Origin of the sequence: Psychrobacter sp. TB20-MNA-CIBAN-0197 (assembly GCF_040309765.1) — a bacterium.
GTDB classification, from domain to species: domain Bacteria; phylum Pseudomonadota; class Gammaproteobacteria; order Pseudomonadales; family Moraxellaceae; genus Psychrobacter; species Psychrobacter submarinus.
Genome location: NZ_JBEOPC010000006.1, coordinates 57,672 through 115,342, shown reverse-complemented (window position 1 = coordinate 115,342; position 57,671 = coordinate 57,672). Strand labels below are relative to the sequence as shown.

Below are 57,671 nucleotides of genomic sequence, written 5' to 3'. Positions count from 1 at the left end.
AGATAAGGCTCTATGAATTAGGCAGGCTTTAAGCTATTAATATGCATTCTAACCACACAGTATCAGTTTTAAATTGAGTCAGCACTATGACATATAAAAAAAAGACCACAACGCTAAGCTGTAGTCTTTTTTTATATCAACACAAACTATTAAAAATATGATGGCTTAGACGGTATCTGTCGCCCTTGACGACAATCTGCCAACATGCCACGCTCTATAATAAACTCAATGATCTCTGCCACGTCAATGACGTAGATGGTCAAATCTGATAGCTCAGGGCTAAAAGTCGCCGCTAAGTTCATTGAGGCATTATACCACTAATCTATCTAAACGAGCTCTATTAGTAATCACTCTCCCGATACAAGGTAGTTTGTGCTTCCTTGGTAAAGTCTTCATAGCTGACGCTAGCGGACTCCTCATTCTGCAAAACTTGCCCTTCAGCTACCTCTTGTTTGGGTGTTAATGGCGGCTTAGTGACTGACGGACCTTTGTCCTCTTCACTATCAATACTAGCAGTAGCGTTTTGGACAGCAGTAGCGTTCGAGCTCTCACTTTCATCAGCATCACTAGCCAGCTCAGTCTTTTGCTCTGGCAGGATTACTTGGTTATCTTCGTCTGAGCTGCTAGAGGGTGTCACAGTAGCATGGTTATCGGCAACGCTCTGTTTAATAGAGGGTTGATCCTCAGCGGCCGCTATATTTTCGCTAGTCGATGAGCTATTGCTGGTCATTAAACTAAAAATACCGGCAATCACGACCAACAAAATTAAAACGACCCCAGCAGCAATAATTTTTACCTTAACGCCCTTTTTAGTCGTGTCGTTAGGGTGGTTTTGGGTTTGCTGCAATAATAAAGCAGGTGTTTGTAATATTAAAATCTAATAAGCGCTGTCACGGTATACTACCGTCTGTGATGCAGCATTTGTATTTACGAATATAGAGTTTTAAAGGAGTTTTCATGGATTTAAAACAGCTTAAGGCGTTTATTGCCATTGCTGAGTTACGAAGCTTTAGTGCGGCTGCAAAAGTCACCGGAATATCGCAACCAAGTCTTAGCCGATTACTTAAGCAGCTAGAGACAGATATGAATGTCGACTTAATTGATCGCTACCACAGACCGCTGCAGCTAACGACTGCAGGTTTATTTTTCTATGACAAGATAGATGCTTTGTTGACAGAGCTTGATGCCATTACGCATATGACCCAGCGCCTGTCTGCTCCTAGTAAAGGCTTGAATATAGGCTTTGTACCTTCTGTGCTTTATGGCCTATTGCCTGAGGTCATTGCAACCTTTAAGCAGCAAAACGCTGATATTGAGGTTAATCTCAAGGACATTAGCTCTTATCAGCAGATAGAGGCACTGAAGTCTGGTGAGATTGATGTGGGTTTTGGGCGCTTTGCTCATCAAGATCCGTGGATACAGCAAATACTACTGCGCCATGAGCGCTACCTTGTCGCACTGCCAAAAGCGCATCCGCTAGCTGATGTCAAAGAACAGCGCTTACTGGATTTGGCCAATAGTCGCTTGATTCTTTATCATCAAACTCACCTGCCTGGCCTTATTAATACTGACTCTATTGCTGCTGATATGAGTACGAGCGCTCGAGATAAACGTACAAAACAGACCCCCAAACCCGAGGCAGCCTCGGTTACGGATTCAGTTACTGAGCCTTTACTATACTTATTTGCCCAGCACGGAATTACCCCGCTTAGAACCAGTAAAGTGAGTGATCTACAAGTGGCACTTGGCCTTGTCGCTGCAGGAGAAGGTATCACCTTAGTGCCTGCAAGCCTACAAGTGATGCGCACTAAACAGATCAGCTATCAGCGCTTGATCCATGAAAACGTCACCTCCCCTATTTACTTACATACGCTAAAAGACTTTATTCACCCAAAAGTAAATGACCTACTCACTGCTATCTATGAGATCTACGAGCAGCGCGGTATCACTTATCGGCGTCAGCAGTTTGTCTAAGGTAAGCTAATAGTTATTATTCGCAAACCTACTAGGTGTGCTAAAGTCACCAAAAAATTTTCGCACCATTAAGAGCGCTATATTCTCTTCCGCTATTTTTAATAATGATCATTTTAACTTTGTGGGCGAGCTATCACAGGTCAGTGATAGCTCGCCTGATGTAAACTGAGGTATCTATGACCACACAACGAATAAATGACCCGGATATAAATAGCCAAAATGATGGCCACGCGCCTGCAGGTTTTAGTTGGCGCATTTTTGGTCCAGGTATATTGATGGCGACAGCGGCTATCGGCGGCTCGCATCTGATCTCATCGACGCAGGCAGGCGCGCTATATGGCTGGCAGTTGGCGATCATGATTGTCTTAGCTAATGTCTTTAAGTATCCGTTTTTTCGCTTCGGCACTGACTATGTCTACGATACCGGCGAGAGTCTGATAGCAGGCTATGCCAAGCGCTCAAAAGCCTATCTTTGGATCTACTTTATCCTCTCAATCTTATCCGCCATCATTAGTACCGGTGCGGTGTCTTTGATAGCCGCGGTGATTTTAGGATTTATGCTGCCTGCCTCAATTGGGCTCTCAACAATTAGCTTGTCGCTCATTATCGTCGCAGTCTCGTGGTTATTTTTGATTGCTGGTCATTACAAGTTGCTCGATGGCGTGACCAAGTGGATTATGATTGCGCTGACCGCAGCTACAGTCGTTGCCGTACTTATCGCTGCTGGTAAGCCTACGGTAATGACTGCTGACTTCGTTGCCGCTTCGCCTTGGAATCTAGCGACTCTAGGTTTTATCGTCGCGCTTATGGGCTGGATGCCAGCGCCATTAGAGTTTGCCGCTATTACCTCAATGTGGACCTCAGCGAAAAGAAAGACGGAACACACCACCCATCGTCAAGGCCTATTGGACTTCAATGTGGGCTATGCGGTTTCGGCGATTTTGGCTTTATTCTTTTTATCGTTAGGTGTCTTTGTACAATATGGCTCTGGTCAAGAGATTGAGCTGGTTGGCGGCGCTTATATCGGTCAGCTGATCAGTATGTATACCAACACTATTGGTGAGTGGTCGCGTTTATTAGTCGCTTTTGTCGCCTTCATGTGTATGTTTGGCACGACGATTACTTGCGCTGATGGCTATGGCCGTGCCAATGCTGAATGTTGGCGACTGCTTAAAGGTCAAAGCGAGATCAGTAAAAAACAAGTCGCCTTTTGGACCACTTATGCTATCGGCGGCGGCTTGGTGATTATTACCTTTTTTACGGGTCAGCTTGGCGCAATGCTTAAGTTTGCCATGATATCCGCGTTTGTCTCTGCGCCTATCTTTGGTTGGCTGAACTACTCTTTAGTGCGTAAACATCAAAAGCTCTCCGCTGGCATGAATGCTTTATCAATTGCCGGTTTACTGTTCCTTGGCGGCTTTGCGCTCCTATTCTTGGCTAATCTGTTTGGTCTGCTCGGTTAGTCTCTTCTCACTATGAGATAAAGTGCTAATTATTGTTTACGATTCTACGTTACTATCTAAAGCCCTACTACTTAAAGCCCTCTTAGCTTCGCTATGAGGGCTTTTTTGCTGACTATGGAAAGTACTAGCGATAGCTTATCTCGCAGTATAAAAACCACATTGACAGTATCGATATAATTGTAACTAAATGTAACATTGGAGCGTTCGATTAATCCATCTTGCAAAGTAACTTGAATACTATAATGAGGTAATTGGTAATAATATGAATATAATTATTCAAAAAATAAATAGTTTTAATTATTATAAATTATTATTTCATTATAATTTAACTACCTACTGTATTTCTCACTTTGCAATATCAGTGATTGAGTGTACTCTTAAGCAATAAATCATATCGCACACTTATATTTAACCCTTAATATTCAGACTGCTTACGTTAAATCATCTCTTTTATGCAAGGATTCTCACATGAGCTCATCAGCTGGCGCACGCTTTCGTAGTGCAATGCAACAACAAAACGCCAATGACCTGCCTTTACAAATCGCTGGTACTATCAATGCTTACACTGCCATGATGGCCACCCAAGTCGGTCATAAGGCTATTTATCTCTCTGGGGCTGGCGTGGCGAATGCCTCTTTTGGCCTGCCCGATTTGGGCATGACCAGCCTTGACAATGTACTAGAAGACGCGCGCCGTATCACTGATGCTGTTGACACGCCGCTCTTAGTAGACATCGATACCGGTTTTGGCGGGGCCTTTAATATCTCGCAAACCATCAAAAAGATGGAAAAAGCAGGTGTGGCAGCGGTACATATCGAAGATCAAGTCGCGCAAAAGCGCTGCGGTCACCGCCCGAACAAGGAGATTGTCAGCATCTCAGAGATGGTCGATCGTCTAAAGGCCGCTATGGATGCCAAGACCGATCCTGACTTTGTGGTGATGGCGCGTACCGATGCCTTATCAGTCGAAGGTTTGGACGCCGCAGTAGAGCGCGCCGTTGCCTTCGCTGAGGCTGGCGCGGATATGATTTTCGCCGAAGCCTTGACCGATATCGAGATGTATCGTAAGTTTACCGATGTATTAGACATTCCTGTCCTTGCCAATATGACAGAGTTTGGTCAAACCGATCTATATACCACCGAGCAGCTGTACGGTGTCGGTGTCGATATGGTGCTCTATCCTTTATCGGCATTTCGAGCGATGAATAAAGCGGCGCTCAATGTCTATCAGCACCTATTGGACGATGGCACGCAAGAACAGGTTGTCGATACAATGCAGACACGCATGGAGCTATACGACTTTTTGAATTATCATGAGTTTGAGCAAACACTAGATAAATTGTTTGCTGATAATAAGTAATATAGCTGTTGATACTCACCAAACTTTAGGGTCTCTATGTCAGTTGTTATTCATATTAATAAGCAAATCTTATCCAAAGTCTCATTAGGCTGCGCTTTAGCTGCTGCGGTATTTATGACCGGCTGTAATGATACTGCTACCACTGAGACGGTGGAAGGCGTCGATACGGTCAACGATACGGCCGTCGTCGCTAGTGAGGATGTCGATACTAATTCTAGTGCTAGTGCTAGCGCTGATTCAGATGAGCTGGTCATGACGACGATAACGCTAGATACCGTCGATCAGATGTTATTTGTACCGCTACTTACCAATGGTGAGCTGAGCCAAGAGCAAGTCAGCTGTCTTGAAGCTCGAGATAAAGATTTGGGTAAGTCGGAGGTCGATGCCTTTTATAAAAGCAAATTTAGCGATGCTGAGCTTGCGTCATTAAACGAGTTTTATGCTTCAGATGTCGGTCAAAAGCTACTAGACTTCGGTAATGAGCAGCTCCTAATTATGAATGGCCAACAGGTCGCTGAACCTATGCCTGATCCTACTCCTGAAGAGATGGCTGAGATTCAGGCCTTTATGGAGTCGCCACTAGGCGTTAAGTATATGGAAGTCAATAATGCTGAGGGCGCTGGCAGTGCCATGGAAGTAATAAACGCCCCTATTAACGCCGAATTTAAGCGTTGTAACATCGATATAGAGCTATAAGTTTTTAGTGAAGCAAATTCGTTTATTTTATGAGTATAATTTTTTATTTAGTTATCAAGTTCAACCCCCAAAGCCACCAAAAGGAATTTAATCATGGCAGCACAAAACCAATCTGGAAAAGTATTATCAGGCGCAGGTCTACGCGGTCAAGTCGCAGGCAAGACAGCGCTCTCAACCGTTGGTAAGTCAGGTTCTGGCCTGACGTATCGCGGTTATGATGTCTCAGAGCTTGCAGATAAGTGTGTCTTTGAAGAGGTCGCCTATCTACTACTTTATGGCAATTTGCCGACTCAAAGCGAGCTTGATGACTATCAGGCCAAACTCAAAAAACTTCGTGGCCTGCCGCAGCCGCTAAAAGATGTGCTTGAGCGCATTCCAAAGGACGCGCACCCGATGGATGTGCTGCGTACTGGCTGCTCGATGCTCGGTAACCTTGAGATGGAAACCGACTTTGAGCAGCAAAATGATAAAACCGATCGCATGCTGGCGGTGTTCCCATCTATCATTAACTACTGGTACCGTTTCACGCACGACAATGAGCGTATCGAAACGGAAACTGATGACGATACAATCGGCGGTCACTTCCTGCATCTGCTTAAGGGTGAAAAACCAAACGAGCTGCATACTAAGGTGATGAACGTCTCGCTTATTCTTTATGCTGAGCACGAGTTCAACGCGTCCACCTTTACTGCTCGCGTTTGCGCCTCAACTCTATCTGATATTCACTCTTGTATTACCGGCGCGATTGGCTCACTACGTGGTCATCTGCATGGCGGCGCGAATGAAGCAGCGATGGATATGATCGAGGGCTTTAGCTCACCTGATGAAGCCGAGAAAGAGATGATGGCGATGCTCGAGCGTAAAGATAAGATTATGGGCTTTGGTCATGCGATCTACAGCGAGTCTGATCCGCGTAACGTGGTCATCAAAGGCTGGGCTGAGAAACTAGCTGCTGATGTTGGCGATACGGTATTGTATCCCGTATCGGTACGCTGTGAAGAAGTGATGTGGCGCGAGAAAAAACTATTCTGTAATGCTGATTTTTTCCATGCGTCTGCTTATCACTTCATGGGTATCCCAACTAAATTATTCACACCGATCTTTGTGTGCTCGCGCCTAACTGGCTGGGCGTCTCATGTCTTTGAACAGCGCGCGAATAACCGTATTATTCGCCCAAGCGCGGAATATACCGGTGAAGAGCTGCGTCCAGTGCCTGATATCAACGCTCGTTAATCTGTATAGCGTTTATTTTAAAGAATAGGTTTGTAAGGTGGGTTAGCAAAGCGTAACCCACCGATCTGATTAGCGCACCCTACAACTTATTTCAATTCAATTTTTCCTACCCTTTATTTAGCAAAGTTTATGTTAATTGAATCCTGTCACAGGAATAATTTTTGCTAAGTAAATTATTTTTTATACCTACTCTCAACCCATCTCACTTATAAAGGAAAGCCCGCCATGAGCGATGATAGCAAGCAGCCTTTAACGCAAGTTAATCCGCAAACCATGAATAATGAGTATAAAAAACCATTACCAGCTTTGGATGGAAGCAGTACTGACCTGCACTATTTCGATGTCGAGCAAGCAGTTAATGAGATTGAGCCAGGCGCTTATGCCAAACTGCCGTTTAGCTCAAAGGTATTATGCGAAAACCTCGTGCGCCGCTGCCCGCCTGAGGATTTGACCGAAGCACTGTCACAGCATATCTACCGTAAGCAAGAGGTTGATTTCCCATGGTATCCTGCCCGCGTGGTTTGCCACGACATCTTAGGGCAGACTGCGTTTGTTGATCTTGCAGGACTGCGTGATGCTATCGCAGCGGAAGGCGGTGATCCTGCCAAAGTGAACCCCATCGTACCGACACAATTGATCGTCGATCACTCGCTAGCGGTTGAGCACGCAGGCTTTGAAGAAAACGCTTTTGAGAAAAACCGCGCCATCGAAGAGCGCCGTAACGAAGACCGTTTTCACTTTATCAACTGGTGTCAATACGCCTTTGATAACGTCAACGTCGTACCGCCTGGTAACGGCATCATGCACCAAATCAACTTAGAGAAAATGTCGCCAGTGGTACAAGTGGTCGCGGATCAAGACGGCGATGCCATCACATTCCCTGATACCTTGGTCGGTACCGATAGTCACACCCCGATGGTCGATGCGCTTGGCGTTATCTCTATCGGTGTCGGCGGGCTAGAGGCCGAAAGCGTGATGTTGGGCAATCCCTCATACATGCGCTTGCCAGATATCATCGGTGTCGAGCTGACAGGTAAACTACAAGAAGGCATCACTGGTACCGATTTAGTACTGGCGATGACCGAGTTTTTACGCACTGAGGGCGTGGTGTCATCTTATTTAGAGTTCTTTGGTGAAGGTGCACGAAACCTAACGGTTGGTGATCGCGCCTCCATCTCTAATATGACCCCTGAATATGGCGCTACTGCTGCGATGTTCTCTATCGATGAGCAAACCATTGATTATCTGCGTCTCACCGGACGCTCAGAGCAGCAAATTAAAATCGTTGAAGCTTATGCCAAACAAGTTGGCCTCTGGGCTGATGGCCTAAAAGATGCTGAATATGATCGTGTGCTGCATTTTGATTTATCAAAAGTGGTGCGTAATATCGCTGGTCCTTCACGTCCCCATGCGCGTGTGTCAACGACAGACCTTGTCAAGGAAGGCATCGCCCACGGTGAAAATGAAAAACTACCAGAACCAAAAGATGGCCAGATGCCAGATGGCGCAGTCATTATCGCTGCTATTACTAGCTGTACTAACACCTCAAACCCGCGCAACATGGTGGCCGCTGGTATCGTCGCCCGTAACGCCGTGGAAAAAGGCCTTATTCGTAAGCCTTGGGTCAAGTCGTCACTCGCGCCAGGCTCAAAAGCCGTTAAGCTGTATTTAGAAGAAGCCAACCTATTGCCCGAGCTACAAAAACTGGGTTTTGATGTGGTTGCCTTTGCTTGTACCACTTGTAATGGTATGAGCGGTGCGCTCGACCCAGAGATCGAGCAAGAGATCATCGAGCGCGATTTGTTTAGTACCGCCGTATTATCAGGTAACCGTAACTTTGATGGTCGTATCCATCCGTATGCCAAGCAAGCGTTCCTCGCCTCGCCGCCTTTGGTTGTGGCGTATGCTATCGCTGGTAATATCCGTTTTGATATCGAAAAAGACTCACTCGGCAAAGACCAAGATGGCAACGATGTATATCTAAAAGACATCTGGTTTGAGGATAGCGAAGTCGATGCTATCGTGGCTAAAGCTGTCAAACCTGAGCAGTATAATGCCGTCTATATCCCAATGTTTGATGAAGCCAAAGCACAGGCAGGTCGTAATGAAGCATCGGTCATCGATCCTCAGTACGACTGGCGTGAGATGAGCACTTATATCCGCCGTCCGCCTTATTGGGAAGGCAAGATGGCGGCGATGAACCGTCTTAAAGGCTTACGTCCACTAGCGGTACTTGGTGACAACATCACCACCGACCATATGTCACCATCTAATGCGATTATGGGCGACTCTGCGGCTGGCGAGTATCTCGATACTATGGGTCTGCCAGCGGAAGACTATAACTCATACGCCACGCACCGCGGCGATCACTTAACCGCGCAGCGTGCCACTTTTGCCAATCCAAAACTGCTCAATGAGATGGTACGTGACGAAGACGGCAACGTCATTCAAGGGTCACTCGCTCGCGTAGAGCCAGAAGGTCAAGTCATGCGTATGTGGGAGGCGATCGAGACGTATATGAATCGTGACCAACCGCTGATCATCATCGCAGGTGATGGCTATGGTCAAGGCTCAAGCCGTGACTGGGCTGCCAAGGGCGTGCGTCTTGCTGGTGTGGAAGTCGTCGTCGCCGAAGATTTTGAGCGTATTCATCGTCAAAACCTCGTCGGTATGGGCGCTCTTCCTGTACAGTTCAAACAAGGCACCAACCGTGAGACGCTAAATATCGATGGCAGCGAAGTGTTTGATCTCGAAGGTGAAGTATCGGCGGGCGGCGAGATGACACTGGTGATTCATCGCAAAGACGGCACAGTCGATAAAGCGCCCGTTATCTGCCGTTTAGATACCGCTGATGAAGTGAAAATGTATAACTCTGGCGGTATGCTGCAGCGCTTTGCCAAAGAGTTCTTAGCGGGTGAAGTGGCCTAAGCGTTTTGAGCGTTTAAGGTTTAGCTTGTAAGTTATAAATAACCGATGTTGTATAGAGTGTCTATATGGCATCGGTTTTTTTGTAATTATTGATATACTTTTATAAATAGCGTAACATGTACAATAAATAGTACAACTATTGGAGTTTATCATGAGAGTAATTAGTTTTTCAGAAGCGAGAAAGCATTTAAAGTCGGTTTTAGACACCGTTAATGACGATGCCAATGCCACTATAGTGACTCGCCGTGATGCAGATGATGCTGTGGTCATGTCCCTTGATTACTACAACAGCTTGATGGAAACCGTCTATTTATTGAAATCTCCTGCTAATGCAGCTCACTTAGCAAAATCAATTGCGCAGTATCAAGCTGGCAAGACGGCAGTGCGTGATTTAATAGATAATGAAGATGTGGAGGACGCTGATAGTTATTCAAGCGATGAAACCGATGCTGAAGATGCTTAATACTACTGCGAGTAAAAGCTATGAATGAACAGCTAGCATGGACGGATGCCGCTTGGAAAGATTATCTATATTGGCAAACGCAAGATAAAAAAACCCTTAAACGCATCAATAAGTTAATCACAGAGTGTAAACGCAATCCATTTGAGGGCATCGGCAAGCCCGAACCTTTAAAAGAAAATCTATCAGGATTTTGGTCTAGGCGTATCGATGATTCTAACCGTCTAGTATACGCAGTTGATGATAACTATCTGACTATTATTTCTTGTCGCTATCATTATTAACTTTTTAAATCTATCCAAACTTAAAAGGTGTAACCTGACCTATTTCAATCTCTGTTTGAGCGATTAATAATTGACGTATGAACTCATAAGACAAATCAGGGTTATCTTGCATTATCTGATTAATTTTTGCCGAATTATCACTTTGTTCTTTTCCTAAATTCATAACAACCTCTATTTCAATTAGTCTTGATCACTCTATACTACCTAAAACTATAAACAAGTCATAAATATATAAAGGACTCTCAAAAATGACCAAACCAAAATTCGCCCCGCAAATCTCCGTCCCTGCCACCTATATGCGCGGCGGCACTTCAAAAGGCACGTTTTTTAAATTATCCGACTTACCTGAGCGTTGCCAAGTTGCAGGCTCGCCGCGTGATAATTTCTTACTACGTGTTATCGGCAGCCCAGATCCTTATGGCAAGCAAATCGACGGCTTAGGTAATGGTAGCTCTAGTACGTCAAAAACGGTGATTTTGTCTGAAGCAAAACAAGCTGATCATGACGTTAATTATCTATTTGGACAAGTTAATATCGCAAAGCCCATGATTGATTGGGCAGGTAACTGCGGTAACTTAACTGCAGCTGTCGGTGCCTGTGCCATTAATATGGGTCTAGTTGATGCCGACAAAATTGCTAATAGTATCGATGACAATGCTGAAAGCGGGATTTGTGAAGTGCGTATTTGGCAAGAAAATATTGGCAAGACCATCATTGCTCATGTGCCTATATACAAAGACGCAGATGGCAAGGTGCAAGTACAAGAAACCGGCGACTTTGAGCTTGATGGCGTGACCTTCCCTGCCGCTGAGGTCAAAATTGAATTTATCGATCCGGTTGACTCATCCAGTGATATGTTCCCGACCAACAACCTCGTCGATGACTTTGATGTCTCTGGTTGTGGCCTCGATAAGGACAGCGTCAAAGCGACCTTTATCAGCGCCGGCATCCCAACTATCTTTATGAAGGCAGAAGACCTAGGCTTTAGCGGTACAGAATTACAAGGCGATATTAATAGTAATGAAGCACTATTAGCCAAGTTGGAAAAAATACGTGCGCGTGGCGGCGTGGCGATGGGATTGTTTAAAGATGAGAGTGAGGCACAAGCGAGCCAACATATTCCCAAAATTGCGTGGGTCGCTCCTGCGCAAAGTTATACCGCGTCTAGTGGCAAAGAAGTTAAGGCAAATGATATCGATTTAGTGGTACGCGCGATGAGTATGGGGCAGCTGCATCATGCGATGATGGGTACCGCAGCGGTAGCCATTGCGGCAGCGGCCACCACGCAAGGGACATTGGTCAATGAGGCGGCTGGCGGTAGCGAGCTGTCCGAGGTGCGTTTTGGTCATCCATCAGGGACATTGCTCGTCGGTGGAAAAACCGAACTGGTTGATGGGCGCTGGCAAGCCAAAAAAGTGTCGATGAGTCGTTCAGCAAGGCGTATCATCGTTGGTGAGGTTTTTGTGCCAGCGGATGCGTTTTGATAGGCTACAGACTACTGTTAAATAAAGCATAGAGCGACACCTATATGCCAACCTCTCCCCAGTTTCGCCGCGTGATGTTAGACAAAAAGCCGCCAGTCAAAAAGACTGAGCGGCGCGCTTTATTGTGGAATATCCTCAAAAAGCTGGCGGTGTTTGCCGCGCCTTATAAGCTTTTAATCATTGCCACGCTGATCTTGACCGTACTTGGTTCCTTTACCGCGCAGGTCAATGCTTTTGTGTTGCGTTATGCTGTCGATACTTTGACTGAGATTGCCACGCTTGCCGAGCCATGGCAGGCAGGTCTGCGTATGCTTGGCATTATCAGTGCGGTACTACTGACCAAAGAGATACTGTCGATATTTATCTCTTTCGGTCAGCGTTTTTTTGGCGAGAAGATTCGCATCAATCTCTCGCGGGATTTATCACAAAAGATTATCGAGCGTATTTTGACTTATCGCATGGCGTTTTATACCAGTAGTGAAAACGATAGCGGTAAACTACAAACTCGTATTGATTATGGGGTTAGTAGCCTAACAAGTTTGGTGCAAAACTTCTTTATCGATATGCTACCGCTGTTTGCCAGTGCCATTGTCTCGCTTATTATTATGTTCTCGACCAACTTTTGGATTGGTCTGGTTGGGCTGTTTATTATTCCGATTTACTTTTTTATTAGTCAAAAACAAGCAAGACGTCTGCAAGGGTTTCGTCGGCAAATGCGCGGCTTTCGCGAAGCCAAAAGCGGACTGGTTATCTCGCTTATCAACTCAATTAGTGTGGTCAAATCCTTTGTCCGCGAGCCTATTGAAGCGCAAAAGCATCTAAAGATTCAAAAAGAGATGACCGATAATCAGCTGCGTATTCGCAGTATTGGCTTTATCTATGACGCGGTGAAAACCTTTATTGAACAAATCGGCGTGGTGGTCATTATTTTACTGACGTCTTATTTTGTGTTGCAGGGTCAAATGACCATTGGCATGATTTTATTTCACGTTATGCTATTTCAAAACGTCGCCGCCCCTATTCGCCAGCTGCACCGTATCTATGATCAGATTAATAATGCTTTGACTTATGCTGAAGGCTTTTTTGATATCTTAGAAGATGAAAGCCAAGTTGAAAATATAGGTGGCATCAGTAGCAAAGATCTAAAGGGCCATATCGAGTTAAAAAACGTCGACTTTACTTATCCCAACGGTACCCAAGCGCTAAAAGATGTCAGCTTTGAGATTCGCCCTAACCGTATCACCGCGCTTGTTGGGCTTAGCGGCGCGGGCAAGAGCACCATTATCAATCTATTGGTCAAATTTTATGAGCCAGATGCTGGTATGATTTGCTTAGATGGTCATAATTTAAAAGACTGCGATACTCATGACTTACGTCAGAATATCGGTCTGGTATTACAAAGCAATCATATCTTCTCAGGCACTATTAGTGAAAACATCCGTTATGGCAATATGAATGCGACTATGGATGACATTATAGTCGCAGCAAAAAAGGCTTCGATTCATGAGCAAGTGATGCAATTAGCAGACGGTTACGAGAGTACGGCCAAATCGCTATCGGGCGGTCAGCAGCAGCGTATTGCGCTAGCACGTATGTTCTTAAAAGATCCACCAATTGTATTTTTGGATGAGCCAACGGCGAGCCTCGATGCCATCGCCAGTCAACAGGTCAAAAAAAGCTTAGATCTTATCAAAAAAGATAGAACGGTAATTATGGTCTCGCATAACATCGCGCAGATCATTGACGCTGATGATTTGGTAGTAATAGAAAATGGTCAAGTGGTTGAGACGGGTACCCATGAAATGCTCTATGATAAAGGCGGTAAGTATTACGAGATCTTTAGTGCCATGTCCGATAGTTTAAATCTAGATAAGATCAGTCAGACGATTCAGGGTTAATGTCTTATAGATTATTGCAAAAAGTACGTTTTAATAATAGGGCGTGTTGAACATTCAACCATGGCACTGACAGAGACTGTTTTTTAGACGATTCGAAGGTAAAAATAGTAAGTTTAGTCGCTCTAAGCGTCTATTTTTTACCAATGAAGCGACAAAAAAGAGTCCTGTCCCTACGGCTGATGCTAAAATTGTTCCATACTGCGTTGCAAATCTAGCTAAGGCATCTGCATTATCGTCGCTTTGCGCCTTGTCTGAAACAATTTTAGCGATCAGCAGTGCCTATTTGTGAATGTTCAACACGCCCTAATCTAAGCGACGTCGTAGGCTGGTGCTTTTAGCCTAGCACCATAAACCCAAAAGCATTAAAAATGCGCTTTCATTCAAACGCATTATTATCATCTCATTTGCAAAAGCCAAAATATTATGACCACCCAATTTTCTATAAAAACCTTTGATGAGTTAACCTCCGTCGATATCTACCATATTCTAAGAGCGCGCTCGCAGGTGTTTGTGGTGGAGCAAAACTGCGCTTATCAAGATATGGATGAGCTAGACTTTGATTGTCTGCATCTCGTCGCGCATCAAAACGAAGCGCTCGTTGGCTATTGCCGTATTATTCCACCTGAGTACAACAGGCTCAGATCTAACTTGAGCGCCGCCGATACCGATTCGCTTAATACCGCTATGTCAGCTATTGGTCGCGTACTGGTATTATCAGAGCATCGCGGTCAAGGCATAGCAAGGCAGATGATGATTCAAGCTATCGCTCATTGCCGCAAAAAATATGGCAAAAAGCGTCCTATTATTATCTCCGCACAGACTTATTTGCTCAGCTTTTATGAGTCCTTAGGGTTTGTTCCTGAAGGAGATTACTACCTTGAGGATAATATCGAGCATGTAAAGATGGTGCTGCGGGTGGCCAAAAAGAGCAAAGTTAAAAAGGTCAGTGCTGCAAATGGTAGTAAGTCCTCAAAGATTTTGAGCGCTCTACTCTTTATATTGGTGGCGCTATTTATTCTCGGGTTACTTTATTTGATGATTTAAAATGAAACAGGATTTATTTAATAGACTTTATATATTAAGCAGATAAGGTTTTAATTTTTAACATAATTCAGTTTGGTTGTTGGCTTTTGCCTATGCTACTTTGAGATATGACTTATTTTTAAGTGCTTCTGTGGACGCTTTGATTGACAAAAATAAGATAAGTCGACTAGTTAAATAATAACTCACTCAAGGAAGAGGAGACGATCATGTCAAACACCCAATCTGATAATCAAAACACGACGGTAGAGAGTAACGTTCGTCCCGAGTACGATAGAGAAATCCAAAAAATCGCCGATTATGTGCTGGGTTACTCGGTAGATAACGATTCTGAAAATAGTGAAGAGGCTTGGACTACCGCGCGCCATTGTCTGATGGATACCCTTGGCTGCGGGCTGCTTGCACTACGTTTTCCTGAATGCACCAAACACCTAGGTCCTGATTGCGAAGGTCAGCTGACGCCTAATGGCGCACGAGTGCCTGGTACCACCCATCGACTTGATCCGATCAAAGCTGCTTTTGATATTGGCTGTATGGTGCGCTGGCTCGACTATAATGATACTTGGCTCGCCGCTGAATGGGGACATCCGTCGGACAATTTAGGCGGTATCCTTGCGGTAGCCGATTATATCAGTCAGCAAAACATTAGCCGCAACCTTAAGCCTTTGACCATGCGGGATGTGCTTGAGGCGATGATTATGGCACATGAGATTCAAGGCGTAATGGCGCTGGAGAATTCATTTAACCGTGTGGGTCTTGACCATGTATTCTTAGTTAAATTAGCCTCAACCGCAGTCGTCGCTAAGCTCTATAACTTACCACGCGAGCGCATCATGGCGGCGATATCACAAGCCCTTGTCGATGGGCAGGCTCTACGCACGTATCGACATGCACCCAATGCCGGCAGCCGTAAGTCATGGGCCGCAGGTGATGCCACTAGCCGCGCGGTTCGGCTGGTCGATATTACTCGCCGCGGTGAGATGGGCATTCCAGGGGCTTTGTCCGCGCCGCAGTGGGGTTTTTATGATGTGCTCTTTAGCCATACCAATAAAGACTTAGCGACCAAACCTGAAGAAGATCGCAACTTTAAATTCCAGCGTGAGTTTGGCAGTTACGTGATGGAAAATATCTTGTTTAAATTAAGCTTCCCTGCCGAATTCCATGCGCAGACCGCTTGTGAGGCAGCGGTTATCTTGCATCCGCGTATCGATGATAGAATTGATGAGATTGAGAAGATCGTCCTCACCACCCATGAGTCTGCTATTCGTATTATCTCCAAGGAAGGTACACTCGCCAATCCTGCTGACCGCGACCACTGCTTGCAGTACATGGTAGCGGTGCCTTTATTGACAGGCGATTTGATGGCGGAGAATTATGAGGATGATTACCATGAGCAGCATCATATCTTAATCGACGGACTACGCCGAAAGATGGTGGTGGAAGAAGATGTCAGTTACACCAAAGACTATCACGATCCTAGCAAGCGCTCGATTGCCAATGCGATTCAGGTTTTTTTCAAAGACGGTACTCGTACGGATAAGGTGGTTATTGAGTATCCTATCGGTCATAAACGCCGCCGCGCTGAGGGTATTCCTATTCTAGAAGCAAAATTCCGCGCCAATCTAGCCACTCGTTTTATTGAGAGTCGCTGTGAGCAGATTATTGAGCTATGCGACAATCAAGCAAAACTAGAGCAAACGCCCGTGCATGAGTTTATGGATTTGTTTATGACAAATTAATATTGTTTAATCGCTTTTTTATGAGCTAAATCTGTACCAAACAAAAGGGTTTGTCGTTGATTGAGTAACGACAAACCCTTTTGCTTTTTCTGCTTCTTGTCACTGTGTTTTTGTGTTAAGTGTTACCAAGGTATCGACTCCCCTGCCCAATCAACGAAGCTACCGGTCTGATCGCTACTCATATCTGCGAGCACCTCTAATAAGGCCTCAGCGCTATAAGCTGGCGAGAACAGATGACCTTCACGTACGTTGGCTTGAAACGGTGCAGACAGCTGCGTATTAACGGTACCAGGCTGCATGACAACCACGCAGACGTCTTTTAAGGAGCGTGACCATTCGATACTTAAGTTTTTCATCCCCATATTGAGCGCCGCTTTGCTCATACGGTAGCTGTACCAGCCGCCAAGCTCATTATCGCTGATACTACCGACTCTAGCTGATATCGTCGCAAATATCGCCGGATTATCGGTACTACGCTCAGCGTTTTTGAGCAGCGGCTTGATGTGTTTGGCAATGAGCATGCTGGCAAGTGCATTGACCTGCATATTCTGTAGAAAAAACTCAGTCTGCATCTGCCGCAGCGCTTTTTCAGGCTTGTTATGCTCGGTATGCAGCAGACCCACACAATTGATTACCCAGTCGATATGGTTGCTATGAGTTTTTATAGCGTCAATACTCTGCTTGATACTGTCCTCATCAGAGATATTCATCTTTAGCCAATGCAAATTATCAGCTTCAATCTCAGGTACGCTATTATGATAAGTCGCAAACACCGCTATGCCCGTCTGTATTTTATGGGTCATCTGGATTAGCTGCTCGACCATAGCTTTACCGATGCCGCCTGTACCACCGATGATAAGATACGTTTTTTTATTCATAACTGGCTCCTAGTTTGTTATCACAGTTGCGTCATTACCGTTTCGTTATCACTGTTATCACTATGCATATAAGTTAGCATTGTTTGGCATTGTATTTGGTATTGCATTTGGTATGGTTTTGAGGTTCGTGAGCTCACATTATTTAATGAATATCGTTCAATAATAACCGTTATCGAGATTAGATTTACGCTACAATAATCTGCAGATGTCATTTTACTCATTTATCTTCTCTTTTTACTTGGATCTTATTACTTATGCTATCCCCGCAAGATCAGCTGACTGAGCTGGTACGAAACCTTGAGAGCAACAATCATGTGTTTGCCACCGATCCGCTATTGGTGACCGAAAAGCTGCAAAATGAAGATGGCTCGCCAAAACAAAAGCTACATCGGCGCGCCAAACGAATCGATAGTAATGGGAATCTTGCAAAAGTCTTAGGTAAAATTGATGCTCGTATCAAGAGCATCATGGTCATGATGAGTGTGGTCTGGTGTGTTTCAGGATTCCTAGGCTTATTCACTCTATTGCAGGCCAACGTTGTCAATTTCTTTTATGTGCTTGTCTGCTTACTCGGCTTTCATACCCTTATGCTTGTTGGCTGGCTGCTCCTTACTTTTATCAATCGCGGCAAGCAATCGGCCAATTGGTTTGCAAGCCTGGTCAGTCCAAGCTACTTAATTCGCGGTAAAGACGATGTCACTCAAGCGGCGGTTAGTCTCTATGAGCAGCAGCTTGAGCATAGCGGTATGCGCTGGTATCTCGGCAAATTCAGCCATCAGTTATGGCTTGCTACTTTGACAGGTATGCTGCTTGCGATCATATTCTTACTAGTCGTGCGTCAGTACAGCTTTAGTTGGGAATCCACGCTGTTATCGGATAATGCCTTGATTGGTTTGACTCAAACGCTAGGCTGGCTGCCGAGTTTAGTAGGGTTTAACGTTCCTGATAGTGCGGCTATTATCCAAAGCCGCTTAGTGACTGATGCGCTGCCTTTATCGGTGGCGAGGCAATGGGCAAGTTTGCTCGTGGGTAGTTTATTGATGTATGGCATTGTGCCGCGGGCAATTGCTTGGGTGTTTTGTGCGCTGATGTTCCGCCGCAAAAAAATGCGCCTTGATATCAAGCTGCCTTATTACCAAAAAATCATTAGCTTCTGGCAGCGCAAAGTCATTGATGCCGATGACTTCAAAGAAGCGCCCGCTCCTATTGCACCAAAAGCTGAGATAAGCCAAGCCAAAAAGCTCGTCGCCCTACTCGAATATCCTAGCGCGCATCAGCAGTGGTGGCGGGCAGGCACAGCAATCGAATCTAACGAAGCGGTTGAGAATTTCGGTATCCTTGATGATCGTGATGATATGGCACGCCTAAAGGATTACTTAGATGGTCATCCTGTGCAAGTGTTGTTAGGCATTCATAGTAAAGCCCTACCTGATCGCGGCACTCTGCGTAAGTTGGATCAAATTGCCACTCATGCCAAGCATGGTTTAATTGTACAATTACTAGATGATGATTCGGATATAGATGCTGATACTGAGCTTACTACCGAAACTTATAAAAACGATAATGTGCGCTACCAGCAGTGGCAAACGGCGCTGGCTGAGCGACAAATCGGTTTGGTCGCTAGTCATTAAGCGTTCATCATTCATTATTGAATTAAAAAGCACTATTTTGATAACTTGTAAATAAGACACATTATGAATAATAATACTGACAACGAAAATAATGAAAAGCCAGTCGGACTGTTTGCTGATAAAGCATTAAAAGATGATCCGGCTCCTGCGGTGGTGCCTGAGTCCACTGCTAGTGAAGAGTATGCGACTACGAAGCTCACTAATACGAACTTCACTGAGACAGATAAAGCGGATCAAACCCCCGATAATGATGATGTCAATGCTCCTAACCCTTCCAAACTTCCGTCTAACCTCAAAAAGACACTTGCTACTGGTGAGCCGTTAAAGCTTGCCGTGGTTGGTCATACCAATACCGGTAAGACGTCGATTTTGCGTACCTTACTGCGTGATGTTTATTTCGGCGAAGTCAAAAACGAAGCCGCAACCACGCGTCATGTGGAGCGTGCGCAATTGACCGATAGCCAGACAGGTGAGGTTTTAGTTGCTCTTTATGATACGCCAGGACTTGAGGATGCTTCAGGCTTGATGGATTGGCTTGAGGACAATACAGCCAGTCGCCGTGATGGTATCGAGCGCTTGCAGCAGTTTTTGGCAGCGGATATCGCCACTAGCGCTCAAGGTGCCGAGGACTATAGCCAAGAAGCTAAAGTGATACGCCAACTACTGGCAAGTGATATGGCGGTTTATGTCGTCGATGCGCGAGAGCCTGTGCTCGGTAAGTACAAAGATGAGCTGGCGATTTTGTCTTGGGCGGCGATACCTGTGATGCCGGTGTTTAATTTCACTGATAGTCAAGAAGCTAACATCGATGAGTGGCAGACGATGCTGGCACGGCGTAATCTGCATATCTCGACGCGCTTTGATTCGGTCGCGTTTGAATTTGATGATGAGATGCGACTTTGGCAAAACTTGGCTACCATGCTGACGCACTCAGAGATGCTTGAGCAGCTGATGCAGCGCCGTACCGAGGATTGGGCGCAGCTATATGATGAGGCAAAAATTATCATTGCAGATTTCTTGTTAAATGTGGCCGCTTTTGTGCGTGAGATTAGTGAAGATGATGATCCTATGCCAGTACTGCAAGATATGCAAGAAGCCGTTAGGCAAACAGAACGTACGATGCAGCATCAGCTACTTAATCTCTATAAGTTTTATGATAATGCGGTGGCCGCAACGCCACTTGAGTTACAGGCTTATCAACAAGATCCCTTTGATCCAGAACTGCTCAAAAGCTATGGTATTCGTACCACTTCTGGCGCGGCAGCAGGCGCGTTATTAGGATTAGGGATTGATGCGGCAGCACTTGGAACGACTTTAGGATTGGGTGCTGCACTAGGAGCAATAGGCGGTGGCCTATTATCTAACACCAGCAGTATCGCCGATAAGATCACTGGGGTGAAACGTTTATATATCGATCCGGCGACTTTGACGCTGCTTGCCACTCGTGCCACTGACTTATTGACCGCGCTGCGCCATCGCGGGCATGCGGCAACAGATGCCACACAATTGCTCTATCAAAATGAGAGTATTAATGATGGGGAGATATCTACAAGCAGCCAAGACGATGGTCTAGAAGAAGAGGATAATGCGATCACTCTTTGGCCCCCTTATAAACTACCAAGTGAGCTTAAAAAAGCACGCGGCAAACCGCAGTGGTCATCTTTGAGTAGCGGTAAATCAGAACAAGCGCAGAGCCTGCGCATGGATACAGCGTGGTCTCTGGCGAGTAAGCTATAGGGTGCATTGCTTATAAGTTTAACTTTTAGGTTTATTATCTTAATAGCTCACTCAAAGCTTCAAACCCTCGTATATCAGTCTGCTGCAAGTATATTGCAGATAACGGATAGCGCTTAAAGGTAGTCGCGATATCATCCATAATCTGTTGCTGCCTATTAGCGCGCTGCTGCCAAAACGTGTCTTGTTGCTTGGGATGAATCAACTGATTGACAACGATGGCTGCAGGTTTAAGATTAGCGCTTTCTAACTGCTCAATAGCGCGTTTGGTTTCAACTAACGGCAAAATATCAGCGGTCATCACTAAGACGATAGCGGTTTTTTTGTGGTCATGTAGAAGCTGTGCCGCTTGACGAAATAATGCCTTGCGCCGCTCCAATACTGCTACCGCTTGCTCCCAGCGATCAGGCTTTTGTTTCTCAAAAGGATTGGCAACGTCTTTGTCTTTTAGGCGATTGTTTTTATCATCATTTTTGTCTAAACGTGTTGCGACTGAGCGCAGTTTGGCTTGGCGTCGTTGCTGCGCCAATAGACCATCTGTCCAAGCCCCCATCATCTCAGGCAATACCAGTAGACGTAGCGTATGTCCCGTCGGCGCAGTATCAAAGATAATATGCTCATAACCCTCCTCGGCGGCAGAGACTAAATGCTGGCACATAGACTCAAGCATAGCTGCCTCCTGTGCTCCGGGCGCCGACTTTGATAGGCGCAAATGCTCGCGAATTTTTGGCATCATATCCGGATTGGCATAGGCCGTGATAGTGCGCTCCACTTGCGCAAAATGGGCATCTACAATGACATCGGGATTGAGCTCAATGGCGTCAAGATATGGGCTGATCGCTGTTTTTTTATTATTAAGTTTGGTGCTCAATACATCGCCCAAGCTATGCGCAGGGTCTGTTGAGATGATAAGCGTCTTTTTCTGCTGGCTTGCCAACTGGCTGGCAAGTGCTGCCGCTGTAGTGGTTTTTCCCACTCCGCCTTTTCCGCCTACAAATATAATCGGCTGCTGTGACAATTGAGTGACTAATGTTTTTAACGAGGTGTGCTCTATAGACTGCGTCGCCATGCTTTTCTCTATATTCAATGACTATCTATTGTCTGATTGACTCATTTTGCCGCTATTTATACTTATGATAAATGTATACTTAGAATAAATCTGTTGAGCTAACAGCAGCCGACATGATCGAACGGGCATTTATCCATACCCATACGGGTATGCCATTCATGGAAATTCTCTAAAAATAGTGGCTGTAGCTCTAAGGTGTAAAAGCTTGCCGGGTTATCAATGCCTAAGCTCTCAGCAAACATCATTAGCATAAAAAAATCCTCTTCATCACGAGCAGCGCGGGCCATCGTTTGTCTATAAGGCGCATGATAGAACTCGCTTAATCCAGCAGAAAACCGCTGCCACCAAGAGGCGTTAGATTGTGGATTTTGCTGCTCATTGTCCTTCATATCTTATCCTAGTTGTGCTCTTATAGTATTGAGTATATTTACATTTGCTGAGAGTTAACTTATATCTTTATTCCTTACTATACCTTATGTTTGTTCATGGACTTCCTCCCCTCTCTAAAGTGAGGGGATTTCTACTAAAGACGGTCGACCCAGCTAAGATATTGAGCTGAGCAGCATGTTTGTCTTTGATACGGAGTTTAAGCGTTTTCATGGGTTTAGTATGATCTCAATGAGCAGTGTTGACAAGGTGAATTTGATTTTAGGTGACAACGGATGACGCTTTACATCCATATCCTAGAAGGACATGGTTTTACAGCGTTTGGTGATAAAAAACGCCAGCAATCGCCAGCGCTTTATTTAACTTAGTATCTAATTTACTGATAAACGATAGGTTAGATATTCTTCTTAGCTTTATGTTCGCCCCATTCTCGGCGCAATACTGAAAAACTCTCAAAAGTCACTAACACCGACGCGGTTAAGATAATCAAATCCATCGCAATCAGTAGCCAGTTGCCATCATCATAGAAGGTTTTGAGCTGAATCAATAAGGCAAATAGCGTCATCACTAATAAGAAACACAGCGGCGCTAAGGTGTACCAGACGGTCTTGCCTTTACGCAGTAAAATAACGGTTACAATCATCAGCGTTAAGGCGGCCATGAGCTGGTTGGTCGTACCAAATAGAGGCCAGATAATCATACCACCAGCACCATCGATACCACCGGCACCGAATGCTAATAGCAAGCAAGTCCCTACGGCCAATAAGGTCGCTATCCAGCCCTTGCTCAGTGCCGGCAGGTTATAAAACTCGCCAAACTCTTGGAAGATATAACGCTGCAGGCGTACACCAGTATCCATAGTCGTTCCTGCAAACAGTGCTGCCATCACGGTGAGCATCGTTTGCGATAGCACTACATCGATACCGACACCATTACTTAAAATAGTAGCGCCACCATCAATAAAAGCACCGATGGAGCCATCACCAAAGTTTTGATAAACCGCCTGCCAATCGCCTAAAGTTGCAAAACCTGCAGTTGCCGCTAAGATAGCCCCAAGCGCCAGCATCCCCTCGCCTAGCGCACCAAAATAACCAACGAACCGTGCATCCTCTTCTTTATCGACCTGTTTAGATGTCGTACCTGTAGCGACTAAACCATGAAAGCCCGATATCGCCCCGCAAGCAATAGTTACAAATAGTAAAGGCACAATTGAGGGCGCGCTCATCGGCAAGTCGCTGTTGATGGCAGGCGCAACAATGTTAGGCGTTGAGATGAAAATAGCAGCATATAATAATATTAAGCCAACGAAAAGCTGTAAGCCGTTGATATAATCACGAGGCTGCAATAACATCCATACCGGCAATAATGACGCGACGGCGGCATAAGAAAATAGGATAATAATCCAAACGGCGTTATCAGGTAAGCCCATAAAGGTCTCAGGCAGCACTACTGGAAACATAGGCCCTAGATAGATCAGTCCGTATAAGGCCGTTACTCCAATAATAGAGACCCAAATAAGGCTCATATTGTAGCGATAGATACACTGCCCAATGATAAAAGCGACCACTAATGCGCCCCACACCGGCAGTACTGCGGATGGCGTTTTGATAAGCATATTAGCGATAGCCACACCGAACACAGCATTGACCATCAGTAGTAACAAGAAAATCACTACCATCATCAAGCTACGCACACGCGAGCCCATTACCGTACCGGCAATTGAACCAATAGATTGACCACGGTTACGCATACTTGCCCAAATGGCAGACATATCATGGACACCTGCCATAAATATCGTCCCAAAAACTACCCAAAGCACAGCGGGTACCCAGCCCCAAATTACGGCAATAGCAGGACCAATAATCGGTGCCGCTCCTGCCACTGAAGTAAAATGGTGACCCCATAATACATATTTGTTAGTGGGAACATAGTCCACACCATCTTTCATAGTGTGGGCTGGCGTGGGCAGACTATTGTCTAACCCTAATATTTTACTCGCTATAAATTTTGAATAAAAAAGATAACCGCATAGCATCATACCGATGCTGATAAGCAGTACAATTGCACTATTCATATCATTCCTCCTTGCATACTTACTTTGCTTACATCAGCCAAAAAGGCTGCCTTTATCACTTATAGATGTTATAAAAACGCTAACACTTCATTAGTCATTTTAATTTATAGTCTACAATTGCCGTAGTATCACCCTATATCATCGCAGTGGTCAATTATAATCTGCAAAATTGATCGCACTTAAACGATATCTACTAAAACTGCGGTTAAATAAAGAATTATTATCTCAGATATTGATGTTATAGATAGTGACTGCAGCTGATAAACGAATGCAACGTCACTAGTTTTTTACGTATACTGTTCTATTTGATTTAGAATACTCATTTAATAAGATTCAAGGAAAAGATATGGCACACTATTTCGGATTTCCACCGTCAGAGAAACTCAAACAATTAATAGAAGAAGCGGCGCAAGCGGAAGCATCGGATGAGCATGTTGATTACTACAAACATCGCGACGCACTAACTCACCAAACTGCTAGAGATTTGATCGATAATCTACTGGTAGGCTTAGTAGAGATTATCCCTAACCCTGAGCGTCAAGCCTCCATGCGCAAAATCGTTGGCACCATTGAGCGCTCAGCTGATACGCTACTTAACATCTTATTAAATAAAGAGAATAATGAAGATGTCTTGCCAAGCTTTCACTTCCTGCGCGACCGAGCCACTTTTATTGATAATGAAGGGGTCAGTCGGGTCGGTTTTAAGCTCTCCGAGGATAGTGCTCAAAAAATCACAGAAGGCTTTGCTTCAGTAACTCCTGATGATGTCGATATGAGTAAATTTAAGTTAGCATTAGAGACGATGAACGAAGATACGCTCACTCATTTTATCACTCGTTATGCCGAGACCCTTAAACTTGGCATGATTAAACGCAAATCAGTGCCCGTTACCAAAGCCGCTATCGATAAAGGTATGAGCATGGCATTGAATAAAATGCTACCTGACTTACCTATGAGCTCATTGAACCGTTTGGCCAATTATTATCGTCCTTTTATTGTGGAAAAGGCGGATTAATTAATATTAGGGTAATGGCGGTTTGCGATTAGGTAAATTCGCTAAAACTTGCTAAAATATGTGGCACTTTTATCAAAGGCGCACCCTACTATGACTCAAATCAGTAATCAAGAGATCGAACAAACTCTACGTAATTCAGAGTGTCTCATTAGCAGTATCGAAGTTGCGGCCGCTTACGAGCGTCTTGCTGCCCAGCTTAATTTGCATTATGCAGGCCTAAACCCTATCGTTATGGTAGTGATGAACGGTGGCCTTATCCCAGCAGGACAGCTACTGACTCATCTGACTTTTTATCATCGCATGCATTACATTCATGCGACGCGCTATCGTGACAATGAGGGGACCAGCGATCTTGATTGGAAATTTAAACCCGATGTCAGTATCGAAGGCGAGCATGTACTACTCATCGATGATATTTTTGATGAAGGTATCACGCTCAAAGCTATCGTTGAAGAATTAGGTAAAGAAAAGCCCGCTTCAATCGATTCTTGCGTCCTTTTAAATAAAATGCATGATCGCAAAGTTGCTAATTTCGATGTGGATTTTGTCGGTATCGATGTTGATGACCGTTATGTCTATGGCTGCGGTATGGACTTTCATGGTTACTTGCGTCACCTGCCAGGTATTTATGCGATTAAAGAAGACAAAGTGTAGTATTTCATTCTACACAATAAAAAGCATCCGTTATGGATGCTTTTTTGCGTTTATAGAGCTTCAAACTGTAGTGCTAACCCTGTATAGCGCTCAGTTGGGGTCTGCACTGCTTTCTCAAAGGCAGACTTGGTGCTATATATACTGACCTGTTTTTTGGCGCGAGTCACTGCCGTATAGATAAGCTCTTTACTGAGTAGCCTACTATGACTAGTATCAAAAGTAATCGCAACATGATCAAACTCAGATCCTTGCGACTTATGAATAGTCATAGCGTAGGCAGTAGATACGAGCTCATCATTTAATAGACTAACGGCGATGCCCTGAGTTTTATTTTCAAAGAAGACTTCTAGTGGCGCGCCATCTGTCCCCGTCTGCAAGCAAAAACCAATATCCCCGTTGAACAATCCAAGCTCATAGTTGTTTTGTAGCATCATAACAGGCCGACCATGAAACCAAGTATTTTGACCTAGCGGCAGTTTTAACTCAGCCAGATGCCACTGTGTTAGGTAGTTATTAATATAATGATCGCCCCACTCTCCATTATGTCCAGCCGTAAGTATTCTAAATTGATTGAAAGCTTGTACTAGAGAGGTAATTGTCTCTTTAACAACTGTTGGCACGGATTTTTCCATTGGATTTTCTAACAGTACATTGATTTTTTTTATGTATTTTTGGTAGTTTAGAATTATTTTTTTAAGATTTTTTATATTGCTTAGGCTATTTTTTATCTGGTTATTTGGATTTGTTTGCGCAGATTGCGTATTTATATTCGAAAAACTCAGCGCCTGATCTTGCTTTAATAACTGCCAAATGCCTTGCGTGTCTGTATCTATATTATTGATTTGCTGAGCCAACTTACCAATACCAGAGTCTTTACTAAATCTGCGACTCTCAGTAAGCTCTACGTGTACGGGTTGCAGGCTTGGTATGCGGCATAGGTCGGATAAGACGGCACCTGCATCTACTGCCGCAAGCTGATTGGCATCACCCAGTAATATAAGTCTCGCGCCTTTTTTTACTGCACTAACCAGATAATTTGCCAGCTCTACTCCGAGCATAGAGGCCTCATCAACGATGATGATATCTTCGCCAAGTGGATTGTCTGCATCGTAGCGCGGTCTACCCGTTCGCCCAATGCCTAGTAAACGATGGATGGTTTTTGCTTCTTCTAGTTGCATATCAACATTTGCCGCATCTAAAGCCGCTTGCAAAGATTCCTGCATACGCTGTGCAGCCTTACCAGTCGGCGCAGCCAACGCTAAGCTTGCGCTATCGGTGCTAAACTTGATAGGTGCGTCATCTTCCCTACTCTGTGCTGCTTGTTGCAGAGCAATAACGAGCTGCGCCACAGTATAAGTCTTACCTGTCCCAGGTCCACCCGTGATGATACTAAAAGCGTTGTGATTAGCCACATTAATCGCTGCTATCTGTCGTTTCTCCAGATTATCTGGTATAGCAATTGAAAGAGGGGTTATCTGCTGATTTATAATTGAATTGATACGCGTAGCTAAGCTAAATTCTGCTTGCCAGGTGCGGTGTAGCCAAAGGGTGGCTGATGTATTTTGATTTTTTTCTTTTTGAATTTGATAAATGATTGGTTTGTTATTTTTGCTTAGGCTATTTCTATCATCCTTATTAAGATGTTTAACATTACTGAACAAGTCATACTGACCGATTGAGTGAATAAAAGCATCTAGATCTGTATTTCTTAGCCGCTGATATAACGCAGTGATGGCATCTAAGCGCTTCGTCAGAAGCTCTCTTTCATAATTAGTTAGCACTGACTGTGACCATAGTTGATGTCTTTGAGCAACTATAATGCTTAGTAAACTAAAAAGTGAGGGCTCTGTAGCCACTTCATCTGCTATCAACTGGTCGATTTGTCTCTCTGCCAATACCAGAAGTGGCGTGGCTAGCATCTCTAGCAGCTTCAATTGCCAAGCATACAGAGTCACTGATTCGCCCCCGATATCCCCCTGCACAGGCCTTTCATCCTTAGCCTCTTCCAGCGTTAATACTGTATGCCCTTGTTCTAAATGCGTCGTCAACATGACAAATACAGCGCTAAATAAGGCTTTATCTTGCACCCCATCTACTTGTTCGGTCTCTATATTCGTCTCAACATTAGACACGTGATATGCTGATTGCGTTTGCTGACGACGCAGCAACAGATAATCACTAAGATTGCTAGCCCAACTTTCGTGTAGGCTAATGGCTGCCCTACTATTACTGTTATTCATAATATGTTGTCTCTTATGTCTGTCTTTATGGCTATCTAATAAATCGCTGTTGCTTTATTTTTGGTAAATAGGTTATCTATTCTGAGCCCTAACTCATTAGTCTGGCAAACCAAGCAAGGTATCTAAAGCTTTGATGAAGTCGATGGGTATGTCCCAGATGACTAACCCAAAGCGCTTATTAGTAACTACATTACAATCGGCCGTATTTTTTTTATTTTGCCTGGCACTATCTAAAGCACTATCTAAAGCACTATCTGATGTCGACGCATCTGCATGATAGACCCCGCGTAAAAACACATACTCGACAGGACCAAGATATTTATCTTCATTACCGTCATAATCGCTGACTCGCATACTTAAGAAACGATGCAATGCAACCTGATAAATGGCGGCTTGTAGCCAATACCCAGCCTTTGACATGGCTTGTTTAAGCGTCTTTTCATCATAGCTGCTTAGGCTATTTCCTAAATAGTTACTTTTGTAGTCCACCACATAATATTTGCCTGCGTGTTCATAAACTAAGTCAATCTCGCCGCGTAGATAGCGATACAAGTGCGCTTTTTTTTGCGCCACTAAAGTCACGTGCTTGTCCGGTTCGTTTGGTAAGTGCTCTGCAAACAGAGTAGTGATATCCTCTGCTCTAAAGTGCTCTGACAAGCCCATGTTGAACTCCAGCTCAGCAAAGCGCTGCGTAGTATCAATTGACTCTAGCGGCTGGTTAGAAGCTAATAGCGGCGTCTGTAGCACCTCTTTGATCCAACCCATTAACGCTTCATGTTGGCTCGCTACTATCGTATTTGTATCGACAGACTGACTATTCTGTTTTTTATTTGCCTGTAATACACGCTGCTGCTGCTCTGCGCTACTATAAATCAGTGGCAGCTGATAGCTACTCACCGCGCGGTCGATGACTTGAGACCACTGAGATTGATTATTAAAGTCAATTTTTTCAAATATTTCATGCAAAAATGTACCGGCATTCGCGCCTTTGACAAAAGTAAAGCGGATATCATCCTCTCGCTTAAGCTCCAAGTCGCAGCCCAGCTCGAAACCTTCATTGCTATCTATGACTCCTACTGGCTCTTTCGTTTCTATATCTATGGCATCATCAATGCGCTCATCGACAACCGCCATAATCTGTGTTGATTCATCTAACTGGCGCGCCAAAGCGGTAAAACTGGTCTTCGCCCAGCCAAAGAAGTAACGACTGCGCATAACTTCCAAGAACGGTGCGTATTCAATCTTCTGTGTCGCTAGTTTCGTTGTGACAGTAGTCAAACCATTTGCCGTGTTGGCGTTATTCGCTTGGCCCTTTTCATGATACTCATTAATTTTATGAGCTCTAATCATCCCTATCGTGCCTTTGAGCCTATCTGGCAACTCAATATTCTTAGCCGGTACGTCTAACCAATAGCAGACTGGTCTCAAGCACGCGTTCGTATTACTATGAGCATCTTTTAAGACCACATAAAGCTGCTCACTAGCACGAGTAAAGGCGACGTAGCCCAGGCGACGTAGCTCATCAAAACCTTCTTGGGTTTCAAACTCAGTGTAATAGTCTACTTTAGTGGCTGAGCCTTGCACGGGTGAGAAACGGCGCTGATTGCTAATTGTATTTGGTTGTTGTGAGTTACGGTTCGATTGGTCATCATATAGATATAAACCATACTGCTCTTTATTACCGGATCTTCTACTGGCATCGCCCATACCCAGTACATAGACAATCGGGAACTCAAGCCCTTTAGACTTATGAATGGTCATCAGCTGCACTCCTGACTCCGTCGGGAGCGGATATTGCTTCGCCCAATCGCTGTTAGGAGCAGCGTCAATGTTTTGCCGAAACCACGCCAAAAGCTCATGCTCGCCCATGCCGCTGCCGTACTGCGCCATAACATCTAGCACATGACGCAAGTCCATAATATGACGATCGCCTTCTGGATGATTCGCAAGTGCCTGCCAAACGCCTTGCGACTGGACCGGGCTCTTATCTAACAAATAATGTAGCGCTGACAAAATCCCAAAATGCTGCCAACGCTGCGCGCCTTCTTTTATATAAGCAATAAAGTCTTGGTAGCTTTGTTTGTGAGCGCTATCACTACGGTTAACAGCGCCTGACTCATGATCTGTCATCATTGCTCTAACGGTCTTGATATTTAGACCATACAGATGACTGGTTAACACGCGATTGATCATGTCATGACGATAGGGATAGAGCATAGCGCTCAGTAGCGCGGCCACATCCTCTGCCATGATGGTCTCAAAGATACTGACATCACTAGTCGTCAGCGTAGGCACTTTTAGCTTCACCAGCTCATCTTCAACCTGCTTTAAGTCTTTTTTGGTACGTGCCAGCACACCGATATCACTTGGTTGAATAGGCACGCCTTTTAAGGTCTGATTGCTGCTTAATAAGGTCGCAATATGACGCGCGGTAATCTCATACTCATCGTACTCAAGCTCGTTGTCATATGGTAAGTGTAATAAGCTCACTGGCTGAGCTGAGAGCACCTCCGTCACTAAATCAGTCACTAAATCATGGGTTTCAGAAGCTGCCATATTAGACCAAGACAACTGGCTATCTGGTTTTGCCGCTTTGATATGCTGATAATAAATCCCTGCACCTAACTGCGACAGCTTATTATCACCCGTGCTAGGCGTTGCCATACCAAACCAGCAATTGAGCGCATGGATGACGCCTGCATTTGAGCGGCGATTGACATCTAGCGTCCAAAAGCTTTGCTTATCAAACTGAGATTTCATGTCGTTATAGTTGGCCACATCGCCACCGCGAAAGCCATAAATCGCTTGCTTTGGATCGCCAACTAATAACAAAAACTCATGACTGGTTTTTTTCGCGCTAGATTGCTTATCGTTGGCCGAAGCTGCGGTCTTTTTATTGGCTAAATAAATACTTTTAATCATCAATGCTTGCTCGCCATTGATATCTTGCGACTCATCAATAAGCGCAATGGGATAATGATGGCGAATATAACGCGCCAGCTTGGGCCCTTGTTTGCCTGTTAGTGCCTGATTTAGACGCACCATCTGTAGACCAAAAGTCGTCTCACCGCGCTCCTCTAAGATCACTGGCAGCCTATCCCGAACCGCGAGAACAATATGACGGTTTAGGTTGGCCAACAATGAAATAATATGTTGGTCTAATTTTTCGACCATATCTAAAATGGCCATTAACTTGACTATTGTATCTAACCCAAAAAGAGCCTGATGTTCCTTTTCTCTGTCTTTATTGAAATTTTTAATCTTGCCTTCTTCATTGGGATATCTAGAGTCCTGTAACGAAGTCAGAATTTTGTTTTCACGCTCGTCTAAATAGCTAGTAAAGGCTAGCTGATGTTCTGCTATTTTATGATGTACATCAACTAAGGCGTCAAAATGATTGATTAAATTAGAGTTACCACGAAACCCTTGTGACTTCCTATAGTCAGAATTTAAATATGGCTGAATATCTGCTAAATCTAATTGAGCAAATTCATAAAGCATCTTCTCGTACGCACTAAAGTCAAAGTCTTGATCTAGTTTCACCTCATCAATAGGCGCTGAGATAAAATTCAGCGAGCGCGTGACAAAACCCTTATGATCTCCGGTATCAGTAAGTTTGCCTTGCTGCTCTAGTAACGTATAGAGTTTCGGCTGCTCATGATAGAGGCGACTTTGAAATTGGCGTAGCTCATCATGAATGATGCTATCAGTGACTTGCTCGATACTGCTGTCTTCGATGATACCCATGCCCTGCTGATGACCGGTCTCGCTACTGTATTCCGTCAGCCACTTCTGCGCTAAACTATCAAGCGTACCCACAAATAGATTATCAAGCGTCGTGAGCACCAATGCCGTGCGCCGAATAGCCTCGGTCATCGGGTAGCTATAGACATGATCGAGTAGATAGCTGATTAAATGTAAGTTGATTGGATCTTGCATTAGGCTATCTAAGCGCGCATAACTGGCTTGCTGTATGAGCCAAGTATCGCGCTCCTCTTTGGCTTTAGCGCGGTTTTCGCGAGTAGTGGTTTGACTGTTTTGTTGTTCATAGTCAAGATCTTGGTTTAGCTCCTCGCTCTTCTGACTGGGGTTCTCTTTGGACTGACTTTTTGAATTGATTTGTTCAGGGTTTACCTGTAAGGATTTTGGATAGAGCATATCTTTATTATTAATATCATTGCTTAGGCTATTTACCCATTGTAATAACTGATAAAACTCAACTAAACGCTCGTGGATACGCTGACGCATCTCGGCGGCTGCGGCACGAGTGAACGTAGTGGCGATGATTTGTTCAGGGGCCCGTCTTGCCTCAATCAACAAACGCAGGACGATGCCCGTTAGCGTCCATGTCTTACCGGTACCCGCTGAGGCTTCAATCAGGTGTTGACCGCTGAGCTCAACCTCAACCGCCGGTACCTTTTCGGATGATTTTACAGATAATTTTTCAGATGCTTTGTCTGCTTTATTATTATTTGGCATATCAGCACTTCTCACGGCGCTTTGCGACTCGTATAAATGCTCATCAGCGAAAGGCAGCTGTTGCGAGCTCTCCGCAAAATCAGGCGTATCGGTAAACTCTGTCATATTGGCGTACACTATAAATTAGGGCGTGTTGAACATTCACAAGAAGGCACTGCTGATTGCTAAAATCGTTCTAGTCTAAGGGAAAATTGCAGGTAATGCAGATGCCTTAGCTAAATTTTTACAACGACTAGGGCGATTTTAGCATCAGCCCTCACTCTAACAACAGGGACAGGACTCTTTTTTGCCGCTTTATTGATAAAAACTGACGTATAGAATGACTATACTTACAATTTTTATCTGCAAATCGTCTAAAAAATAGTCTCTGTCAGTGCCGCGGTCGAATGTTCAACACGCCCTATTATCAATTTAATTTGGATTACAAAATTAGCTGTCTTAAGCGGTATAAAGGACTAACCGTCTAACCCTTCCAAAGCGTCAAACATTGGCTCATATAAAGGCTGTGCGATAGTCGTCAATGCTGTAGCTAAAGCCCTAAAAGTATCTTGATCGCGCAAGACGTATTGCCATATAGCATGCTGCGAACAAGTATCATAAATCATATCTGCCTGATAACTCGGCCTTAGCCAGTCTGAGAAATCTGCGCGTTTTGGCCAATAGTTGCCACTATCACTGTCCTGCGATTTTTGCTGTTTTTCTAGATAACTGAGCGCATACTCTGGCAGTATCGTAACAGGCACTTGACCAACGAGCTGGGCAAAGATTGCCCACTTTATCAGCTCTAGTATGGCGTCTTCATAGACGATAGGAGCGATCTTAAAGGCAACTGACTTCTCAAACTTCTTCACCCCTGATCTAGACTTGTTAAAGCGCCATATGCTCACACCATCATTCAAGGTGACTTGCGCGGCCGTGGTACGCCTTGCGACTTGCCAGTATAAATGCGATAACCAGAACTTGAGTAAATGTTTGGGACTAGCCGCATTAGGCAATACATTGAGCCACTGCTTAGGCGATTGCTCGCTATAAGCAGTATTGGAGTGCAAATGAATATCCTCGCCATGAGCCGCTATCGGTACCTGCCCTTTTAATTTAATAACTTTAGGTAATAATCGCAGTAGGGACTCATGCTGACTGCCGGGCTCTTTGTCAGCGTTATTTAGATCGCTATTAAAAATGGTTGCTAACTCTACCCGCACAGGATGCTCAGTGGTTGGGGTTATCAGTCGTAAGACACTAGACTTGCCCTCTACTCTTGCTAGTAACACATCTGTGTTAGCAAAACCGTTGGCCATCAGCTGCTCTTGAAACTCTAGACACTGCTGTTGGAGCTTTTGCCGCTCATTTACTAAGGTGGTTTGCCGTGCGATACCTGCCGGCATGATCTTTTGGTACATTAAAGTTGAATAACTCGCTTGAACATCAAGTTCAAAGTTAGCAGAGTTGTGTTCAGAGTTAGCAGAATAGCTATCTGGATTGGTATAAACGGTACTAGTAGCGAGCTCATTAATGAGATGATCTGTAATCTGATAATTGGTTAAGCCGTCCAAAAATAGTGGCTCTTGCTGCACCCTTGCTTGCTCACCTTGCATGACATACACCTCTTGAGCGCGCAAAAAGGCCTTGGCAGGATGACGGACTTGATAGGCCAGCACGCCTTCTACGTCTATCTCATGAATATCAAATAGGGTTTGACTGAGCATAGTCGTTAAGTCTGCATTATTTGTGTCGTGTGTATTGGTTTTTATATCGAGCGCCAGCAGTTCGATCAATGCTTGCAAATCTTTATGATCGACTTGTCCAAGCTCACCTAAACTGCGTCCAAGTACTTGAGCGATCGCTTCATATTGCGATTTTGTGGGCAAACCAACGAATTGTAAGCGTTTGCTTGGCACGCGGCTCTTTAGGGTATCAAAAACAGCTTGCCAAATCGGTGCAGGTGGAAATTGCTTTTTTTGTGCCAGCTTAGTTTTTTGCATAGCTTGATCTAAGAGTGCATCTAACTCATCGCTAGCGTCAGTGGACGCATGGGCGTCAAGGTTGGCAGTATCCGCCACTTCGCTTTGATTATGAGCATCAACACTGTTTGTTGTATTAAGAGCCCCGTCTTCTTCAATCATAGATTCAAACAGACTCTCGTGGAAAGGTAGAGCTGGATGCTCAGTGACTAGCCACTGCTTGATGAGCTTAGGCAGATAGCGCTTTAGCTGCTCAGTAGTCGCGTCAACACTCTCAGGCAATGCCTCTAATGCTTCAAGCGAGCTGACTTGCCATTGTACTTCACCTTGCAAAAACTGTAACAACTCACTGACAGGATTGGCGGGTAGATGCTCATGAGTATCGGTGAGACTTTGACCGTTATAAAATATCCAGCAGGCACTTCGCGCACATAATAGCGCATCTAAAAACGCACCATTATCGTCATCCTCGCTGACTCTATCTCCGCGGCGAGCCATAGTAGTTTTCATCAAGTCATAGCGGTTGTTACGATCGCGGTCCGGGAACTCGGAGAGATTCATATTGAGCATGACAACCAGCTCAAACGGTACGTTTCTAAGAGCGCCAAAGCGACCAAAGGTAATCACTCCCGTCGGCTCGGCACTGACTTGCTGACTCTCAAGTTCAGCTTCGATACTATCAAGCATAAAGCTTAGCTTAAGCGGTAATTGCTCAACGCCCGCAAGCCGTTGTTCTACCTCGTGATTGTCAGTATCGTCACTCGCGTACTGCCGGTAATGACGATTGGCACGAAGGCTGGATTTAAAGCCATTCATCGCGTTGTAGATCGCGCGCATCGTACGCGTCTGATCGACCTCACCAAAGTAGCGATGGATCACTTGCGTCTCGATTTGGGACAGCCACTCTTCAGCTTTTTTCTTTTGAGTATGGTCATGACGGCGCTCAGTCAAGCCTGCATAGATACGGCAAAGTGCCTCAACGATCATGCCATCATCCAAACTCATCTGCGGTAATGGCAGGCTCATCTCAGGCATAGCTGTACTCGGCCAGTCTGCCTCTGCAAGAGGATACAAACAATCACTCGCGCTTGCCTCAGGCATAATTAAGCCAAGAGCCAATCTATCTAATGCTTGAGCGAAGCTGAAGCGGTAGTCATAGTCGTTGGTGTCTAGAGTCTGCTTGAGGTGCTGCTCATCAAAGCCGCGGATAAACCCCGCCTCTACTAATAAATCACAGCCGCGGCTCATCTGCTCATGCGTCAGTCCAAAACTCTCATACAAAGGTGGTAACATGAACCAATCAAGAACCTCAGCGGCCTCAAAACGCGCGCTATGACTACCAAGGAGCTTATAAAAACCGATAATAGCTTCCCACAGTTGGCGAATATCGGTATCGACCACGCCAGTCACTTTGGCTGGCAAAGTCAAACCATCTTGCCCTTTGCCACTGACAAAAATAGAGCTGATCAGTTCATGATGGCGCTCAACATCAGGCATCAGCACGACAATCTCTGAGATATGGCGTTTTTTTTCGCCCGCTCTGATCGGCTCGTTAAGCCAGCGCCCAATCATAATACGTAGCACTTCTAACTGGCGCTGCAAATTATGGCAAGAATGAATGCTTAGGCTATTATCTTGAGCCGACATCTCCCAGTATCGCTGTTTGTCAAAGCGCTTGTTCTCTAATGCCTCATCATCAAACCACTGCACTTCTTGCTCAAAACTTAGCTCTATTTGCTCATTGACTGCTTGCGAGACTTGCACAGCGGTTGCTTGCTGGGTCGCTTGCTCATCGAGCATCAATACATCATTTTGCAAACGCCTGAGTAAACTCGAATTATTTTGTGCACTATCTGCTTCAACAGTCCATTCCTCACTGCTATAAGCATGATCCATGAGACCCTCAGCGCTCGTATCGAAATTATCGTGCCATTCTACTAAGTCTTCTTCATATTGCTCATTGCCTGATAAATTCGCCAGCATAGCGAAAGTATCACGCGACTGCTTACCCAAACGCGACAGCAAACTATGACCATAATCGCGTAAGAACACACTTTCGGGGTTAATAATCTGCTGGCGCTGCAGCCAAGACTTATCGACGATATCCGCCCAAAATAGCTTTGATGGATTGTAGTGCAGCAGGGTGATATCCATGTATTTCGACAAGCGTTGCAAGAAGTCAAGCTCCGTCTGCGGCAGTTGCTGAATGGTAAATATGCGTAGCACAGCAGGTAACTGTTCACGCTCATTCGCCTTATTATGCTCAAGAGCTGACCAAAAGGTATTTTCAATCTCAACGCGGTGCTGGTGCACATCAGCAAACAAGTGTAACCATAAAAAACGCTGAGCGACTTCTAACTCAACATAATGTGCTACTAGCCAATCAGGGGTGGCGCGAGCATACTGATCAAAACGCAGCGACAAAGCATCTTTGTCAGCTATCAGCTTATCGACATCTAATAGCTTGTTCTGGGACCAAAGCGCTAGCCAGTCCTCACGGTGGGTTAAGTAGCGATTAAACACTCGCGCCAAATCACTTGCCAGCTGCCAAATACGCACGTCTTGCTGCGCTTTATCAGGGATGCTGCCGTCTTGCGGCTTCTCGATTAGCGGTGCTAGCAGCGAGTGCACTGGATGCTTGTCATCTTTGACAATCAGCTCTTGATAGTACGTCAAATACCCAAACAGACGCCACTGCATTACTGTGGGCGACAATACCGCCACTTCAGGCACATTCAAGGTTGACGCTTCAGGATTATGCGCGAGCAGATACTCATTATGACGCGCTAACACCTTTTGCATCAAAGTCCACTGATACTGGCCCCAAAAGGTCGTCGTCACTAACGTACTAATACCCGCTTGGCTAGCAATAGATTTATCGAGCCAGTCGCCTAATACCATTGAAGGCACGATAACGATAAACTCAGCAAAGACTGGCTGGTTTTTCGATTGATAATCGGTGAGTAGCTCTGCAACTAAATGCTCAGTGCGGTGCGATTGAATAATTTTAAACATAGATAGCGATCTGATCCGAGTAAAAGACAAGATGAGGTAATAGCGAGATAAAAGATAAGTATTGTAGTCGTGGCCGCTTTTTATTTCTGTTAAGATATGGCGCACAGCCGCTTTAGGTGGCGACCTTGTTACCTTAATAGTTGTCTTATGAGTGAGGTAACGCTTAAGTGTGCCACTGATATCTCTGATTTACCAGTATAGTATTTCAAAATGAGTCAAATCCAACATAGCTTGCGACAACTAGTGTCGTAAGTGCGATAAAACACCTTATTATAAGAGCCATATTTTATGAGAGACTACAAGCTACTACTTGCAGGGATAATACTGTTATTGCTTCTTATTATTGTCGGGGTTATATCATGGTTATGGCTGAACAATAGTAAAAATATCGATCCCTTACCGATTTTGAGCCGTGAAGACGTCAAATCATTACAGGGCGAATCAGAAGAAGATAGCGACGCTGTCAAAAACGATGCCGCTGCCAATACGCTATATATTCAAGCGCAGCAGCCTCTGCAAGTACCTTTAGACGATGTAATCGTTAGCTTCGAGGCGCGTTATCCGCATATGCAAGTGTTAACCAATTACGTGCCAGCTACTGACCTGTTAATTTTGGACAATACTCATCCTACTGACTTAGTCATTGCCGATGATAAGTTATCTGATTCGTTATTAGCGTTATTAGAAGATGAGCTTAATAGTAAGGTAAAAAATAACATCGTTAATGCACCATCATCAACAAAAAACAGCTCAGTGACTGATGTCAAAAACCCAGAGTCTCAAACAACAACCGAGAACAAGGAGGCCCGAACGCTCAACCCGTTCGGTTATGCAATGAGAGAGTCGCAAACCGTAGAAGGCGTCATACTCAGTGATAAACCACTCGCTATCAACTTCCGCAACTTCCTTATTTCAAGCACTGGGCAAGACATTCTAAGACAGCATGAATTCGACAATATTGATGGCTATCAAAATAGTGTAGACGACTTATTCAACCCGACTTCAAATGGTAAAACGGCAGTAGAAGACACTGAGATCGTCACTGATTCTATAACCAATAGCTAATGACCAGTCGCTGTTTTTAATAAATCTCTCTTTCTATTCACTAGAAGGTTAAGATTGATTTTATCACGCCACTTTTTTACAATAATGCTTTGAAATGCGCCTATAGCTCAACAGGATAGAGCAGTTGCCTCCTAAGCGATCGATCGGGGTTCGAGTCCCTGTGGGCGCACCAATCACTGTATTTAGAGCCAACCTCGCATTACCTAAAACCCTCCGACCCCCCTATCATGACTAAGCGGCAGTCTTTATTAAACACTTTGAAGTATTCACCATTCTGGAAAAAAAGTGGCGCTCCCAAAAAGTAAATATAGCTATATTTGAGCGTTCACTTTCTTACTCAGCGATTGGGATACTTTTAGTTTAGATAAAAAAGGCTTGCCCGCTCATATTGAAGCGGTAACCGATAACCATAAATAAAAGAACAGAACCTGCTATTTGCACTGTTACTTACAGACCCCTTTTGCCTTATTATTTAGCTGGATAACCCATGATCAAAAAGATAGTTTTAATAGTAGCCGTATTGGTGTTAGCCCTCGGCTTTTTTTACTTTGACCTCAATGAGTTGTTGACGCTTGAAGGTCTAAAGGGCTCAATGGCTCAGTTCAATCAATACCAAGCACAGACGCCTTGGTTGGTCATTGGTGGCTTTTTTTTAGCTTATATCGTTGTTACCGCCTTATCCTTACCTGGCGCGGCGATTATGACTTTGGCGGCTGGTGCATTATTTGGGTTGATGCAAGGTCTGCTTATTGCCTCTTTTGCCTCCAGTATCGGGGCGACATTGGCTTTTTTGACCTCGCGTTATTTATTACGAGACTCTATCAAACAGCGCTTTCCCGAACGCTTGGCCGCTATTGATGCTGGTGTGGAAAAAGAAGGGGGATTTTATTTATTTACTCTACGCTTAGTGCCGATATTCCCCTTCTTCTTGATCAATCTGTTAATGGGTGTCACTGCGATCAAGGCTCGAACTTTTTATTGGGTCAGTCAACTCGGTATGCTCGCAGGGACCTTTGTATTCGTAAATGCCGGTACCCAATTGGCGCAAATTACGAGCTTATCTGGCATTTTATCGTTCAACTTAATAGCCTCATTTGCGCTACTTGGGTTTTTTCCATTGATCGCTAAGGGCATACTCAATCTACTAAAAAAACGCCGCGTCTATAAAAACTATACTAAGCCCAGAACGTTCGATCGTAATATGATTGTGATTGGCGCTGGGGCTAGTGGACTCGTGACCAGCTATATTGCGGCCACAGTTAAGGCCAAAGTCACCCTCATCGAAGCAGGTGAGATGGGCGGCGACTGCCTGAACTATGGCTGTGTACCCAGTAAAGCTTTAATCAAAAGTGCCAAAGTTGCCGAGCAAATGCGCAATGGTGAGCGCTACGGCCTCGATAATACCCAGCCAACCTTCTCATTCAATAATGTCATGAGCCGTGTGCATAAGATCATCGCAGATATCGCCCCAAACGATAGTGTCGAGCGTTATACTGAACTGGGTGTCGAAGTCCTCAAAGGCTATGCCAAACTCATCGATCCATGGACGGTGGAGATTACGCTGAATGAGGGTGGCACTCAAAGACTCACCGCACGCTCCATTGTTATCGCAACTGGCGCTCGCCCCTTTATACCAGACTTACCAGGTTTAGAGGAAACGGGTTATGTGACGAGCGACACGCTTTGGAATACATTTTCTGAGCTTGAGGAAACTCCCAAAAAGTTGGTCGTCCTTGGCGGCGGCCCTATTGGCTCAGAGCTGGCACAAGCCTTTGCGCGCTTAGGCTCTAATGTGACGCAGATAGAGCGAGGCGAACGCCTGATGAAAAAAGAAGATAGTGAAGTTTCAGAATTTGCCCAGCAAGCGCTCATTAACAGTGGTGTCACGGTCTTAACTTCAAGGCAAGCGACACGCTGTGAGATACGTAATGGTAAAAAATATATCATCGTTGAGCCTCATGGTGATCATACAGATCAGCAAGAAACCGCTATTGAATATGACCAATTAATCTGCGCTGTAGGTCGTAGCGCCCGCTTAGAGGGTTATGGACTTGAAGCTTTGGGTATCGAGAGCGAACGCACCATAAGCACTGACGACTACCTAGAAACCCTCTACCCTAACATCTATGCGGCAGGCGATGTCGCAGGCCCTTATCAATTCACCCATGTTGCCTCTCATCAAGCGTGGTATGCAGCAGTCAATGGCTTGTTTGGAAAGTTTAAGAGATTTAAAGTAGATTACCGCGTTATTCCTTGGACGACCTTTATTGATCCAGAAGTGGCGCGAGTCGGTCTAAACGAGCAAGAGGCAATCGATAAAGGTATCGACTTTGAAGTGACTCGCTATGACTTTGCAGACTTAGATCGTGCGCTAACAGAAAGCGCGAACCAAGGCTTTATCAAAGTTATCACCCCAGCAGGCAAAGATAAGATATTAGGCGTCACTATTGTGGCTGAACATGCCGGAGACATCATGCCTGAGTTTATACTGGCTATGAAGCATGGTTTAGGGTTAAATAAAATACTTGGCACCATTCATATGTACCCTACTTGGGCGGAAGCTAATAAATATGCCGCAGGTGAATGGAAACGCAATCATGCGCCCGAAAAAGTATTAAACTTACTTGAGAAGTACCATACGTGGCGCCGAGGTTAGTGATTTATATGAGCAGCCCCGCTAAAAATATAGCCCCGCTAAAAATATAGACCCGCTAAAAATATAAAACGATAACGGAACCTCAAATGCACGTAATGAACGCTTTGCTAGCTTCACCGACCTTTAAGACACTCCGTCAATATAGTCGCTATAGCAGTTACGCTATCGCGCTTAGCTTTTGTCTAGGTATCTCTGCTAGTAGCGTCTCGACGACTAGCAGCGCAGCAGGTCGTAACGTACAGTCGTCTTGGGAGCAACTGTACGAGCGCGGCAAAAACCAAGACGTTTATTTTCATGCTTGGGGCGGTGATCCGCAGGTAAATGCTTATATTCAGTGGGCGGCAGACGTCGTTGAAGATAAATACCTAACGCCTATCATAAAACCAATACTAACGCCGATAGCCGCCACCTTACATAAGCGCGGCATCACGGCTGACCAATTGACGCTAGCTGGGTTTCTTATTGGCATAGTAGCGCTACCACTACTGGCTTATCAGCTATGGTTTGCCGCACTGGTTGCGATTATACTCAACCGTGTTTTTGATGGCTTAGATGGCGCTCTTGCTCGTTATGCCAACCAAAGCACAAGCGCTGGTGGCTACTTAGATATTACCCTCGACTTTTTATTTTATGCCGCTATTCCGCTTGGCTTGATCTTCGCTGATCCTGAACAAAACGCTATTGCCGGAGCGCTATTGCTTGCTGCCTTTATCGGTACTGGCTCTAGCTTTTTGGCCTTTGCCATAGCCGCTGAGAAGTTTGAACTCGACAAGCCGCAGTTTAAATACAAGAGCTTTTATTATTTAAATGGACTCACCGAAGGTACTGAAACCATAGCTTTATTTATTGCCTTTTGTATTTGGCCACAGCACTTTGTGCTCTTAGCCAGTATCTTTGCTGCAGCCTGTGCTATCACTATCGTGACTCGTATCTACGGCGGTTACCATACTCTCAAACGTTTAGAAGCTAAATCGTGAATGCTAATAAGTACAATAGAAGGTCGACTCAAAATATAAGCTTTGAGTCGACCTTATTACTGAACGAACGATAGTGAACTAGCCTGCAGACTTATCGTTACGTAGCCCCTCTATTGAGAAAGCCATATCTTCAGCCAGTGCACGTACCGCGGCACTATCAACATCACGCTGCGCGAAGGCTCGCAAACCCATGACTTCTGCCTGCAATCGACGTGCTAACCTTAGCGGATCAAGCTCAGCATCAAGCTCCCTTAAACGCTGTGCCTCTACAAAACATTCAGCAAAACGCGACTCCATGCCAGCCAATAGTTTCTCGACTTTCTGTAATGCCGCCTGCTCGCGAGCGCCAAGCTCAAGCAAGCTTTTGACCAACATACAAGCGCGACTGGGCAAATCTTTATCGCGGATGCCACCAAGCTGACGTATAAAAGCGGCCAGTCCTGATAAAGGCGATTGATGATGAGCCAGTATTCGCTCAAGCTCAGTTAATGAAGCCTTAGCATAATGATCTAGCGCCTCTTGAAACAGGCCATCTTTATTACCAAAGGCGGCGTAAATGCTACCCGGGCGCATATCAAGAGCCTGTTCAATATCTTTTAAGGAAGTCGCATGAAAGCCTTTATGCCAAAACAGCTTTACAGCGCGATCTAGTGCCTCTTGACGATTATATAGTGTAGTACGTGACATCAAATCTTCCAGTTTTTAAAATTTCAGTACAAAAACCCCCTATCTCTTTAAGTAGGGGGTAGTTCATGCGCTGACTACTAAGTCGCTGAAGAAGTCAAATCGCATGGTTTGAGTGATTACTCAATTTTATCTTGCTTCACTACTATAGTCTAGTTAAGTTTTATTATGATTGCTTAGCCTATCAGCCCTTATCTACATCAATCGGATGATATAACACCTAAACACCCTGTCAGCTATGCTGACAGGGTGTTTAAACTACCCATTATTACTGATAAGAGGGGCTAATAACCGTTCGTTCTTGAACCTGAGTGCTAGGGAGATGCCGCATATCATATTCCAAAATCTTTATTCGATAGCTTTTGGCTACGCCTCGATTACTCCTAACAATGACCTTACCCTCATCAAAATCTAAGTCCTTGAAATCTAAGTCATCGAAATCTAAGTCGTTAAAACCTAAGTCATCAACATCAGTATTCCATTGTTTTTCATTAACAGGTGTCTCTATTTGAGAGTTATACTGATACATCTCTGCCAACATTGGCAAAATAGCCAATGTGGAGGTGGCTGGAACAATCGCCAACATCAATCCTAAACCATATAAACGTGCTAAAAAGACGCTACGATTAAAACTAGATTTCATAATAGTAATCCTTAGTATAATGACAGTAGGTATTAGGGTTTAAGCCCGCTCGCGCATCATCAAATGGCGTAAGCGTCTTACAAGCGAGCCCTACTCAGAAACGCTACGGTTACGCGTTCTACCATCTACCTCTACGATCACCTTGCTCACCGCGTTCTGCCTTCATTTGTTGCAGCTGAGCACGCTGCTCAGCAGTTAAAACTTTAGCGATCGCGTGTTGGCTTTGAACGTTATCGATGAACCGCTGTTTTGATTGTGCGGCATGTTGATTCGCTAAGCGATTCAAGGTTGTCGTATCAAGCGTACTGGCATTAGTTAAGGCTCGAAGCTGTTCACGCATTTGTTCGCGTTGAGCTTTGTTTTGTTCGCGAGTAGTGTTGCGCTCCGTTCTGTCGGCTTCTTTGATAGCTTTGATTTGAGCTTGCTGCGTGGCTGTCAAATTAAGCTGAGATAATGGCCCCCTATCTGTAGACATACCGCTTTTGTGATGTTGCATCTGGGTTGCGCGCTGAGGTTGATTGTCTGGAGCGGCACTGGCAATGCCAGCCATTCCCAATAAAGTTGACGCTGATACTAAGGTTGCGAGGGTTAGGTTTTTCATTATGTTTTCCTTTTGGAATGAATATTAGAAATACTAGGGTTTTTTCAATTTACAGTCTTGCAAATCGTTATGAACCCTTTGAGAAAACAGTGTTCTGTTGACAAGACAAATCATAAGCGATTGTGATGTTGCATAGATTTATAAAACTTTAAGAAAGGTAAAGATTGTCACTACTAGGCCTTTGTCTCTTGTAAACTTATGCACTGCATTAGCTGAGCGGCTAAACAACTATGACTCATAAAGCATTAACTTATATCTGGATTTTATAGATATCATTGAAACCAATATCATCGATTTTTTTTTAAATTTAGGATTTTTTATGACTCATATTTTGCTTGCTGACGACGACGAGCTGACCCAATTACTACAAGAGTATCTGCATAATCATGACGTCAGCTGCGATTGTGTATACGATGGCGAGCAAGTACTGAAGCGACTACAGGATCCGGGGTATCAATACGATCTGTTAGTGCTGGATATTATGATGCCAAAAATCGATGGTCTGAGCGTCCTGCGTCAGCTTCCTACGACCAGTCAAATTCCAGTGATTATGCTAACAGCAAAAGGCGATGAGATTGATCGTATTATTGGGCTTGAGCTTGGCGCTGATGATTATATTGCTAAACCCTGCAATCCAAGAGAGCTATTGGCTCGTATTAACGCCGTTATTAAGCGCTCGACCCTAATATCAACCGATATAGCACCGCTCAATCATGATCGATTGCTACTGGATCAAGGCCACCGCATTTGTAAAATAGATGGACTTGAGCTGCAAGTAACAGGTACTGAGTTTGACTTATTAGTCGCCTTATTAAAGCAGCAAGGTGAAGTGGTCAGTAAAGAATGGCTGTCACAAACTGTCCTTCAGCGTGAGCTACAACCTTTTGATCGTAGCCTTGATGTTCATGTGTCTCGCCTTAGAAAAAAACTTCGGCCTTTTCATGACGATCCTATCAAAGCCATACGTGGCAAGGGTTATCAATTGGTACTTTGATGAATAATTTTAAGTCATATATGCGCTTACTAAATCTAGCCCCTTCTTTGTTTTGGCGACTATTCATAAGTTTATTACTGATGCTATTGGTGATGTCTACTATATCTATTGGTATAGAGAGGTGGATAAATGCGCAAGCATTAGAATCACGAATGGCGTTGCAAGTTGCGCACTTAGTGACGGTTAGACAGGAGGTTGTCCAAGCCTTGGAATCAGGCGATTATAAAAAGGTGCGACAGATTTATCGTAGTACACGTGGTCTTACAAACCAGCTGCTTATTATTGATGAACAGGGACTACCCTTTCATTATCGATTCAAACCTGATTGGGTTAAAGAGTTTTCAGAAAATAATAGGGAGCCCAAGACTGCCAATCAACAAGCCTCTCCAACTGAGCGCATGATTCAACACGTCATACCAGATACCAGTTACTACCCTGAGTTACAGGATATCTCTGTTGTGACTCCAGATAATTATACTTATAAAGTACAGCTACAACCTCGTCTGCCTTTACATGAGCTTGTCGCGTTACAAAGAACACACCTACCTATGCGCATCAGCATTATTTTACTCTTTAGTGTTTTGGCGTGTTATTGGTTTAGTCGCACTTTGTCCAAACGGATTCGCCTCGTTCAACTTAAAGTACACCGTATGAGCGAAGGAGATTATCTAGTTGGGGATGACTTATCACAGTTAGGGGATGATGAGCTTGGCATACTCGCAAAAGATGTTGCAGGTTTGTCTAATAGACTGGCTGATAGCGAGATGTCTCGTAAGCAGATGCTCAGCGACATCTCTCATGAGTTACGCTCGCCACTAGCGCGTCTTGAAGTGGCGACTGAGCTGACTCGGGATTATGCACCCAATGCGACGCATTATCTTGACCGTATTCAAAAAGAGTCCACTCGAATGAATGAGCTGATTGGGCAAATTATTCATATTCAATCACTGCAAATGCAGCGCTATGTGGCGCGCCCTGAGGACTGCGAGTCGATAGATATAGCAATGCTCCTTGATGAGATTGGTCAGGACGTGAGTTTTGAGTTTTATGACAAGCACGTTGAATGGCAATGTTTGAGAAATAAGGACAATAGTAGTGATGATGAGCTTTCATACCTTATAATCGGTAATCGAGAGCAACTGCATAGCGCTTTTGAAAATGTGATTCGTAATGCCTTTATCCATTCAAACTCACATTCTATCGTCTCATCTAAGATTGAAACTATTAAGCTTACACATCAAACATCGACAATAAAAATAAGCATTATAGATCAAGGAGCAGGCATAGATAATGATAACCTAGAGCGTATATTTCAGCCTTTTGTACGCCTAGATGCGTCCAGACAACGCCCAACAAGCCCTACTGCTAACAGCATTGCTAATAAAACCCGTAAAAAAGAAGACGGTTACGGGCTTGGACTGGCTATTGCCCAGGCGATTATTGCCGCGCATAAAGGACAGATTAGCGCGCGCAATCGTGAAGATGGTGTCACAGGGCTCGTGGTTGAGATAGTATTACCCGTATCTACTTAACGATTTTTTATCATCCAGTGCCGTAAAACCACATCCTTTTAAGCATTGAAAAAGGTTTTAGACATTAGCCATCAAGCTACCGTAAATCATCAACGACCGCTAACATAGCAAGTAATGAGGCTTCTCCCAGTTTCATAGAACGCTCAGGCGACCAACCTGTATCGGCATCAGGCACATTATCATTATCTTTAAACGGCATCTCTAAAGTATTGGCCAGACAGTCAAAATGCTCCGCTACCCAATTAGTGGCAACTGTCATGTTCGCTGTGCCCGGTGCATCAATCTCATAACCATATTCCGACTGAAAGTCAGCGCTAGCGAGTTTCAATACCTCGGTGAATCTATCACGCAAATGTGCGAGGCGCTCACTATAACTTGGTGCCCCTTGAGAGCCTGCCAAAAACACATAAGGTAGCGCTTCATCACCATGCACATCATAAAACAAATCTACACCTGTGGCCTCCATTTTGTTGATGACGTGAAAGACCTCAGGGCTTCTCTCCAGACTTGGATTTGACCACTCACGGTTTAGATTAGCCCCTGCAGCGTTAGTACGTAGATGTCCGCGCACACTGCCATCTGGGTTCATATTTGGCACGATATAGACATTCGCTTTTTCTAACAGCTGTTTAGCCGTGGCATTGTCCTCATCGAGTAGGCTGTACAGCAGTCCTTCAATTAGCCATTCGGCCATCGTTTCGCCCGGATGCTGGCGCGCAATGATCCAAATGCTGCGTTTATTTACATCACTACTGCTATCGCCATTACCTATTTTTACTAAGGTCAAGTCGCGCTTATCAAGCGTTTCACCCAAATGCTCTAAAGTTGCTAACGGGTGCATTTGTACCGTCGCTAATAAATCTTGATGGCGCTCATAGCTGTATGGCGCAAAATAAGCAATTTGTATATTGTCATAAGCCATATCCACAGTTATGCTCAACTTGCCGTCTTTGTAGGTAGTGGGCAGACGAAACCAATCTTCGCGATCGTAGGAAGCGACCGCTTGGTAATTCTCCCAGCCCTTAACATAAGACGCCTCTCCTGCATTCATGATATTAAGAACATAATGGTCGCCAATCTCACCTGACAGGCGAAAGTTAAACCACTGAAAAAACTCGCGACCAGCGTCCGGTCGTATGGACAGTTGGATATCTTGTTTGTTCTCTAAACTTATAACCTCGATGTTACCGGCATCAAAATTGGCAGTGATACGCATATTTTTTCCTTAATATTACAGATAAATAGCACAGCTTAATGAGCAAGTGCATTATTTCGCAAACTTTCTATAGAGGTTGCCATATCCTCAGCTGATGCATGCACCGCTATACTATCTACATCACGCTGAGCAAAAGCACGTAAACCCATCACCTCAGCTTGTACTCGGCGCCCAAGTACAACAGGGCAACTAGCTTACGGCTGCTAACTTATGGCTACTCAGTATAACAGTGTCAAGCACTGAGCCAGCGTTAACGCTACGGACTATCAGGTACAAAAGGTAAAAGGAGTTCATTGGACTGCTACTATCTAGCAACAGGAGCCGCCCTGACATGATCAGCTGGGAAGTTGGCGCTAAAGGTTGAGCCCTGCCCTTCTACCGACTCAATCTGCAAAGTGGTGTCGTACTGATAGAGCACGTGCTTGACAATCGCCAGTCCCAATCCCGTGCCGCCCGTAGCGCGACTGCGCCCGCTATCCACTCGATAGAAGCGCTCAGTCAATCGGGCGACATGCTCTGGAGCAATACCAAGCCCATCATCGGTGACTGCAAACTGGCAGCCATCTGATGTCTTAGTCCAACTGATGACGATGTTGCCAGCTTTTGGGGTATATTTGATAGCATTAATAACGAGATTGGATAAGGCGCTGTTTAAATACATCTCTGAGCCATAAAGACCATCATAGGTGTCTATCTGCAAATGCAGCGTATGACCATACTCTTGGTTATATGCTTGCGCGTCGTCGTAGACGTGGGTGAGCAGCTTAGTCATATCGATATAATGTAGCTCATGGGTCTCTTCAATCTCAATCCGAGACAGCAATAATAGATCGTTAACGACTCTATTCATCCGCGCAGTCTGCTGCGTCATAAGCTCAAAACCGCGTCGCCATTGCGGCGGCATATCAGGTTGATCTGAGAAGTTTTCTAGATAGCCCATCAATACGGTTAATGGCGTTCGCAGCTCATGAGAGACATTAGCCACGAAGTCGCGGCGCATTTGTTCTAAGTGGTGTAAACGAGTTACATCATAAATGATAAGTAACTTCTCGTCGCCAAAAGGCGTAAGCTCACATTTCAAATATCGATTGGGATCGCGCCATGACGCTATATGGACACCATCATTGGGTATCGTCATAGTCTGATAATATTGCCGGAACTCAGGAACGTCAATAAAGTCAAAAATGCTTTTGCCTTGATCTACTGACTGCAATAGTAATAGATCCTGCGCCGCCTGATTCCACCACTCCAACCCATCATCGTCATTGAGCAAAATCACTGCATCTCGCAGAGCTCCCAAGGCGCTACTGATCTTTTTGAGTTGCTTGGTACTGTTCTGAGTAGATACTTGCTCCTGACTGTTTTTTTGCACATTGTCTTTTTGCATAGGTTTTGTCTCTACACTGACCTTCGGCGTTAGCATGTTTATTGACTATCCTTAATATTGGCTACATTACAATCGATACGGTTTTAAATAGTACTCTCGTTATTCAATCAGACCAGAAAACCGATACCCTGTACCGCGCACCGTTTGAATAAACGTATGGCAGCCAAAGGGCTTTAGTAACTTACGTAGCCGGCGAATGTGCACATCAATCGTTCGATCCTCAATATAGACATTGCCGCCCCAGACCTGATCTAACAGCTGCGGGCGCGTGTAGGCACGCTCCGGATGGCTCATAAAAAACGCCAATAAACGATACTCTGTAGGACCTAAATCGATAACCTGATCATTCGCTGTCACTCGCTGGCTTTTGGGGTTTAGGCTCAGTGCACCTATTTCGATAGGTCTATCACTACTGAGTGCACTACTACGACGTAGTACCGCCTTGATCCTAGAGATCAATTCTCGGGTGGAGAAAGGTTTGGTCATATAGTCATCAGCGCCAGCATCGAGCCCGTGTACTTTGCTATCCTCTTCGCTTTTGGCAGTCAGCATAATGACGGGTATCTCAGCGAGCATCTCATCATTTTTTAGCATACGGCAAAAATCAACGCCGCTCTTATCTCCTGGCAACATCCAATCTAGCAAAATTAGCGCAGGCCTGTGATCAACGACTTGCTGATGAGCCTCTGAGATATCGGCCGCCTGCAAACTCTCAAAGCCTGCCATCTCTAGCGTCATCATCACCATCTCACGAATTGCAGGTTCATCATCAACAATCAAAATTTGCTCGTTGTGCATACTACAGCCTTGTTTTTTAACATACTAATAGGAAATGAAAAGTCGATAAGTACTGATTAGCGTCTGTCCATTAAACACAATAATTATGACAGTTTAATGACAGTAATCCTATCGCCAAACCGCTCTTAAATAAATCTATCCCTGCCAACCTCATAAGAATGAAGCGTGACGTATTTTTTTGAGGCGATCTTAATTTATAAAAAACACTCTATGTCATCAAACTGTCATATTTGCTCGGCACAATGTGCTCATCAACCGCCAAGACAGGTTGTCGAAAAACACAAGTAGCAATACCGCAGTAGCGGAAGTGCTAATTATAACTGCTCAATAATGACAAATAGTGAACTTTAGGAGAAACAATGCGTTATTCATTTATGGCTGTCGCCATCATAAGCACTCTAAGTTTAACCGCTTGCAATAGATCTGCCGATAGTAACTCAAGCACTGAATCAACTGCTTCAGCCCAATCGAGCGCGGCCTCTACTCAGAGCGCTAATACCGCATCAGCTGAAAACGTGTCGATGAATATCACCGGCGCAGGTGCTTCTTTTCCGCAGCCTATCTACGCTAAGTGGTCAGCGGACTACAATGCAGCGACCAAAGGCCAAGTGAACTATCAGTCTATCGGCTCATCAGGCGGCATCAAGCAAATCACTGCAGGTACGGTTGATTTTGGGGCATCGGATGCGCCAATGACGCCAGAAGAGCTAGAAAAAGAAGGCTTGATTCAGTTCCCAACCGTTATCGGTGGCGTGGTTCCTGTCGTGAACATCGAAGGCATCGAGCCTGGCGCACTAAAGCTTGACGGTAAAGTATTGGCAGACATCTATCTTGGCAACATCAGCAAGTGGAATGACGCGGCAATCAAAGCGCTAAACCCAGACTTGACGCTACCAGACAGCCCAATCACTACTGTATTCCGTTCAGACGGCTCAGGCACGACCTTTAACTTCACGGACTACTTGGCAAAAGTATCACCAGAGTGGCAAAGCAGTGTCGGTGTGGACAAAACCGTTAAGTGGCCAACCTCTGACCGCGGCGCGGCAGGTAAAGGCAATGAAGGTGTGGCAAGCTACGTGAACCGTATGCAAAACTCTATCGGCTATGTGGAATACGCGTACGCGAAGCAAAACAACATGTCACACGCGACCTTGAAAAACGCAGCGGGTAACTTTGTACAGCCGTCAATCGACAGCTTTGCTGCTGCAGGCGACATCGATTGGTCTCAGCAAGAAGGCTTCTATAAAGTCATTACCAACTCAGAAACTGACCAAGCATGGCCAATCGCTGCGGCGACCTTTATCTTGGTTCACAAGCAGCCACAAGATCCAAAACAAGTGGCAGGCGTGCTGAACTTCTTTAACTGGGCGTACGACCAAGGCGACGCGGCAGCTACAGATTTGGACTACGTGCCATTCTCAGATACTGCTGTGGCACTGTTTAAAGACAGCTGGAAACAAGTGGTTGATAAAGATGGCAACCCTGTCTATACCCCACAGTAAGAACCGTTAACGCATGACGTCTGTAACCAAGCCGAGGGGCGGATCGCAGGCGTCGTTGCATCGCTTGTATTTAGCGCATCTATTCGAGTAATGAGAGTAACGTTGAGGTGACTATGGTAGGGCACAATCTGCAAACACAATTGGCAAAACAAAAGCGCTGGGATGCTGTCTTTGTAAATACCACCAAAGCAGCGGCGGTGTTTGTGCTGCTGAGCTTAGGGGCAATTTTGGTCTCTTTGATTGTTGGTGCATGGCCAAGTATGCAAACCTTTGGCTTTGACTTTTATACCAGCAACAACTGGGATCCTGTCGCAGGCGAGTACGGGGCGCTGGCACCGATTTACGGTACGGTGATGACCTCGATTATGGCGATTGTGATTGCAGTGCCTATCAGCTTTGGTATTGCCATCTTTTTGACTGAGCTGTGCCCAACCTTTTTAAAGAAGCCTTTGGGCATCGCTATTGAGCTGCTCGCGGGTATTCCCTCTATCATCTATGGCATGTGGGGTCTGTTCGTATTTGCGCCGTTTTTTGGTAATAACATCCAGCCGTGGCTGACCGAGCATTTGGGCGATTTGCCTGTGATTGGCAAGCTGTTCGTCGGTGCGCCGATGGGTATTGGTCTGTTTACCGCCGCGCTTGTTTTGGCGATTATGATTATTCCCTTTATCGCCGCGACCATGCGTGATGTGTTCTCAGTGGTGCCCAATTTGCTCAAAGAATCAGCCTACGGTATGGGCGCGACCACATGGGAAGTGATGTTTAAAATCATCTTGCCTTATACCAAAACAGGGGTGGTTGGTGGCGTAATCTTAGGTCTTGGCCGGGCGCTTGGCGAGACCATGGCGGTGACCTTCTTGATTGGTAATACCTTTAACATCAACCCAAGTATGTTCGCCTCTGGCGTGTCGATTACCTCGGCGCTGGCCAACGAATTTGCCGAAGCCTCTGACCCACTGCACTTGGCGTCACTGCTACACCTTGGCTTGATTCTATTTATGATTACTTTCGTGGTGCTGAGTATCTCGCGCTTGATGTTACGCAATATGGACAAGCGCGCAGGACACTAAGTCGGCGCGCACGGTTTACTACTTTTAATAAGCGTTATGTTGTATGAACGGTCAATCCAGCGACCGATGAATCAAAAGGAATATGTGCATGTCTAGCTTGACTGCTGTGTCACCTGTCTCAACCCCGCCCGCGCAAAAGATTGACCGCGGCTTATACCGCCGCCGCCGTATGTGGAACAAGGTCGGACTGGGCTTTGCGTCTTTTGCCATGGTCTTTGGTTTGTTTTGGCTGCTTTGGATTTTGGTCACGCTCGGTATCGAAGGCATGAGCGGCTTGATTGAGATGCCAGTATTTACCGCAGACACGCCGCCGCCGATGACAGAGGGTGGTTTGCGCAACGCCATCGTGGGTTCAATCATGATTGCCAGTAGCGGTTTGTTTATCGGTGCGCCGATTGGCATGTTGGCGGGTATTTATTTGGCGGAATTTTCAGGCGGCAACAAGCTGGGTCAAGTCATTCGTTTTTTAAATGACATTTTGCTGTCGGCACCCTCTATCGTGATTGGTCTGTTCGTCTATGCCTTGATGGTAAAAGGCGGCAGCTTTTCAGGTTGGGCAGGGGCGTGCGCTTTGGCACTCATCGTAATTCCTGTGGTGGTGCGTACTACTGAAAACATGCTGCTGCTCGTGCCCAATACCTTACGCGAAGCGGCGTATGCGCTTGGTACGCCTAAGTGGAAACTGGTGTTAAGCGTAACGGTAAAAGCAGCGCGCGCAGGCTTGACCACAGGGGTGTTGCTCGCATTTGCCCGTATCACGGGTGAGACCGCGCCTTTGCTATTTACAGCGCTGAACAACCAATACTTTAGCTTAGATATGAGTAAGGCCATGGGCAACATGCCAAACACCATTTATCAGTTTGCCATGAGCCCTTATGACAACTGGCATGCTTTAGCTTGGGCAGCGGCGCTATTGATTACCTTTACGGTGCTTGCGCTCAATGTCATCGCCCGTTATATCGGTGCACGTGAGCGTCATTAATCACGGCCGCGACTCAGCCATTGCCACACAAACGCATATCAGACAGAAAAAAAGGATACTCCCATGACCGACACCGCTATCAAGACACCAAAGACCAAATCCGTATTTACAGAAGAAAGCACTGCCGTGAACACAAAAACCACCCAGCCACCTGTATCGGCCCCTGTTATCAACACACAAGCCAACACACAGACGCAGACAGGTGCCAGCAGCACAACAGAAGAAGCAACGCCAGCAGCGAAAATGCAAATCCGTGATTTAAACTTCCATTACGGTGATTTTCATGCACTAAAAAACATCTCTATCGACATTCCAGACCGCAAAGTGACCGCGTTTATCGGGCCATCAGGCTGCGGTAAATCAACCCTGCTGCGTACTTTTAACCGCATGTATGATTTGTATCCCAACATGCGCGCGGATGGGCAAATCATCCTTGATGGGCAAAATATCTTAGACAAGTCGGTCGATGTCAATTTGCTACGCGCTCGTGTCGGCATGGTGTTCCAAAAACCGACACCGTTCCCGATGTCTATTTTTGATAATGTTGCCTTTGGTGTGCGTCTGTACGAAAAACTGTCTAAAGCGGATCTGGCCGAACGTGTCGAATGGGCACTTAAAAAAGCGGCACTGTGGGATGAGGTTAAAAACAAGCTAAACGCCTCAGGTCTGTCACTCTCAGGTGGTCAGCAGCAGCGCTTGTGTATCGCGCGCGGCGTGGCCACCAAACCTGAAGTATTGCTTCTCGATGAGCCAACCTCCGCCCTTGACCCCATCTCAACAGGTGCGATTGAAGACTTGATTGAAGATTTAAAACAAGACTACACCATCGCGATTGTGACCCACAATATGCAGCAAGCGGCGCGTATCTCAGACTACACCGCCTATATGTATCTGGGTGATATGGTTGAGATTGGCAAGACCGACCAAGTCTTTACCAACCCTACGCAAAAAGCGACCGAAGACTACATCACAGGTCGTTACGGTTAAGTTGCCATAATTGCTACCGATGCCGCTCTGTTGCGGCATCTTTTTTGTCTTATTTTTGCCTTATGAGGACACCATCATGCCGCATCAAATGGCGCACACCTCGCGCAGCTTTGACCATGATTTAAAAGAAACCACGACCTTATTTTTGCACATGGGCGCGCAAGTGGATGAGCAGGTAGCGCATGCCATGCGCGCCTTGATTGAGAGCGACAGCACGCTAGCGGAGCAGGTGATTGAGCACGACAGCCATATCAATCAAATGGAAGTGCAAATTGATGAGCATATTTTGCTGCTCTTAGCGCGTCGCCAACCTGCCGCGCGTGATTTGCGCTACGTGATGGCGATGAGTAAAGGCGTGGTCGATATCGAGCGCATCGGCGATGAAGCGACCAAAATTGCGCATATGGCCAAACAAATCGCCGCCGAAAATCACAACACCTATTGTCACCATGAAGTACAGCACCTGAGCAACCAAGTACGCTTGATGCTGAACAATGCGCTGCTGGCTTTTGAAAAACTACACGCCAATGAAGCATTTGAAGTGATGCGCGATGATGGTAGTGTTGACTTCGAGTACCAGTCGGCGCTAAGGGCGCTGATGACGTATGTCATGGCAGATGCGCGTCAAGTCACACAAGTGATGAATTTGATGTGGGTACTGCGCGCGCTTGAGCGTATCGGCGACCATGCGCGCAACATCGCCGAGCTGGTAATTTATATCAGTAGCGGCACGGACGTGCGCCACAGCGATTTTCATACCGTCAAGCAAGCGGTCGATGCGTCAAAAGACAAGGGGCTGTCCTAGATAAGCAAAATTATTTAGGATAGCACTATGAGAAAGAGTAAACTAAGTTGGCATAAACAAAACAGACTCATCGAGTTATTTAATTTAAAAGGTTTACTAGGTACCTTGACTTCCTCCCCTCCCTAAAGTGAGGGGATTCCTACTAAAGACGGCCAAGCCCGACCGCGAGAATGTTTTTTGCTCCATTAACATCACGTTGGTGGGTCGTTTTACAAGAACGACAAAACCATACTCTTATACCAAGACCTTCTCTACCTTTCGGACTGTCTTGGCGGGAGCCGCAACACGAGCAGGTTTGGGTGCTGTACGCTTCATTGACTTCAAGATAGTGGCAACCTGCGTTCGCGCATTTGTAATCCAGTTGCCGCTTAATCTCAAACCAACCAGCATCATAGACGGATTTGGCCAGTTTGGATGAAGTGAATGATGTTGATTTAATCTTTCCAACAACGATTAGGCTGTTGGCTTTAACAAGCTTTGATGTGAATTTATGGATCAGATCTTGGCGGGTGTTTTTGATCTTGGCGTGAATGGCACGGACCCGTTTTTTATTCTTGGCTCTTTGGGCAATGGCCAGTTTTTCGGCGTATTGATGGGTCAGCTTAGTGGTTAGAACATCGCCATTACTACTGACCGCTGAATCCTTAAAGCCTAAATCAATACCGACTTGGCCAGTGCCGCACTTAATCTTTGGAAATTCTTTAACGGTGATACAGGCATACCAGTAGCCGCGATTGTCTTGCACTAGCTCCAGAGTATTGATGCGGTACAGGGCTAGGTTATAGCTGTCCCATAGATCTATAGTAAGTTTTTTGCCTTTAGCGAGGCTTAGTTGGATAGTGGACTTAAGGCTTTTCTTGCCTGATTGACGGGTTGCTAGATGCTTAATAGCGGTCTTTTTAAAAGGAATCCAGCCCAAACTTCTTCTCTTGGCCTTTGGGTTGTTGGTGCGCCAGTTGAGTTTGGCTTTTTTAAACTGTTTTCGGCTTTTGGAGTGAACCTCACTAATCGCTTGCAAGGTTTGGCTGTGCAGATTTAGGTATTCACCCGCCCCTTTGGTATAAGCGGCCAAGTCATAGGCTGAAAAGAATTTGCCAGTGCGCTGTAAATGTTTAAAACTCAGCTCATTGACGTAGTTCCAGACAAAATTAACTGCACCAGCTAAGATATTAAGCTGAGTGGCGTGTTTGTCTTTGATGCGTAGTTTGAGCGTTTTCATGGATTAATTATGATCTCAATGCAGTTGTTTATCAAGGTATTCACAATATTGTACGACAACGACTGACGTCTGATATCTACGCCCTAGAAGGACGTGGTTTTACGGCGCTGAATGATAAACACCCTTCCTGCCGGCACACGAACGGCTAAGTCTTTACCCTCACCGCTTCCTGAGCAAGCAAACATGAACGTCTGCATGCTCTAGAAGGCGCGCTGCGAGCATGCAACCTGCCGAACCCCACCAACCACGACATAATCAAATTCTATTTTGATATTCTTGTGGTATGCACGCTTGAATTATAATAGTAATTGTAATTACCTTATTGCTGGTTTATAACTATAAACTAAGCATAGGATTTACTGCTTTTATTCTAGATATCCCACTGACTCATTGCAATAAAATGCTTTACAATGGTAATTTTTATTATCATCACTGAATAGTTTGAGCGAAAAGTTAGTTAAATAATGAGCCTATAAGGAACAATAAGATATGCCACCTACTCGATCAAAACCGCCTTCTAACTCTAATCGTAAAAACAAAACTGGCCAACCAAAGAGCAGTAAACTTAAAAAAGACACGCGTACTACGCCTTTAGCTGTAGCGCCTCTGAGTGAGATGCGTCCTGCGACATTAGAGAAAGTAGAAAAAGCGGTTCGTCTGCTTTTTGCCGATAGTGATGCCAGCGATATTACTATGATACAAATTGCCAAGACGGCAAATGTGTCACTGCAGACGCTTTATAAGTACTTTGGCGATAAGCAAACGGTACTTTATACCATTATGGATTTAGTGCTAGGCAGACTTGCCACTAGAATGATGGATCATCTGCAAGGTATCGATAGCGTTGAAGATCGCCT

General features: G+C 45.1%; 43 protein-coding genes, 1 tRNA gene and 2 pseudogenes (1 of these 46 only partly in view). 28 read left to right on the top strand and 18 right to left on the bottom strand.

Features of this window, described 5'->3' with window-relative positions; genetic code table 11:
- Positions 1–236: 236 nt before the first annotated feature.
- Both AAEY83_RS19125 and AAEY83_RS03285 read right to left on the bottom strand, forming a co-directional pair.
- A pseudogene (locus AAEY83_RS19125) lies at positions 237–299 on the bottom strand (urease accessory protein UreG); the annotation flags it as partial.
- Positions 300–340: 41 nt separating this feature from the next.
- Positions 341–847, bottom strand: coding sequence for a hypothetical protein (locus tag AAEY83_RS03285; protein WP_025647002.1), 507 nt, complete (start codon positions 845–847; stop codon positions 341–343).
- 110 nt (positions 848–957) lie between these two features.
- On the opposite strand from AAEY83_RS03285, the gene AAEY83_RS03280 reads away from it, so the two are divergent.
- The 8 genes from AAEY83_RS03280 (at position 958) to AAEY83_RS03245 (ending at position 10,397) form a co-directional block, all read left to right on the top strand.
- Positions 958–1,974 carry a LysR family transcriptional regulator gene (locus AAEY83_RS03280; protein ID WP_025647001.1) on the top strand — a complete coding sequence of 339 codons (1,017 nt, stop codon included), beginning with the start codon at positions 958–960 and terminating at the stop codon, positions 1,972–1,974.
- 176 nt (positions 1,975–2,150) lie between these two features.
- Positions 2,151–3,437: an NRAMP family divalent metal transporter gene (locus tag AAEY83_RS03275; protein ID WP_025647000.1), complete on the top strand. Its 1,287-nt coding sequence runs from the start codon at positions 2,151–2,153 to the stop codon at positions 3,435–3,437.
- A gap of 468 nt (positions 3,438–3,905) precedes the next feature.
- A complete protein-coding gene (prpB, locus tag AAEY83_RS03270; protein WP_025646999.1) occupies positions 3,906–4,796 on the top strand; it encodes a methylisocitrate lyase in 891 nt (296 codons plus the stop codon).
- A gap of 36 nt (positions 4,797–4,832) precedes the next feature.
- On the top strand, positions 4,833–5,492 hold the full coding sequence (locus AAEY83_RS03265) for a DUF2059 domain-containing protein (protein WP_025646998.1): 660 nt from the start codon (positions 4,833–4,835) through the stop codon (positions 5,490–5,492).
- A 93-nt stretch (positions 5,493–5,585) separates the two neighbouring features.
- Positions 5,586–6,725, top strand: coding sequence for a bifunctional 2-methylcitrate synthase/citrate synthase (gene prpC, locus AAEY83_RS03260; protein ID WP_025646997.1), 1,140 nt, complete (start codon positions 5,586–5,588; stop codon positions 6,723–6,725).
- 273 nt (positions 6,726–6,998) lie between these two features.
- On the top strand, positions 6,999–9,653 hold the full coding sequence (gene acnD, locus AAEY83_RS03255; RefSeq protein ID WP_025646996.1) for a Fe/S-dependent 2-methylisocitrate dehydratase AcnD: 2,655 nt from the start codon (positions 6,999–7,001) through the stop codon (positions 9,651–9,653).
- A gap of 151 nt (positions 9,654–9,804) precedes the next feature.
- Positions 9,805–10,116, top strand: a complete 312-nt coding sequence (locus tag AAEY83_RS03250) for a type II toxin-antitoxin system Phd/YefM family antitoxin (protein WP_025646995.1) — start codon at positions 9,805–9,807, stop codon at positions 10,114–10,116.
- Between the two features lie 20 nt (positions 10,117–10,136).
- Entirely contained in the window at positions 10,137–10,397 is a 261-nt protein-coding gene (locus AAEY83_RS03245) for a Txe/YoeB family addiction module toxin (RefSeq protein ID WP_025646994.1), read from the top strand.
- 10 nt (positions 10,398–10,407) lie between these two features.
- Here AAEY83_RS03245 and AAEY83_RS03240 read toward each other — a convergent pair whose 3' ends face one another.
- Entirely contained in the window at positions 10,408–10,560 is a 153-nt protein-coding gene (locus AAEY83_RS03240; protein ID WP_156923994.1) for a hypothetical protein, read from the bottom strand.
- A gap of 85 nt (positions 10,561–10,645) precedes the next feature.
- Between AAEY83_RS03240 and prpF the strand changes: the two genes are divergently transcribed.
- From prpF to AAEY83_RS03220, 4 genes are all read left to right on the top strand, one after another.
- Positions 10,646–11,881: a 2-methylaconitate cis-trans isomerase PrpF gene (prpF, locus tag AAEY83_RS03235; RefSeq protein WP_025646993.1), complete on the top strand. Its 1,236-nt coding sequence runs from the start codon at positions 10,646–10,648 to the stop codon at positions 11,879–11,881.
- A 74-nt stretch (positions 11,882–11,955) separates the two neighbouring features.
- Complete coding sequence (locus tag AAEY83_RS03230) at positions 11,956–13,779, top strand: ABC transporter ATP-binding protein (protein ID WP_198013377.1); 1,824 nt, start codon at positions 11,956–11,958, stop codon at positions 13,777–13,779.
- Positions 13,780–14,202: 423 nt separating this feature from the next.
- Positions 14,203–14,823 (top strand): GNAT family N-acetyltransferase, encoded by a 621-nt coding sequence (locus AAEY83_RS03225; protein ID WP_025646991.1) that lies wholly within the window; start codon positions 14,203–14,205, stop codon positions 14,821–14,823.
- Between the two features lie 206 nt (positions 14,824–15,029).
- Entirely contained in the window at positions 15,030–16,559 is a 1,530-nt protein-coding gene (locus AAEY83_RS03220; protein ID WP_025646990.1) for a bifunctional 2-methylcitrate dehydratase/aconitate hydratase, read from the top strand.
- Between the two features lie 122 nt (positions 16,560–16,681).
- Here AAEY83_RS03220 and AAEY83_RS03215 read toward each other — a convergent pair whose 3' ends face one another.
- The gene (locus tag AAEY83_RS03215; protein WP_025646989.1) at positions 16,682–17,437 is read right to left on the bottom strand and encodes an SDR family oxidoreductase; all 756 of its coding nucleotides are present in this window, start codon (positions 17,435–17,437) and stop codon (positions 16,682–16,684) included.
- Positions 17,438–17,691: 254 nt separating this feature from the next.
- On the opposite strand from AAEY83_RS03215, the gene AAEY83_RS03210 reads away from it, so the two are divergent.
- Together AAEY83_RS03210 and AAEY83_RS03205 are read left to right on the top strand one after the other, a co-directional pair.
- The gene (locus AAEY83_RS03210; protein ID WP_025646988.1) at positions 17,692–19,068 is read left to right on the top strand and encodes a DUF2868 domain-containing protein; all 1,377 of its coding nucleotides are present in this window, start codon (positions 17,692–17,694) and stop codon (positions 19,066–19,068) included.
- Between the two features lie 63 nt (positions 19,069–19,131).
- Positions 19,132–20,805, top strand: a complete 1,674-nt coding sequence (locus AAEY83_RS03205) for a GTPase/DUF3482 domain-containing protein (protein ID WP_037059745.1) — start codon at positions 19,132–19,134, stop codon at positions 20,803–20,805.
- 34 nt (positions 20,806–20,839) lie between these two features.
- Here AAEY83_RS03205 and AAEY83_RS03200 read toward each other — a convergent pair whose 3' ends face one another.
- From AAEY83_RS03200 to AAEY83_RS03190, 4 genes and pseudogenes are all read right to left on the bottom strand, one after another.
- On the bottom strand, positions 20,840–21,871 hold the full coding sequence (locus tag AAEY83_RS03200) for an ArsA family ATPase (RefSeq protein WP_025646987.1): 1,032 nt from the start codon (positions 21,869–21,871) through the stop codon (positions 20,840–20,842).
- Positions 21,872–21,969: 98 nt separating this feature from the next.
- A complete protein-coding gene (locus AAEY83_RS03195; protein ID WP_025646986.1) occupies positions 21,970–22,260 on the bottom strand; it encodes a cory-CC-star protein in 291 nt (96 codons plus the stop codon).
- 127 nt (positions 22,261–22,387) lie between these two features.
- A pseudogene (locus AAEY83_RS19120) lies at positions 22,388–22,471 on the bottom strand (transposase); the annotation flags it as partial.
- A 181-nt stretch (positions 22,472–22,652) separates the two neighbouring features.
- Positions 22,653–24,332: a carbon starvation CstA family protein gene (locus AAEY83_RS03190; RefSeq protein WP_025646985.1), complete on the bottom strand. Its 1,680-nt coding sequence runs from the start codon at positions 24,330–24,332 to the stop codon at positions 22,653–22,655.
- Positions 24,333–24,678: 346 nt separating this feature from the next.
- On the opposite strand from AAEY83_RS03190, the gene AAEY83_RS03185 reads away from it, so the two are divergent.
- Positions 24,679–25,347: a hypothetical protein gene (locus tag AAEY83_RS03185; RefSeq protein WP_025646984.1), complete on the top strand. Its 669-nt coding sequence runs from the start codon at positions 24,679–24,681 to the stop codon at positions 25,345–25,347.
- A gap of 90 nt (positions 25,348–25,437) precedes the next feature.
- Positions 25,438–26,001 carry a hypoxanthine-guanine phosphoribosyltransferase gene (locus tag AAEY83_RS03180; protein WP_025646983.1) on the top strand — a complete coding sequence of 188 codons (564 nt, stop codon included), beginning with the start codon at positions 25,438–25,440 and terminating at the stop codon, positions 25,999–26,001.
- A 50-nt stretch (positions 26,002–26,051) separates the two neighbouring features.
- Here the strand turns inward: AAEY83_RS03180 and recD are convergent, their stop codons facing one another.
- From recD to AAEY83_RS03165, 3 genes are all read right to left on the bottom strand, one after another.
- Complete coding sequence (gene recD / locus AAEY83_RS03175; protein ID WP_227501962.1) at positions 26,052–28,241, bottom strand: exodeoxyribonuclease V subunit alpha; 2,190 nt, start codon at positions 28,239–28,241, stop codon at positions 26,052–26,054.
- Between the two features lie 96 nt (positions 28,242–28,337).
- Positions 28,338–32,825 (bottom strand): UvrD-helicase domain-containing protein, encoded by a 4,488-nt coding sequence (locus AAEY83_RS03170; protein ID WP_025646981.1) that lies wholly within the window; start codon positions 32,823–32,825, stop codon positions 28,338–28,340.
- 350 nt (positions 32,826–33,175) lie between these two features.
- Positions 33,176–37,696: an exodeoxyribonuclease V subunit gamma gene (locus AAEY83_RS03165; RefSeq protein WP_025646980.1), complete on the bottom strand. Its 4,521-nt coding sequence runs from the start codon at positions 37,694–37,696 to the stop codon at positions 33,176–33,178.
- Between the two features lie 288 nt (positions 37,697–37,984).
- Between AAEY83_RS03165 and AAEY83_RS03160 the strand changes: the two genes are divergently transcribed.
- The 4 genes from AAEY83_RS03160 to AAEY83_RS03145 all read left to right on the top strand — a co-directional run bounded on the left by AAEY83_RS03160 (position 37,985) and on the right by AAEY83_RS03145 (position 42,394).
- Entirely contained in the window at positions 37,985–38,761 is a 777-nt protein-coding gene (locus AAEY83_RS03160; protein ID WP_025646979.1) for a hypothetical protein, read from the top strand.
- Between the two features lie 96 nt (positions 38,762–38,857).
- A tRNA-Arg gene (locus tag AAEY83_RS03155) sits at positions 38,858–38,933 on the top strand.
- A 315-nt stretch (positions 38,934–39,248) separates the two neighbouring features.
- Complete coding sequence (locus AAEY83_RS03150) at positions 39,249–41,417, top strand: dihydrolipoyl dehydrogenase family protein (RefSeq protein ID WP_025646978.1); 2,169 nt, start codon at positions 39,249–39,251, stop codon at positions 41,415–41,417.
- Between the two features lie 86 nt (positions 41,418–41,503).
- Positions 41,504–42,394 (top strand): CDP-alcohol phosphatidyltransferase family protein, encoded by an 891-nt coding sequence (locus AAEY83_RS03145; RefSeq protein ID WP_264673196.1) that lies wholly within the window; start codon positions 41,504–41,506, stop codon positions 42,392–42,394.
- A 78-nt stretch (positions 42,395–42,472) separates the two neighbouring features.
- On the opposite strand, the gene AAEY83_RS03140 is transcribed toward AAEY83_RS03145, so the two are convergent.
- The 3 genes from AAEY83_RS03140 to AAEY83_RS03130 form a co-directional block, all read right to left on the bottom strand.
- A complete protein-coding gene (locus AAEY83_RS03140) occupies positions 42,473–43,081 on the bottom strand; it encodes a TetR/AcrR family transcriptional regulator (protein ID WP_025646977.1) in 609 nt (202 codons plus the stop codon).
- Between the two features lie 265 nt (positions 43,082–43,346).
- Positions 43,347–43,721 (bottom strand): hypothetical protein, encoded by a 375-nt coding sequence (locus tag AAEY83_RS03135; protein ID WP_025646976.1) that lies wholly within the window; start codon positions 43,719–43,721, stop codon positions 43,347–43,349.
- A 118-nt stretch (positions 43,722–43,839) separates the two neighbouring features.
- Positions 43,840–44,322, bottom strand: a complete 483-nt coding sequence (locus AAEY83_RS03130; RefSeq protein ID WP_025646975.1) for a Spy/CpxP family protein refolding chaperone — start codon at positions 44,320–44,322, stop codon at positions 43,840–43,842.
- A 319-nt stretch (positions 44,323–44,641) separates the two neighbouring features.
- Between AAEY83_RS03130 and AAEY83_RS03125 the strand changes: the two genes are divergently transcribed.
- Together AAEY83_RS03125 and AAEY83_RS03120 are read left to right on the top strand one after the other, a co-directional pair.
- Positions 44,642–45,316: a response regulator transcription factor gene (locus AAEY83_RS03125; RefSeq protein ID WP_025646974.1), complete on the top strand. Its 675-nt coding sequence runs from the start codon at positions 44,642–44,644 to the stop codon at positions 45,314–45,316.
- 92 nt (positions 45,317–45,408) lie between these two features.
- A complete protein-coding gene (locus AAEY83_RS03120) occupies positions 45,409–46,848 on the top strand; it encodes a sensor histidine kinase (protein ID WP_227501961.1) in 1,440 nt (479 codons plus the stop codon).
- 76 nt (positions 46,849–46,924) lie between these two features.
- On the opposite strand, the gene AAEY83_RS03115 is transcribed toward AAEY83_RS03120, so the two are convergent.
- From AAEY83_RS03115 to phoB, 3 genes are all read right to left on the bottom strand, one after another.
- Positions 46,925–48,064 (bottom strand): M14 family metallopeptidase, encoded by a 1,140-nt coding sequence (locus tag AAEY83_RS03115; protein ID WP_025646972.1) that lies wholly within the window; start codon positions 48,062–48,064, stop codon positions 46,925–46,927.
- A gap of 304 nt (positions 48,065–48,368) precedes the next feature.
- Positions 48,369–49,487: a phosphate regulon sensor histidine kinase PhoR gene (phoR, locus tag AAEY83_RS03110; RefSeq protein ID WP_025646971.1), complete on the bottom strand. Its 1,119-nt coding sequence runs from the start codon at positions 49,485–49,487 to the stop codon at positions 48,369–48,371.
- Between the two features lie 63 nt (positions 49,488–49,550).
- On the bottom strand, positions 49,551–50,249 hold the full coding sequence (gene phoB, locus AAEY83_RS03105) for a phosphate regulon transcriptional regulator PhoB (protein ID WP_025646970.1): 699 nt from the start codon (positions 50,247–50,249) through the stop codon (positions 49,551–49,553).
- Between the two features lie 359 nt (positions 50,250–50,608).
- Here phoB and pstS point away from each other — a divergent pair, with 359 nt between their 5' ends.
- From pstS to phoU, 5 genes are all read left to right on the top strand, one after another.
- Positions 50,609–51,751 carry a phosphate ABC transporter substrate-binding protein PstS gene (pstS, locus tag AAEY83_RS03100; RefSeq protein WP_025646969.1) on the top strand — a complete coding sequence of 381 codons (1,143 nt, stop codon included), beginning with the start codon at positions 50,609–50,611 and terminating at the stop codon, positions 51,749–51,751.
- Positions 51,752–51,864: 113 nt separating this feature from the next.
- A complete protein-coding gene (gene pstC, locus AAEY83_RS03095) occupies positions 51,865–52,821 on the top strand; it encodes a phosphate ABC transporter permease subunit PstC (protein ID WP_025646968.1) in 957 nt (318 codons plus the stop codon).
- Between the two features lie 169 nt (positions 52,822–52,990).
- Complete coding sequence (gene pstA, locus AAEY83_RS03090; protein ID WP_227501963.1) at positions 52,991–53,803, top strand: phosphate ABC transporter permease PstA; 813 nt, start codon at positions 52,991–52,993, stop codon at positions 53,801–53,803.
- A 243-nt stretch (positions 53,804–54,046) separates the two neighbouring features.
- Entirely contained in the window at positions 54,047–54,790 is a 744-nt protein-coding gene (gene pstB, locus AAEY83_RS03085; RefSeq protein WP_051397514.1) for a phosphate ABC transporter ATP-binding protein PstB, read from the top strand.
- Between the two features lie 76 nt (positions 54,791–54,866).
- Positions 54,867–55,595 (top strand): phosphate signaling complex protein PhoU, encoded by a 729-nt coding sequence (gene phoU / locus AAEY83_RS03080; RefSeq protein ID WP_025646965.1) that lies wholly within the window; start codon positions 54,867–54,869, stop codon positions 55,593–55,595.
- 142 nt (positions 55,596–55,737) lie between these two features.
- On the opposite strand, the gene AAEY83_RS03075 is transcribed toward phoU, so the two are convergent.
- Complete coding sequence (locus tag AAEY83_RS03075; RefSeq protein WP_351058451.1) at positions 55,738–56,814, bottom strand: RNA-guided endonuclease InsQ/TnpB family protein; 1,077 nt, start codon at positions 56,812–56,814, stop codon at positions 55,738–55,740.
- A gap of 489 nt (positions 56,815–57,303) precedes the next feature.
- Here AAEY83_RS03075 and AAEY83_RS03070 point away from each other — a divergent pair, with 489 nt between their 5' ends.
- Positions 57,304–57,671, top strand: partial view of a TetR/AcrR family transcriptional regulator gene (locus AAEY83_RS03070; RefSeq protein ID WP_025646963.1) — the 5' portion only. 343 nt of this gene lie beyond the right edge of the window; 368 of the gene's 711 nt are visible here — the first part of the coding sequence; it begins with the start codon at positions 57,304–57,306; its stop codon lies off the right edge, out of view.

What these genes read in the sequence shown, in the direction of transcription:
- AAEY83_RS03280 (WP_025647001.1), top strand. Translation starts at nt 958, where the DNA reads ATGGATTTAAAACAGCTTAAGGCGTTTATTGCCATTGCTGAGTTACGA.
- AAEY83_RS03275 (WP_025647000.1), top strand. Translation starts at nt 2,151, where the DNA reads ATGACCACACAACGAATAAATGACCCGGATATAAATAGCCAAAATGAT.
- prpB (WP_025646999.1), top strand. Translation starts at nt 3,906, where the DNA reads ATGAGCTCATCAGCTGGCGCACGCTTTCGTAGTGCAATGCAACAACAA.
- AAEY83_RS03265 (WP_025646998.1), top strand. Translation starts at nt 4,833, where the DNA reads ATGTCAGTTGTTATTCATATTAATAAGCAAATCTTATCCAAAGTCTCA.
- prpC (WP_025646997.1), top strand. Translation starts at nt 5,586, where the DNA reads ATGGCAGCACAAAACCAATCTGGAAAAGTATTATCAGGCGCAGGTCTA.
- acnD (WP_025646996.1), top strand. Translation starts at nt 6,999, where the DNA reads ATGAATAATGAGTATAAAAAACCATTACCAGCTTTGGATGGAAGCAGT.
- AAEY83_RS03250 (WP_025646995.1), top strand. Translation starts at nt 9,805, where the DNA reads ATGAGAGTAATTAGTTTTTCAGAAGCGAGAAAGCATTTAAAGTCGGTT.
- AAEY83_RS03245 (WP_025646994.1), top strand. Translation starts at nt 10,137, where the DNA reads ATGAATGAACAGCTAGCATGGACGGATGCCGCTTGGAAAGATTATCTA.
- AAEY83_RS03240 (WP_156923994.1), bottom strand. Translation starts at nt 10,560, where the DNA reads ATGAATTTAGGAAAAGAACAAAGTGATAATTCGGCAAAAATTAATCAG.
- prpF (WP_025646993.1), top strand. Translation starts at nt 10,646, where the DNA reads ATGACCAAACCAAAATTCGCCCCGCAAATCTCCGTCCCTGCCACCTAT.
- AAEY83_RS03230 (WP_198013377.1), top strand. Translation starts at nt 11,956, where the DNA reads ATGTTAGACAAAAAGCCGCCAGTCAAAAAGACTGAGCGGCGCGCTTTA.
- AAEY83_RS03225 (WP_025646991.1), top strand. Translation starts at nt 14,203, where the DNA reads ATGACCACCCAATTTTCTATAAAAACCTTTGATGAGTTAACCTCCGTC.
- AAEY83_RS03220 (WP_025646990.1), top strand. Translation starts at nt 15,030, where the DNA reads ATGTCAAACACCCAATCTGATAATCAAAACACGACGGTAGAGAGTAAC.
- AAEY83_RS03215 (WP_025646989.1), bottom strand. Translation starts at nt 17,437, where the DNA reads ATGAATAAAAAAACGTATCTTATCATCGGTGGTACAGGCGGCATCGGT.
- AAEY83_RS03210 (WP_025646988.1), top strand. Translation starts at nt 17,692, where the DNA reads ATGCTATCCCCGCAAGATCAGCTGACTGAGCTGGTACGAAACCTTGAG.
- AAEY83_RS03205 (WP_037059745.1), top strand. Translation starts at nt 19,132, where the DNA reads ATGAATAATAATACTGACAACGAAAATAATGAAAAGCCAGTCGGACTG.
- AAEY83_RS03200 (WP_025646987.1), bottom strand. Translation starts at nt 21,871, where the DNA reads ATGGCGACGCAGTCTATAGAGCACACCTCGTTAAAAACATTAGTCACT.
- AAEY83_RS03195 (WP_025646986.1), bottom strand. Translation starts at nt 22,260, where the DNA reads ATGAAGGACAATGAGCAGCAAAATCCACAATCTAACGCCTCTTGGTGG.
- AAEY83_RS03190 (WP_025646985.1), bottom strand. Translation starts at nt 24,332, where the DNA reads ATGAATAGTGCAATTGTACTGCTTATCAGCATCGGTATGATGCTATGC.
- AAEY83_RS03185 (WP_025646984.1), top strand. Translation starts at nt 24,679, where the DNA reads ATGGCACACTATTTCGGATTTCCACCGTCAGAGAAACTCAAACAATTA.
- AAEY83_RS03180 (WP_025646983.1), top strand. Translation starts at nt 25,438, where the DNA reads ATGACTCAAATCAGTAATCAAGAGATCGAACAAACTCTACGTAATTCA.
- recD (WP_227501962.1), bottom strand. Translation starts at nt 28,241, where the DNA reads ATGAATAACAGTAATAGTAGGGCAGCCATTAGCCTACACGAAAGTTGG.
- AAEY83_RS03170 (WP_025646981.1), bottom strand. Translation starts at nt 32,825, where the DNA reads ATGACAGAGTTTACCGATACGCCTGATTTTGCGGAGAGCTCGCAACAG.
- AAEY83_RS03165 (WP_025646980.1), bottom strand. Translation starts at nt 37,696, where the DNA reads ATGTTTAAAATTATTCAATCGCACCGCACTGAGCATTTAGTTGCAGAG.
- AAEY83_RS03160 (WP_025646979.1), top strand. Translation starts at nt 37,985, where the DNA reads ATGAGAGACTACAAGCTACTACTTGCAGGGATAATACTGTTATTGCTT.
- AAEY83_RS03150 (WP_025646978.1), top strand. Translation starts at nt 39,249, where the DNA reads ATGATCAAAAAGATAGTTTTAATAGTAGCCGTATTGGTGTTAGCCCTC.
- AAEY83_RS03145 (WP_264673196.1), top strand. Translation starts at nt 41,504, where the DNA reads ATGCACGTAATGAACGCTTTGCTAGCTTCACCGACCTTTAAGACACTC.
- AAEY83_RS03140 (WP_025646977.1), bottom strand. Translation starts at nt 43,081, where the DNA reads ATGTCACGTACTACACTATATAATCGTCAAGAGGCACTAGATCGCGCT.
- AAEY83_RS03135 (WP_025646976.1), bottom strand. Translation starts at nt 43,721, where the DNA reads ATGAAATCTAGTTTTAATCGTAGCGTCTTTTTAGCACGTTTATATGGT.
- AAEY83_RS03130 (WP_025646975.1), bottom strand. Translation starts at nt 44,322, where the DNA reads ATGAAAAACCTAACCCTCGCAACCTTAGTATCAGCGTCAACTTTATTG.
- AAEY83_RS03125 (WP_025646974.1), top strand. Translation starts at nt 44,642, where the DNA reads ATGACTCATATTTTGCTTGCTGACGACGACGAGCTGACCCAATTACTA.
- AAEY83_RS03120 (WP_227501961.1), top strand. Translation starts at nt 45,409, where the DNA reads ATGTCTACTATATCTATTGGTATAGAGAGGTGGATAAATGCGCAAGCA.
- AAEY83_RS03115 (WP_025646972.1), bottom strand. Translation starts at nt 48,064, where the DNA reads ATGCGTATCACTGCCAATTTTGATGCCGGTAACATCGAGGTTATAAGT.
- phoR (WP_025646971.1), bottom strand. Translation starts at nt 49,487, where the DNA reads ATGCTAACGCCGAAGGTCAGTGTAGAGACAAAACCTATGCAAAAAGAC.
- phoB (WP_025646970.1), bottom strand. Translation starts at nt 50,249, where the DNA reads ATGCACAACGAGCAAATTTTGATTGTTGATGATGAACCTGCAATTCGT.
- pstS (WP_025646969.1), top strand. Translation starts at nt 50,609, where the DNA reads ATGCGTTATTCATTTATGGCTGTCGCCATCATAAGCACTCTAAGTTTA.
- pstC (WP_025646968.1), top strand. Translation starts at nt 51,865, where the DNA reads ATGGTAGGGCACAATCTGCAAACACAATTGGCAAAACAAAAGCGCTGG.
- pstA (WP_227501963.1), top strand. Translation starts at nt 52,991, where the DNA reads ATGTGGAACAAGGTCGGACTGGGCTTTGCGTCTTTTGCCATGGTCTTT.
- pstB (WP_051397514.1), top strand. Translation starts at nt 54,047, where the DNA reads ATGCAAATCCGTGATTTAAACTTCCATTACGGTGATTTTCATGCACTA.
- phoU (WP_025646965.1), top strand. Translation starts at nt 54,867, where the DNA reads ATGCCGCATCAAATGGCGCACACCTCGCGCAGCTTTGACCATGATTTA.
- AAEY83_RS03075 (WP_351058451.1), bottom strand. Translation starts at nt 56,814, where the DNA reads ATGAAAACGCTCAAACTACGCATCAAAGACAAACACGCCACTCAGCTT.